Source organism: Mesorhizobium prunaredense (genome assembly GCF_900156895.1).
Classification (GTDB): domain Bacteria; phylum Pseudomonadota; class Alphaproteobacteria; order Rhizobiales; family Rhizobiaceae; genus Mesorhizobium; species Mesorhizobium prunaredense.
Genome location: NZ_FTPD01000067.1, coordinates 10653 through 66638 on the forward strand (window position 1 = coordinate 10653; position 55986 = coordinate 66638).

The 55986-nt window shown below is 62.0% G+C and carries 54 protein-coding genes and 1 pseudogene (1 of these 55 cut by a window edge); 32 read left to right on the top strand and 23 right to left on the bottom strand.

Features of this window, described 5'->3' with window-relative positions:
* Window positions 1-80 precede the first annotated feature (80 nt).
* The gene (locus BQ8794_RS29250; protein WP_077382359.1) at window positions 81-977 is read right to left on the bottom strand and encodes a LysR substrate-binding domain-containing protein; all 897 of its coding nucleotides are present in this window, start codon (window positions 975-977) and stop codon (window positions 81-83) included.
* A 75-nt stretch (window positions 978-1052) separates the two neighbouring features.
* Here BQ8794_RS29250 and BQ8794_RS29255 point away from each other — a divergent pair, with 75 nt between their 5' ends.
* A complete protein-coding gene (locus BQ8794_RS29255; protein ID WP_077382362.1) occupies window positions 1053-2648 on the top strand; it encodes a zinc-binding metallopeptidase family protein in 1596 nt (531 codons plus the stop codon).
* Window positions 2649-2672: 24 nt separating this feature from the next.
* Entirely contained in the window at window positions 2673-3605 is a 933-nt protein-coding gene (locus BQ8794_RS29260) for a dimethylarginine dimethylaminohydrolase family protein (RefSeq protein WP_077382365.1), read from the top strand.
* A gap of 152 nt (window positions 3606-3757) precedes the next feature.
* Here the strand turns inward: BQ8794_RS29260 and BQ8794_RS29265 are convergent, their stop codons facing one another.
* Window positions 3758-4180 carry a VOC family protein gene (locus tag BQ8794_RS29265; protein ID WP_077382368.1) on the bottom strand — a complete coding sequence of 141 codons (423 nt, stop codon included), beginning with the start codon at window positions 4178-4180 and terminating at the stop codon, window positions 3758-3760.
* 253 nt (window positions 4181-4433) lie between these two features.
* On the opposite strand from BQ8794_RS29265, the gene BQ8794_RS29270 reads away from it, so the two are divergent.
* The 3 genes from BQ8794_RS29270 to galE all read left to right on the top strand — a co-directional run bounded on the left by BQ8794_RS29270 (window position 4434) and on the right by galE (window position 7959).
* On the top strand, window positions 4434-5636 hold the full coding sequence (locus tag BQ8794_RS29270; protein ID WP_077382370.1) for an MFS transporter: 1203 nt from the start codon (window positions 4434-4436) through the stop codon (window positions 5634-5636).
* Between the two features lie 377 nt (window positions 5637-6013).
* Window positions 6014-6988, top strand: coding sequence for a UDP-glucuronic acid decarboxylase family protein (locus tag BQ8794_RS29275; RefSeq protein WP_143744754.1), 975 nt, complete (start codon window positions 6014-6016; stop codon window positions 6986-6988).
* Complete coding sequence (gene galE / locus BQ8794_RS29280) at window positions 6985-7959, top strand: UDP-glucose 4-epimerase GalE (RefSeq protein ID WP_077382373.1); 975 nt, start codon at window positions 6985-6987, stop codon at window positions 7957-7959. Before BQ8794_RS29275 ends, galE begins: the two co-directional genes overlap by 4 nt.
* Before the next feature lie 22 nt (window positions 7960-7981).
* Here the strand turns inward: galE and BQ8794_RS29285 are convergent, their stop codons facing one another.
* Genes BQ8794_RS29285 through BQ8794_RS29310 form a run of 6 tightly spaced genes read right to left on the bottom strand, consistent with a single transcriptional unit; the run spans window position 7982 to window position 15292 of the window.
* Entirely contained in the window at window positions 7982-9205 is a 1224-nt protein-coding gene (locus BQ8794_RS29285; RefSeq protein WP_077382376.1) for a glycosyltransferase family 4 protein, read from the bottom strand.
* A gap of 27 nt (window positions 9206-9232) precedes the next feature.
* The gene (locus BQ8794_RS29290; protein WP_077382379.1) at window positions 9233-9967 is read right to left on the bottom strand and encodes a class I SAM-dependent methyltransferase; all 735 of its coding nucleotides are present in this window, start codon (window positions 9965-9967) and stop codon (window positions 9233-9235) included.
* Window positions 9967-11274, bottom strand: coding sequence for a glycosyltransferase family 2 protein (locus tag BQ8794_RS29295; protein ID WP_077382382.1), 1308 nt, complete (start codon window positions 11272-11274; stop codon window positions 9967-9969). Before BQ8794_RS29295 ends, BQ8794_RS29290 begins: the two co-directional genes overlap by 1 nt.
* On the bottom strand, window positions 11271-12497 hold the full coding sequence (locus BQ8794_RS29300) for a glycosyltransferase family 2 protein (RefSeq protein WP_077382385.1): 1227 nt from the start codon (window positions 12495-12497) through the stop codon (window positions 11271-11273). Before BQ8794_RS29300 ends, BQ8794_RS29295 begins: the two co-directional genes overlap by 4 nt.
* 3 nt (window positions 12498-12500) lie before the next feature.
* Window positions 12501-14303, bottom strand: a complete 1803-nt coding sequence (locus BQ8794_RS29305) for an ABC transporter ATP-binding protein (protein ID WP_244555149.1) — start codon at window positions 14301-14303, stop codon at window positions 12501-12503.
* On the bottom strand, window positions 14300-15292 hold the full coding sequence (locus BQ8794_RS29310; RefSeq protein ID WP_077382389.1) for a glycosyltransferase family 2 protein: 993 nt from the start codon (window positions 15290-15292) through the stop codon (window positions 14300-14302). Before BQ8794_RS29310 ends, BQ8794_RS29305 begins: the two co-directional genes overlap by 4 nt.
* A 407-nt stretch (window positions 15293-15699) precedes the next feature.
* On the opposite strand from BQ8794_RS29310, the gene BQ8794_RS35850 reads away from it, so the two are divergent.
* The 4 genes from BQ8794_RS35850 (at window position 15700) to BQ8794_RS29325 (ending at window position 19019) form a co-directional block, all read left to right on the top strand.
* Complete coding sequence (locus tag BQ8794_RS35850) at window positions 15700-15864, top strand: hypothetical protein (protein WP_167378887.1); 165 nt, start codon at window positions 15700-15702, stop codon at window positions 15862-15864.
* 102 nt (window positions 15865-15966) lie between these two features.
* On the top strand, window positions 15967-17247 hold the full coding sequence (locus BQ8794_RS29315; protein WP_077382392.1) for a polysaccharide pyruvyl transferase family protein: 1281 nt from the start codon (window positions 15967-15969) through the stop codon (window positions 17245-17247).
* Window positions 17248-17260: 13 nt separating this feature from the next.
* On the top strand, window positions 17261-17869 hold the full coding sequence (locus tag BQ8794_RS29320) for a class I SAM-dependent methyltransferase (protein ID WP_077382395.1): 609 nt from the start codon (window positions 17261-17263) through the stop codon (window positions 17867-17869).
* Between the two features lie 469 nt (window positions 17870-18338).
* On the top strand, window positions 18339-19019 hold the full coding sequence (locus BQ8794_RS29325) for a TylF/MycF/NovP-related O-methyltransferase (RefSeq protein WP_167378888.1): 681 nt from the start codon (window positions 18339-18341) through the stop codon (window positions 19017-19019).
* A gap of 22 nt (window positions 19020-19041) precedes the next feature.
* On the opposite strand, the gene BQ8794_RS36890 is transcribed toward BQ8794_RS29325, so the two are convergent.
* Both BQ8794_RS36890 and BQ8794_RS36895 read right to left on the bottom strand, forming a co-directional pair.
* On the bottom strand, window positions 19042-19278 hold the full coding sequence (locus BQ8794_RS36890; protein WP_280174632.1) for an asparagine synthase-related protein: 237 nt from the start codon (window positions 19276-19278) through the stop codon (window positions 19042-19044).
* A gap of 159 nt (window positions 19279-19437) precedes the next feature.
* Window positions 19438-19575, bottom strand: a complete 138-nt coding sequence (locus tag BQ8794_RS36895) for a hypothetical protein (protein WP_244555150.1) — start codon at window positions 19573-19575, stop codon at window positions 19438-19440.
* A gap of 175 nt (window positions 19576-19750) precedes the next feature.
* Here BQ8794_RS36895 and BQ8794_RS36900 point away from each other — a divergent pair.
* A pseudogene (locus tag BQ8794_RS36900) lies at window positions 19751-20073 on the top strand (glycosyltransferase family 2 protein); the annotation flags it as partial.
* 22 nt (window positions 20074-20095) lie between these two features.
* Here the strand turns inward: BQ8794_RS36900 and ftsH are convergent.
* The 5 genes from ftsH to BQ8794_RS29360 all read right to left on the bottom strand — a co-directional run bounded on the left by ftsH (window position 20096) and on the right by BQ8794_RS29360 (window position 26592).
* Complete coding sequence (gene ftsH / locus BQ8794_RS29340; protein ID WP_077382401.1) at window positions 20096-22018, bottom strand: ATP-dependent zinc metalloprotease FtsH; 1923 nt, start codon at window positions 22016-22018, stop codon at window positions 20096-20098.
* Window positions 22019-22263: 245 nt separating this feature from the next.
* A complete protein-coding gene (locus BQ8794_RS29345) occupies window positions 22264-23088 on the bottom strand; it encodes an ABC transporter permease (protein WP_077382404.1) in 825 nt (274 codons plus the stop codon).
* A gap of 2 nt (window positions 23089-23090) precedes the next feature.
* Window positions 23091-24371, bottom strand: a complete 1281-nt coding sequence (locus tag BQ8794_RS29350; RefSeq protein ID WP_077382407.1) for an ABC transporter permease — start codon at window positions 24369-24371, stop codon at window positions 23091-23093.
* Window positions 24372-24376: 5 nt separating this feature from the next.
* Window positions 24377-25426, bottom strand: coding sequence for an ABC transporter substrate-binding protein (locus BQ8794_RS29355; protein ID WP_077382410.1), 1050 nt, complete (start codon window positions 25424-25426; stop codon window positions 24377-24379).
* A gap of 5 nt (window positions 25427-25431) precedes the next feature.
* Complete coding sequence (locus BQ8794_RS29360; protein ID WP_077383449.1) at window positions 25432-26592, bottom strand: ABC transporter ATP-binding protein; 1161 nt, start codon at window positions 26590-26592, stop codon at window positions 25432-25434.
* A 259-nt stretch (window positions 26593-26851) separates the two neighbouring features.
* On the opposite strand from BQ8794_RS29360, the gene BQ8794_RS29365 reads away from it, so the two are divergent.
* From BQ8794_RS29365 to BQ8794_RS29380, 4 genes are all read left to right on the top strand, one after another.
* On the top strand, window positions 26852-28294 hold the full coding sequence (locus BQ8794_RS29365; protein ID WP_244555151.1) for an aminotransferase-like domain-containing protein: 1443 nt from the start codon (window positions 26852-26854) through the stop codon (window positions 28292-28294).
* A 42-nt stretch (window positions 28295-28336) separates the two neighbouring features.
* Window positions 28337-29611, top strand: coding sequence for an NAD(P)/FAD-dependent oxidoreductase (locus tag BQ8794_RS29370; protein ID WP_167378889.1), 1275 nt, complete (start codon window positions 28337-28339; stop codon window positions 29609-29611).
* A gap of 191 nt (window positions 29612-29802) precedes the next feature.
* Window positions 29803-30045 (top strand): hypothetical protein, encoded by a 243-nt coding sequence (locus tag BQ8794_RS29375; RefSeq protein ID WP_342188841.1) that lies wholly within the window; start codon window positions 29803-29805, stop codon window positions 30043-30045.
* Between the two features lie 474 nt (window positions 30046-30519).
* Window positions 30520-31917, top strand: a complete 1398-nt coding sequence (locus BQ8794_RS29380; protein WP_244555152.1) for an HTTM domain-containing protein — start codon at window positions 30520-30522, stop codon at window positions 31915-31917.
* Window positions 31918-32109: 192 nt separating this feature from the next.
* Here BQ8794_RS29380 and BQ8794_RS29385 read toward each other — a convergent pair whose 3' ends face one another.
* Together BQ8794_RS29385 and BQ8794_RS35855 are read right to left on the bottom strand one after the other, a co-directional pair.
* Window positions 32110-32511, bottom strand: a complete 402-nt coding sequence (locus BQ8794_RS29385; RefSeq protein WP_077382416.1) for a DCC1-like thiol-disulfide oxidoreductase family protein — start codon at window positions 32509-32511, stop codon at window positions 32110-32112.
* The gene (locus BQ8794_RS35855; RefSeq protein ID WP_167378890.1) at window positions 32508-32684 is read right to left on the bottom strand and encodes a hypothetical protein; all 177 of its coding nucleotides are present in this window, start codon (window positions 32682-32684) and stop codon (window positions 32508-32510) included. Before BQ8794_RS35855 ends, BQ8794_RS29385 begins: the two co-directional genes overlap by 4 nt.
* A gap of 373 nt (window positions 32685-33057) precedes the next feature.
* Between BQ8794_RS35855 and BQ8794_RS29395 the strand changes: the two genes are divergently transcribed.
* From BQ8794_RS29395 to BQ8794_RS29405, 3 genes are all read left to right on the top strand, one after another.
* Window positions 33058-34110 carry an acyltransferase family protein gene (locus BQ8794_RS29395; protein ID WP_167378891.1) on the top strand — a complete coding sequence of 351 codons (1053 nt, stop codon included), beginning with the start codon at window positions 33058-33060 and terminating at the stop codon, window positions 34108-34110.
* A gap of 191 nt (window positions 34111-34301) precedes the next feature.
* Window positions 34302-35111, top strand: coding sequence for a class I SAM-dependent methyltransferase (locus BQ8794_RS29400; RefSeq protein ID WP_077382425.1), 810 nt, complete (start codon window positions 34302-34304; stop codon window positions 35109-35111).
* A 147-nt stretch (window positions 35112-35258) separates the two neighbouring features.
* Entirely contained in the window at window positions 35259-35564 is a 306-nt protein-coding gene (locus tag BQ8794_RS29405) for a hypothetical protein (protein ID WP_023799134.1), read from the top strand.
* Window positions 35565-35632: 68 nt separating this feature from the next.
* On the opposite strand, the gene BQ8794_RS29410 is transcribed toward BQ8794_RS29405, so the two are convergent.
* Window positions 35633-35971, bottom strand: coding sequence for a hypothetical protein (locus tag BQ8794_RS29410; protein WP_077382428.1), 339 nt, complete (start codon window positions 35969-35971; stop codon window positions 35633-35635).
* A gap of 174 nt (window positions 35972-36145) precedes the next feature.
* On the opposite strand from BQ8794_RS29410, the gene BQ8794_RS29415 reads away from it, so the two are divergent.
* Window positions 36146-38293 (top strand): alpha/beta fold hydrolase, encoded by a 2148-nt coding sequence (locus BQ8794_RS29415; RefSeq protein WP_077382431.1) that lies wholly within the window; start codon window positions 36146-36148, stop codon window positions 38291-38293.
* 117 nt (window positions 38294-38410) lie between these two features.
* Here the strand turns inward: BQ8794_RS29415 and BQ8794_RS29420 are convergent, their stop codons facing one another.
* The gene (locus tag BQ8794_RS29420; RefSeq protein WP_077383455.1) at window positions 38411-39265 is read right to left on the bottom strand and encodes an aldo/keto reductase; all 855 of its coding nucleotides are present in this window, start codon (window positions 39263-39265) and stop codon (window positions 38411-38413) included.
* A gap of 562 nt (window positions 39266-39827) precedes the next feature.
* On the opposite strand from BQ8794_RS29420, the gene BQ8794_RS29425 reads away from it, so the two are divergent.
* Window positions 39828-41078 (top strand): PQQ-dependent sugar dehydrogenase, encoded by a 1251-nt coding sequence (locus BQ8794_RS29425; protein WP_077383457.1) that lies wholly within the window; start codon window positions 39828-39830, stop codon window positions 41076-41078.
* Between the two features lie 64 nt (window positions 41079-41142).
* A complete protein-coding gene (locus BQ8794_RS29430; RefSeq protein WP_077382434.1) occupies window positions 41143-41466 on the top strand; it encodes a c-type cytochrome in 324 nt (107 codons plus the stop codon).
* A 45-nt stretch (window positions 41467-41511) separates the two neighbouring features.
* Here BQ8794_RS29430 and BQ8794_RS29435 read toward each other — a convergent pair whose 3' ends face one another.
* Together BQ8794_RS29435 and BQ8794_RS29440 are read right to left on the bottom strand one after the other, a co-directional pair.
* Window positions 41512-41934 (bottom strand): VOC family protein, encoded by a 423-nt coding sequence (locus BQ8794_RS29435; protein WP_244555153.1) that lies wholly within the window; start codon window positions 41932-41934, stop codon window positions 41512-41514.
* Window positions 41935-41991: 57 nt separating this feature from the next.
* The gene (locus BQ8794_RS29440) at window positions 41992-42447 is read right to left on the bottom strand and encodes a histidine phosphatase family protein (protein ID WP_210189877.1); all 456 of its coding nucleotides are present in this window, start codon (window positions 42445-42447) and stop codon (window positions 41992-41994) included.
* A 388-nt stretch (window positions 42448-42835) separates the two neighbouring features.
* Here BQ8794_RS29440 and BQ8794_RS29445 point away from each other — a divergent pair, with 388 nt between their 5' ends.
* Window positions 42836-43471 (top strand): ankyrin repeat domain-containing protein, encoded by a 636-nt coding sequence (locus BQ8794_RS29445; protein WP_077382440.1) that lies wholly within the window; start codon window positions 42836-42838, stop codon window positions 43469-43471.
* Between the two features lie 103 nt (window positions 43472-43574).
* Here BQ8794_RS29445 and BQ8794_RS29450 read toward each other — a convergent pair whose 3' ends face one another.
* Complete coding sequence (locus BQ8794_RS29450) at window positions 43575-45143, bottom strand: winged helix-turn-helix domain-containing tetratricopeptide repeat protein (protein WP_077382443.1); 1569 nt, start codon at window positions 45141-45143, stop codon at window positions 43575-43577.
* Between the two features lie 418 nt (window positions 45144-45561).
* Between BQ8794_RS29450 and BQ8794_RS29460 the strand changes: the two genes are divergently transcribed.
* From BQ8794_RS29460 to BQ8794_RS29470, 3 genes are all read left to right on the top strand, one after another.
* Window positions 45562-45969 carry an ArsR/SmtB family transcription factor gene (locus BQ8794_RS29460; RefSeq protein ID WP_077382449.1) on the top strand — a complete coding sequence of 136 codons (408 nt, stop codon included), beginning with the start codon at window positions 45562-45564 and terminating at the stop codon, window positions 45967-45969.
* Window positions 45966-46499 (top strand): SRPBCC family protein, encoded by a 534-nt coding sequence (locus BQ8794_RS29465; RefSeq protein WP_077382452.1) that lies wholly within the window; start codon window positions 45966-45968, stop codon window positions 46497-46499. Before BQ8794_RS29460 ends, BQ8794_RS29465 begins: the two co-directional genes overlap by 4 nt.
* Window positions 46500-46762: 263 nt before the next feature.
* Window positions 46763-47338, top strand: coding sequence for a dihydrofolate reductase family protein (locus BQ8794_RS29470; RefSeq protein ID WP_077383459.1), 576 nt, complete (start codon window positions 46763-46765; stop codon window positions 47336-47338).
* Window positions 47339-47407: 69 nt separating this feature from the next.
* Here BQ8794_RS29470 and BQ8794_RS29475 read toward each other — a convergent pair whose 3' ends face one another.
* Window positions 47408-48157, bottom strand: a complete 750-nt coding sequence (locus BQ8794_RS29475) for a glucose 1-dehydrogenase (RefSeq protein WP_077382455.1) — start codon at window positions 48155-48157, stop codon at window positions 47408-47410.
* Window positions 48158-48432: 275 nt separating this feature from the next.
* Here BQ8794_RS29475 and BQ8794_RS29480 point away from each other — a divergent pair, with 275 nt between their 5' ends.
* The 8 genes from BQ8794_RS29480 to BQ8794_RS29515 all read left to right on the top strand — a co-directional run.
* Entirely contained in the window at window positions 48433-49884 is a 1452-nt protein-coding gene (locus BQ8794_RS29480; RefSeq protein ID WP_077382458.1) for an FAD-binding oxidoreductase, read from the top strand.
* 11 nt (window positions 49885-49895) lie between these two features.
* Window positions 49896-50627 (top strand): FadR/GntR family transcriptional regulator, encoded by a 732-nt coding sequence (locus tag BQ8794_RS29485; RefSeq protein WP_077382461.1) that lies wholly within the window; start codon window positions 49896-49898, stop codon window positions 50625-50627.
* A gap of 2 nt (window positions 50628-50629) precedes the next feature.
* Window positions 50630-51067: a VOC family protein gene (locus BQ8794_RS29490; RefSeq protein WP_374120358.1), complete on the top strand. Its 438-nt coding sequence runs from the start codon at window positions 50630-50632 to the stop codon at window positions 51065-51067.
* A gap of 68 nt (window positions 51068-51135) precedes the next feature.
* Window positions 51136-52182: an ABC transporter substrate-binding protein gene (locus BQ8794_RS29495; RefSeq protein WP_077382466.1), complete on the top strand. Its 1047-nt coding sequence runs from the start codon at window positions 51136-51138 to the stop codon at window positions 52180-52182.
* Window positions 52182-52958 carry an ABC transporter ATP-binding protein gene (locus tag BQ8794_RS29500; protein WP_077382469.1) on the top strand — a complete coding sequence of 259 codons (777 nt, stop codon included), beginning with the start codon at window positions 52182-52184 and terminating at the stop codon, window positions 52956-52958. Before BQ8794_RS29495 ends, BQ8794_RS29500 begins: the two co-directional genes overlap by 1 nt.
* Entirely contained in the window at window positions 52955-53713 is a 759-nt protein-coding gene (locus BQ8794_RS29505; protein ID WP_244555154.1) for an ABC transporter permease, read from the top strand. Before BQ8794_RS29500 ends, BQ8794_RS29505 begins: the two co-directional genes overlap by 4 nt.
* A gap of 142 nt (window positions 53714-53855) precedes the next feature.
* The gene (locus BQ8794_RS29510; protein ID WP_077382473.1) at window positions 53856-55412 is read left to right on the top strand and encodes a serine hydrolase; all 1557 of its coding nucleotides are present in this window, start codon (window positions 53856-53858) and stop codon (window positions 55410-55412) included.
* Window positions 55413-55725: 313 nt separating this feature from the next.
* A protein-coding gene (locus tag BQ8794_RS29515) for a DOPA 4,5-dioxygenase family protein (protein WP_077382476.1) crosses the window boundary here: on the top strand, window positions 55726-55986 show its 5' portion. The gene runs 159 nt beyond the window's last position; only the first 261 of its 420 coding nucleotides appear in the window; the start codon lies at window positions 55726-55728; the stop codon falls past the right edge of the window.

The following is a 55986-nucleotide window of genomic DNA, read 5'->3' on the forward strand; positions in this document are numbered from 1 at the left end:
TAGCGAGCCTTCGCGCCCCCCCTCTGCCCTGCCGGGCATCTCCCCCACGAGGGGGGAGATCGGCGGTTTTGGCGCCTCGCTCAATATGGCCCGACCCTATTCTCCGACAGTTTCGACCTCAGCCACCTCCCGAACGCCTCCAGCACCGGATGCGCCGCCTTGGCATGTTCGGAAACGAGAAAATAGGAGCGCGGCGAACTGATTGCGATGTCGAAGGGGCGCACCAGCCGGCCTTCGCTCAGCGCCCGGCGGCTGGTCAGCTCGTCGGCCATGGCGATGCCCTGGCCGGCGATGGCGGCCGAAAAGACCAGGTTCATGTCAGAAAAGAAAATGCCGCCCTCGGTGTCGGGATTCTCGACCTTCGACAGCGCCAGCCAGCGCGCCCAGTCCTCGGTGTCGCCGAGATGCAGGAGATTGGCGCGCAGCACGTCGGCCGGCTTGGAAAACCCGCCGATCTTGTTGAGCAGCGTCGGGCTGCACAGCGGCGTGAACGAGATCTCGCACAACAGCTCGACCGCCCGGTTCGGCCAGTTGCCGACGCCGAAGGCGATGAAGGCGTCGGCGTCGGCATTGCTGACGTCGTCCAGCCGCCGCGGTGTCAGGATGCGCAGCGCGACATCGGGGTACATCTGCCGGAATTCGCCGATGTGCGTGCACAGGAACAGCGAGGCGAAGCCCGGCGTGCAACTGACGCTGAACGAGCCGCCGACGCCGGTGCCGGCATGGCGCGTTACCGCATCGCCGAGCACCGTCAGCGCTTTGCGCACGTCGCTGGCGTAGCGTTGGCCGCGCGGCGTCAGCGCCACGCCCTTGCCGATGCGCTCGAGCAGATCGAAGCCGAGGTCGCGTTCGAGTAGCCGCAATTGATGGCTGACCGCGCTGCGGGTCAGATGCAGTTCGTCGGCGGCGCGCCAGACGCTGCCGTGGCGGGCGAAGCTGTCGAGGGCGCGCAGCGCCTGAGTCGAGGGAATTCTCAAGAGGTGAACCGAATTTGCATGAGCCGGGAAAACATATCACTTTTTGGCGAGGCGCTTCACTGCTTTCTTTGACCGATGGAGGATCCGGTGACGAACTCGGCTCAAGCGACCGCGCTTGCCTGTCTGGACGATATCCAGCCGTCGCTGTCGGCATGGACGCGGACGATCTTCGATTTCGGCGAGACTGCCTGGCGCGAATACCAGTCGGCCGCCTGGTATGTCGAGCGTCTGTTGCACGAGGGCTTTTCGGTCGAGGAAGGCTCCGGCGGGATGCCGACCGCCTTTTGCGCCCACTGGACCAACGGCGCCGGGCCGACGATCGGCATGTATGCCGAGTATGACGCGGTGCCGGGCAATTGCCAGGACGCGGCGACCGTCAAGCGACCGCGTCCTGGTCTAGGCGCTCAGGCCGGCGGCCACACCGATCCGCATTCCGGCCTCGGCATTGCCAGCCTGGGCGGGCTTTTGGCGACCAAGGCGGCGATGCAGCGCCACGGCATATCGGGCTCGCTGCGCTTCACCGGCGAGCCGGCGGAAAAAGTGCGGGGGTCGAAGCCGATCCATGCCGCAAAAGGCTACTACGATGGCCTTGCCGGCATGATCTCCTTCCATCCTTTCTACATGCTGCCGCTCTGCAACACGGCGCGCTGGGACACGCATTGCGGCGCGGCCTATGCGATGATCTATCGCTTTGTCTGCGACGAACCCGAAAATTGGGTTCGCGCAAGCGATGGCGCTCCGATCCCGCAGGCGCATTCGGCGGTCAGGGCGCCCGGCGCCAACGACGCGCTTGTCATGATGTACATGGCGTCCAAGGCGCTGCGTGATTCCATGCTGCCGCATCAGGGCGGCTGGTCGATCAGCGAGGCGATCCTGACTGCGGGGCAGGCGACCGCCGACAATCTGGCAGCGGGTCTGGCCGAGATCCAGTACATGATCCGCGTGCCGACGCTTGCGATGGCCGAGCAGGTCACCGCCGTGCTCGACCGCAATGCCGAAGCCGCTGCCAAGATGAGCGGCTGCCGCCATGAGCGGCACTGGGTGTCGAAGTCGCGGCCGGGGCTAGCCAATCATGCCATGGCGGGTATTGCCTACGATGCGCTGTCGACGGTCGGGCCGCCGCGCTGGGACGAGACGGCCAAGGCGATTGCCCGCGAAATCCAGGTCAATGCCGGCGGCGCGGCGACCGACGAGCCGTTTATCGCCGAGTTGGAGCAGCTGATTGCGCCTGGGGAGGCGGAGGCGTTGCTGCGCCGCGACTTGCCGCCGTCGCAGCTGAATTCGACCTCCGACGATTACACCGACATGTCGTGGCAGACGCCGACGGCGCGGTTCTACGTCGCCCGGCCGGCGCTGCGTCGCGAGAGTGGCCACGCCTACCCGTCCTGGGCGATGAATGCGCTGGGCGGCATTTCCGCTACCATCGATCCGATGGTTGCCTGCGCGTCGAAGACGATTGCGTTGGCAGCCCTTCGCCTGCTGGAAGACAAGGCCGCCCGCGACGCGGCGATGGACGAATTCGTCGCCCGCACCGGCGGCGGCATTGGTGGCAGCAACTGGCTGGCGCCGCTCTGCGACTACGAACCGCCGATCCATTTCCGCTGGCCGGAATATGTCACCACCCCGCGCGGACGGGGCTGGTGGATACCAAGCAACCCACAAGCCGCGTGATCACTCGAAGCCAGGAGAAATCCCATGACCGTCCATGACCGCATCGCAGCAGAACCGTTTTCATTGCAGCGCCGCAATCCGGCCGGCGGCACCAAGCCATTGACCGCCTGGGGCTTTGCCAACGAGACCGACGCCCTGACCGACGTGCTGCTCGGCTCGCCGAATTTCCTGCGCCACCTCTCGACCAGCTCGCTGTCGCGCAAGCATCTGCGCGAGGCGCCGTGCAACGTCCAGATCGCGCAGGCGCAGCACAAGGACCTGGTCGCCGCTTACGAGCATTTCGGCGTCCACATCCACTGGCACGAGCCGACGCCGGAGTTGCCGATGCAGGTCTATTCGCGCGATTCCAGTGTCATGACGCCGTATGGCGCCTTCATCACCGCGATGTCCCAATGGTGGCGGCGCGGCGAGAACTATGCGGCGATCCGCACCTATGAGAAGCTCGGCATTCCGATCTACGACATGGTCACCGCGGGCACTTTCGAGGGCGGCGACTTCAACGTCATCGAGGACGGCGTGGTGCTGATCGGCTGTGGCGGCGCCCGCACCCAGGAGGAGGGCGCGCGCCAGGTCCAGGCCTGGTTCGACAAGGAGGGCTGGGAAACCCGCATCGCCTTCATCGACGAATATTATGTCCATATCGATCTGATGGTGGTGCCGATCGCCGAGAAACTGACCGCCGTCTGCCTCGCCTGCACCGAGCCGGGCATCGTCGACTGGCTGAAGGGCAAGGGCCACGAGATCATCGACGTGCCGTTCCAGGACACGATGGCGCTCGGCTGCAACTTCATGTCGCTGGGCAAGGATCGGGTGATCGCGCCGACCTCCAGCCAGACGCTGATCGGCCAGCTCAAGGCGCGCGGTTTCGAGGTGGCGGCGGTCGACATGAGCGAGATCTCGAAGACCGGCGGCGGCATCCACTGCATGGCGCAGGCGCTGAAGCGTGTGCCGGGCTGAAATCCCGAAAAACAGCCACAGAGTTCGGCGTTGAAGTTGAATATTAAGCGTTGGTGCCGCCCCTCATCGCCCTGCCGGGCACCCGGCAGCCAGATGAGGGGCGGCGCGACGTGACGAGATTGCCCCTGTCCTAGCGCAAGCGAACCCCCGAGCTAAAACGTAATCTTCACCGAAGCGGCGGTGCGGTTGGCCGGCCCGTGAAAGACGGCCTCGATGTTGTTGCCGTCTGGATCGAGCAGGAAGGCGGCGTAGTAACCGGGATGGTAGTGCTGTCGCTCGCCCGGCGCGCCGTTGTCCACGCCGCCAGCGTCGAGGCCGGCCTTGTAGAAGGCGTCGACCATCGCACGGTCCTTGGCCTGGAAGGCAAGGTGGTGGCGGCCCGTCAGTTGTCCGCTGGCCGCCCGGCTGTCGATGCTGGAGACGAACAGCTCGTCGGCCCAAAAATAATCCTCGGCGCTGCCGCCGATGGGAACATCGAGCACCTTGAAAACCGCCTTGTAAAAGCGCCGGCTTGCCTTGAGATCGCTGACCACGAGCTGGACGTGGTCGATGAGACGGCCGCGATGAAGTTCCATGCCTGATAGCTCCTGATCGCCAGGTTGGAAATCTAGCCCAGGACGGCGCACGGTCAATGCAATGGACCAATCGAGTGGGCAATGGACCAATCGAGTGGGCAATGGAGCAATCGAGTGGCGCGATTTCGCGACTGGATAAAAAATGCAACCGGATTGTAGGATTCGAAATGTCGCCATCGTCCTTCGGACGCAAGCGGCGTGACGAAGTTCGAAAGAAGTCGCGCCGTGTCCAAACGATCTCGGGAGAAAAAGCATGAGCCTTTCCTATCGTTGGGTCATCGTCGCGGCTGGCGCCCTGATGACCTGCGTTGCCCTCGGGGCGATGTTCTCGCTGGCGATCTTCCTCGAACCGATGGCGCTCGACACAGATTGGTCGCGCGCCGGCATATCGAGCGCGATGACACTGAACTTCCTGGTGATGGGCCTCGGCGGTTTCGCCTGGGGCGCCATTTACGATCGCTACGGCGCTCGCATTGTGGTGATGACAGGAGCGGTGCTGCTAGGGCTGGCGCTGGTGCTGGCCAGCCGCACCGGCTCGCTGCTTGTCTTCCAGATCACCTATGGCGTGCTCGTCGGCCTCGCGGCAAGCGCCTTCTTTGCGCCGATGATCGCGCTGACCTCGGCGTGGTTCGACAAGAACCGCAGCCTTGCGGTTTCGCTGGTTTCGGCCGGCATGGGCGTGGCACCAATGACGATCTCGCCCTTCGCGCGCTGGCTGATCTCAGCCTATGACTGGCGCACCGCCATGTTGGTCATCGGCATCGCGGCGTGGGCGCTGCTGGTGCCGGCAGCATTGCTGGTGCGCCAGCCGCCCAAGCCTGCCGCTGACGACGCCGCCTCCGATCCTGCCGCCGACGATACCGGCATGTCGGTTCTACAGGCGCTGCGCTCGCCGCAATTCATCGTTCTGGCACTGACCTTCTTTGCCTGCTGCGCGGCGCATTCCGGGCCAATCTTCCACATGGTGAGCTATGCGATGCTGTGCGGCATAGCGCCGATGGCGGCGGTCAGCATTTACAGCATTGAGGGCCTGGCGGGGCTGGGCGGCAGGCTTTTATACGGCGTGCTTGCCGACCGGCTGGGAGTCAAGCCGGTGCTGATTACCGGTCTGGCGATACAGTCGGTGGTCATTGCAGCCTATCTTGCGGTCAGCGAGCTTGGTCAATTCTACACGCTCGCCGTCATCTTCGGCGCCACCTATGGCGGCGTGATGCCGCTCTATGCGGTGCTGGCGCGCGAATATTTCGGCCAGCGCATCCTCGGCACCGTGTTTGGTGCTGTAACCATGCTGTCCAGCATCGGCATGGCCTTCGGCCCGCTTGCCGGCGGCATGGTGTACGACGCCTATGCCAGCTATTCCTGGCTGTTCATCGGCTCGGCCCTTGTCGGGCTCGGCGCCGTGGCGGTGGCGATCGCCTTCCCACGGCTGCCGCACAGGGAACTCCAACCGGCCTAGCACGGCGGAGAGAGCTTGCAGGGGGTCGAAAGTGGACATCGGCTATGTCAGCTTTGACCCCCAGTCGCGAGGCGTTCATCGGCAGCGATAGGAGCCGGGTCAAGACCGTGCAGGACCCATCTCCCTTTATTTTATTACAATCATGATGCAACGCAGCGCATTCACGTCCAAATGTCGATTGCCGGTAGGCTGAGGTTCGGACGAAAACCGTGAAAGAATGGCAAAAGGGGCTTTTTCATGGATCGTGCGCCGCGCACTCACGCGACTATTTCAGGTCCGTTAACATTTTGTGTTTTCGGCGCAGCATTTTTTTCCTATCCTCGCCCCAGCGCTTTGCGCATTCGATTGCGTGAAGAACTGGCGTGAGGATCCCAAAAATGCAGCAGGCAAAGCGAGTCTTGGTGACGGGAGGCGCAGGTTTTCTGGGATCGTTCTTATGCGAGCGGTTGCTTGCTGAAGGCCACGAGGTTGTATGCGTCGACAATTTCTTCACAGGAAGTCGGAGAAACGTCTCGCATTTGCTCGACAACAGATCCTTTGAGATCATTCGCCACGACGTGACATTTCCGCTCTACATAGAAGTTGATGAAATATACAACCTTGCTTGCCCGGCAAGCCCGGTTCACTATCAATTCGATCCGGTCCAGACGACAAAGACCAACGTCCATGGGGCGATCAATATGCTGGGGCTCGCCAAGCGGGTTCGCGCAAAGATCCTTCAGGCGTCCACGTCTGAAGTCTACGGCGATCCCGAGATTCACCCGCAGACCGAGGACTATTGGGGCAGGGTAAATCCGATAGGTCCGCGTTCCTGTTACGACGAAGGCAAGCGGTGTGCCGAAACCCTGTTTTTCGACTATTGGCGACAGCACAGTCTGCGGATCAAGGTAGCGCGCATCTTCAACACTTACGGTCCGAGGATGCGTCCGGACGACGGCCGCGTCATTTCCAACTTCATCGTGCAGGCACTGCAAAACAAGCCGATAACTGTGTACGGCACCGGCGAGCAGACACGCTCATTTTGCTACGTCGACGATCTCATCGACGGTCTGGTTCGCCTGATGAACACGGCCGACGATGTTACCGGCCCGATCAATCTCGGCAATCCGGTCGAATTCACGATGCTCGAACTCGCCAATCTGATGATCGAGCTTACCGGAAGCCGATCCAAGATCAGGTTTTTGCCTTTGCCCGTCGATGACCCAAGGCAGCGACAGCCTGATATCGGATGTGCCTTGCGCGAGCTCAATTGGACGCCAAGAATCGCATTGCGCGATGGTCTCGCCAAGACCATTGCCTATTTCGATGAATTGGTCTCATCGGGATATGCTCGGTCCGCTGCAGCCGAATGAAAACAGTCCTGGTCACTGGCGGGGCAGGGTACATCGGCTCACACTGTTGCAAGGCGTTCGCCGAATCCGGTTGGTCGGTCGTTGCCTATGACAACCTCTCGCGCGGCTGGCGCGACGCGGTCAAATGGGGACCGCTTGTCGAGGGCGATGTTTGCGACGGTGCAGCGGTGGCAGCGGCGCTGCACCAGTATCGGCCGGATGTGGTGGCGCATTTCGCCGCCTACGCCTATGTCGGCGAGTCCGTCGAGCGCCCGGAACTCTACTACCGAAACAACAGTTTTGGGACGCTGGTCTTGCTCGAGGAAATGCTGAAGGCCGGCGTCGACAAGCTGATCTTTTCGAGCACCTGCGCGTCTTACGGCGTTCCAGTTCGTTCGCCGATCGACGAAACGCATCCGCAGTCGCCCATCAATCCCTATGGGTGGTCGAAATTCATCATAGAACGAATGGTGGACAATCTTTCCGACGCCCATGGCCTCAACGCGGTTGTGCTGCGGTATTTCAATGCGGCCGGATGTGATCCCGACGGCGAGGTCGGTGAGCGGCATGAACCGGAAACGCATGTGATTCCGCTCGCAATCGAGGCCGCGATCAGGTCGGGCCGGGTATTTACCATTAATGGCACCGACTTCGACACAAGGGACGGAACCGCGGTGCGGGACTATGTCCACGTCAGCGATCTCGCCCGTGCTCACGTTCTGGCAGGGGAGAAGCTTCTGCGCGATCCGGGAGTCCACGTCTACAATCTCGGCACCGGAACCGGAACGACGGTGAACGAGTTGGTCGATGCGGTGAGCCGGGCTTCGGGAACGCGCCTCCCTGTGGCCTACGGTCCGCGCAGGGCAGGCGACCCGCCTGCGCTTGTGGCCGCGGCCGGCAAGGCGGCCCGGGAACTCGGCTGGATGCCTGAGCAATCCGGAATCGACCGGATCGTCGAAACGGCGCTGGCCTGGTATCGCCGCCGGTTGTGAGGATCTTTTTCGCGGAAGAACCCTACCGCCTGGTCAACAAGCAATCGAGAGCGGCGGCGACTGCGGCAAGCGAGAAATTTTCCTCTATCCGCTTTCGTGCCGCCTGACCCAGGCGTTCCCGCAAGTGCAGATCGTCCTTCAATCTTTGCAGGGCGCGCGCGATTTCCTCCGGCTGGTCCTTTCGCACCATCAGCCCACCCGACGCTTCGCCGTTTGCCAGAATGTCGGGGAGCCCCTGTGCGTCGGTAGCGACGACGGGCAGGCCGCAAGCCATCGCCTCCAGCGGTGCTACCGGCATGCCTTCGATGCGCGACGTGGTGACGTAGGCATCTGCCGCCGAAAGCCAGCGCCGGATCAGCGACCGATCCGTGGTATAGGCGGAAAGCCATCTCACGTTGGCCAGTCCGGCTTCGCGCAAAAGCCCGGCAAATTCGTTCCGATCCTGACCTGAGCCGATGATCACCAGTTCCGATGATGCGTCTGCGGAAAACAAGGGCCAGGCTTTCAGGAGCACATCGAGTCCCTTCCGGCGAATGTCGATGCGCCCGTGATTGACGGCGATAAATGTCTCGCTCGGCAAGCCGAGGCTTTTCCGCGCTTCCTGGCGCGCGATCGCTTTCCATTCCTCGACGTCGATCGGGTTGGCGATATTGGCGATGTCGAGTGCAATGCGCGGGTAGGCTTTGCTGAGCCGTTCGCGCTCAGCAGCCGATGCGACGATCAGGCCGCTGCAAGCGCGAAGCGATGCCTGGCGGGCGATCGCCTCGATCCAGGACAATGTGCGGTCGCCGCCCTGGAAGGTCGCATAAAGGGGAATGCGCATACGGTGCGCCAGCCAGGCGAGCGCATCAAACCGGGTGTATTCATATTCCTGGGCGAGTATTACGTCGCATTGCGAGGAGGCGAGGACCTTTCGGAAAGCGGACAGCGGCGTCGTGGCCCAGCGTCGCAGACTGTAAGCCGCCGCAGAGTGGCCCTGGCGCGCGCGCTTCCCCGGGACGACCCAGATAGGCGTGCCAGTTCCCGCATGAAGATAGCACTCTGTCCGCGAGGCATGCTCGGATGCGCAAACAATGATCGGACTGTGCCCGGCCAGTTGCAGGGCGGCCGCATAGCCGAACAGCCAGCCGCCGGTCATCTGCCCGACGAATTCCTCAAGCCGCAACCCTATCGGGTCGAGAAACTCCTCCATGACGTCGCCCCATGGGAAGAGGGCAACGACGAGCGAGGTTTGGCGGCCAGTCATTTGCGCACTAAGTCATTTGCCAAGAGGTCATTTGCGCCAGGAAAAGGCCGTTTCCGTACCGCGTGTTGAGGGCCGGTGTAGCGCATAGCCAACCGCCGTAATGGGCGCCGCCAACGCGTAGAGGACCTTGCGTCGGCGCTTTCCAATACGGGAAAATGCGACGTCGTGAAAGAACGCCGTCACCGGGTTGATGAATGTGGCCCGAAGTTCCGGCGGCTTGTCGAAGAGCGCAGCGAGCTCGGGATCCCGATAGCCACGCCGAACGTGGCCCCATTCCCGCATCAGTTCGCTCTCATGCGGGCAAAACGGCTTCATGATACGGAAATACGGGTAGTGCCAATCGGCCTCAGGCGTGGAGACAAGCACATATCCGCCGGGTCGCACCACCCTCAGCGCCTCCTGCGCAGCGCGGCGGTCGTCCTCGATATGTTCAAGCACGTCAAACAGCGTCGCGACATCGAAACTGTCGTCTGCGAAGGGCAGGGCACAGGCATCGCCGCAGACGAAGGTTGACCTCGCCCATGGCGGCTGGAGCCTGCCCAGTTCGGGATCGACATCGAGGGTGACGATATCCGCGTTCGGATAGAGGATGCTCGCCAATCCACTGCGGCCACCGCCAATTTCCAATATTCGCCCCTCGATTCCCGAGGGAGCAACACGGTGAATGGCTCGCATCTTCTCCCGGTAAAACAGGCCGTCGGTCAGGCCGTGTGGAAAGGGATTCCGGGAAAGAAACTGACCAAGCGGCGCCTTGCGGATCATCAGGTTTTTTCCTCAGCCAATGCTTGCGGGGGTAAGGTTCGTCGCTTTCGCCAGCCGAAACGCAAGAGAAATTGAAGACCGGCCAGCCATCCTTCCACTTCCGCTGCCAGAATTCCGATCCTGCCGGGCGGGCCTTCGAAAAGCGTCCTGAGGAATGTCCTCAAGAAGTAAGCCGGCAACTTTTTCCAGATCCGAACGATGTTTCCGCGGTCGCCGAAATTATCATATTGCACGACAAGGGCCGCGACATGGCCCTTCATGTAGGCCCTCATCTGCCGTCTCAAACCCGGCCAGTCGCTGCGATGATGGTGAAAGACGACAATCCTGGGTTCATAGAGGCAGGCGCCTCCGGTTGCCAGCAAACGGTACCAGAATTCCGAATCCTCGGAACAGCCGGCGGCGCCGGCGCCGAGGCGCTCATCGAACAAGCCGATCCGATCGAAGACGGAGCGGCGAAAGGCCATATTGGCACCGGCGCCGATTCTCCAGACATGTGCTCCATTTGGCCGGGTCTCCTCGAAGAAGCGCCGGCCGAAGACGAGCGGCACGAAAGTGGTGCCGAACCCGCCCATGTCGAACTGGAAGCTGCGTTGTGCGACCGTATCGAGCCGGGCCGGCAATACCAGGCCCGTCAGCGCCTCGACGTCGTGCTCCGCAAAGGCGCGTGCAATCTCGGCAGTCCAACCGGCATGAACTTCGACATCGTCATCGGTGAAGGCGATGATGGCTTGACGGCTTACGCGAATGCCGGCGGTCCGGGCGACACTCAGTCCGGGGCGCGCTTCATGAATGTAACGGACTTCGGCGAACTGCATGCACACCATCCGCGCATTGCCGTCACGGGAATTGTCGACGACGATGATTTCGCCCGGGGCACTGCGTTGTCCTGCAAGGCTGCGAAGGCACTCGGCCAGCGCAGGCCCGCGATCCCTGGTGCAGATCACGACCGAAATGTCTTGCGCGGATGCCGAAGACGCTGTTGCAAGCTCATCAAGGCCATCGATCAGGTTCTTGGCCTCGAAGGCGGCAGCGAGAGAGAGCGCGGACTTTGGCCGCCCCTCATCTGTCGCCTGTATTGGTGCGCCCAGTGAGGTGCTGCGCGCGGCCATTTGTGCCGCCGAAAATTCCGCCGTGAATTGCCGCAAACGCGCCTTTGTGTACGGCAGTTCATCCGGCAGCGACGCGCGCATCCCCACCGGCAAGTCCTTCCACCAGAAGATCGATAGCGAGGGGCTGTCGCCCGCGTCGGCATCGGCATCAATGGCGTCGAGATCGACATGCCTGACACGGAAGGCATCGCCCGTCATCGGTTCTGCTCCCGGATTGTCCGCACACGGGCGCTCGAACGATCGTATTCGCCCGCAAGGCCGTAGATTCCACCCCATAGCTCCGCGATGCCGAAACGGAAATCGCGGCCCCGAAGCCCGCGCGCCGCACGCGCCAGCGCCTTAAACTGGTTGAAGAACCACCAGCGAACCATGGCGCGGTGCCGTGCTCTGAGTTCCTCATCGGTCCGGCGGCTTTTGACGAGAAAGGCCATCATGCCGAGGCCCCAGCTCCAATATTGCCGCCTCAACTGCTCGATCGTCTCGCGGTGTTCGTGGTAAACGGCATATTCCGGCTCATAGATCATTGGCCGGCCCGAGCGCAGCACGCGATAGAAAATATCGAGATCGCCGCCGCCGGGCAGCGGAGATCCGGTGTCGAGCGCCTCGTCGAAGCCGCCGAGTTCGATGAGCAGCGCGCGGTCGAAAGCCATGTTGCAGCCGGCGCCGAGACTACCGGACCCTACCGGGTGCAGCGGATTGTCGAAGCGGGTATTGTGGAATTCATTGCGGATAAAGCCGCGGCCAAAGCCGCCGCGTTGCTCGAAAACGATCTGGGCCTCCGTGTCGAGGCGAAACGGCAGCACCAGGCCGGTAAAGCCGCCGGTGCCGGGATTATCCCGGCACGCCTTGGCAAGCCCCGCAAGCCAGTTGCGGTCGACGACCACGTCATCGTCCAGATAGGCAATCAGGGTTCCCGTGGTCGCGCGAAGAGCCGCGTTGCGGGCAAAATCGAGCCCTGCCTTCGGTTCGAAAACGTAGCGGACATCCTTGAAGCACTCGACCGCTTCGCGCGTAGTGGCATCGACCGAAGCATTGTCGACAACGACAATTTCGACGGATTGAAACGCGGATTTCCAACGGATGAGGTCAAGCGAGGACAGCAGCCGGGAAAGGCGCTTTGCGCGATCCTTCGTGCAGATCGCGATGGATAGGTTTGGCAGTGCCGTTTCCGCCGCAAACCGTCGCCGCGCCGATAATTCCACGTCCACCTTTGCAACGAGAATGCGGTCAGCGAAGCGTTCGTCGGCAACCGCCTTCAGCCTCTCCGCCGACAAGACGGAAGAGGCCGGCAGCGCGATCATCTCGAACCCGATGAGCCGGTCCTGCCAGCGGGCGATGAGCCCGACGCCGTCATGCTGTGGAGCGAGCTCGATCGGGGCCAGGGGCTTTGACAGTTCGATCTCAACAAGTCTGTATCCCATCGGCTAGGTCGCCCTCATGGCGGCACGTCCGTGCTGAAATTCATGGAGCCTTGAAAAATGACCCTGCCGCTTCAGCAGTTGGTCCGGTGAACCAACTTCGATCACACGTCCCTTGGCCATTACGATGATCTGGTCGGCCGCCTGGACTGTCGAAAGCCGGTGGGCGATGACGACCACGGTACGATTGTGCGAATACTGCTCGAGCGCGAGCTGAAACGCCTGCTCCGTCTCAACGTCGAGCGCGTTCGTAGCCTCGTCCAGCAGGAGGATGTCGGGGTTGCGAAGGATCGTGCGGGCAAGCGCAATCCGCTGGCGCTGGCCGCCCGACAGGCGCATTCCCTGGTCGCCGATCTGCGTTTCATAACCATCCTGAAGCGAGCGGATGAAATCCTCCGCCTTGGCTATGCGGGCCGCTTGGCGCAGATCGTCCGGACTTGCATCGAAGTCGCCGTAGGCGACGTTGGCCGCTATCGTGTCGTTGAAGAGGAAGACTTCCTGCGACATCAGCGACAGCCGCTTGCGCCAGCTGCGAAGCTCGAATGCAGCAAGCCGTGTGCCGTCGGCGACGATCTCTCCTGACGTCGGATCCATGAAACGAAACAGCAGCGCCATGATGGTCGATTTGCCGGCACCCGACTCTCCAACGATCGCCGTGGTCTTGCCGGCGGGAATGCTGAAAGAGACATTCTGCAGCGCCAGCGGCTGATCCGGGGCATAGCGAAAGCAAACGTCGCGGAATTCGACCGCTGTCCTGAGCGCAGGGGCCGGCAGGCTGCCATGACTGAGAAACGGCGTCTCGGTCGTGCGCAGGAAATCATCGACATCGTCTATGGCGCCGGCAAGCCCATCCAGGGCGATCTTCGATTGCAACAGCTCTCGTGTTGGCCCCTGGAGGCGGTATAGAAGCGACAGGAAAGCGGCCAGCGCGGCAATTCCGATGCTTGCCGATTCCGCGATGAGAATGAGCGCAGCGATCAGGACCGTGATCGAGATTTCGGAGACCGGCCCCGGGGTCGCCCAAAGCATGTCGAGCCGAAGCAGACGCTGTCGTACCCGGTCCGATACCTGCAGGAACCGGCGACGCTCATAGTCTTCCTGCGCGAAGGCGCGGATCAGCTGCAGCGAGTTGATGCTCTCCCACATCCTGAGGCCGAACTGCTTGTTTTCTTCAACGACGGCCTTTCCGGTTTCGTCGGCGCGGCGCGTGGCCAGACGAATGGCCATTGCCCCGATGAACAGAAACCCCATCGAGAAGAAGGTTAATTGGACAGAGATCAGGAGCATCAACAGAACAAAGACTATGAATGTGCAAGCGCTGACCATCATCCGATAGGCCAGGGCCAGCCCCTGGCTGACCTTCCAGGTATTGTTGGCAATCGTCGTGATGATGTCCGATCGCTTGTTTTCAACCCGGTAGTCGACACATGAACTTATCGTCTGGTCAAAAACCCTGGATCGCAGTTGATGCGCAACGAGGCCGTCCACATATCGGGTTACCCAGGTGTTGACGAGAAGGACGGCATTCTTGAGAACGATGCTGAGGCACAGGGCGCCCACCAGAAATGCTGTCGCCAGATGTTCCGGGACGGGCGCCAGGAGCCGGTCAAATATCGGCTGCCATTTGCCGGATTGAGATGACGACGCTCCGAGACTCTGCAGCAGGGGAATGAACAGGAAGAGGCCAGCGCCTTCCAGAACCGCCGCAGCAAACCCAAGTCCGACGACGGTCGGTCCCGCCCATGCAGGCGCCGCCGCCAGGCGGAAGAGCCGCCTCAAGCGCGCGAACAGGAACACGCTCACATTCACCAGCTGGTCTCTTCATAAAGGCGCCGAAACTCGGCGTTCTTGTTTCGCATCCGCTTCACTCGAATTTTGACCCAGCGAGGAACCAGCCTGGCCCGGCAGTACATGTCGATCATGTTGGGCAGGCGGGAAATTGCCGTGCGCGGTTCCAGGACGAAGTATCTCTTCAGCAGGTCGCCGGCTGCGAACAGCCGCCCGCCGACCAAGGCTCTGATGGCAAGCCAATGGATCATGTCGACCAGATGCGCATCGAGATCGCTGCCGAACTGCGGATATTTTTCGCGATACTCGGCAAGGACGATTTCACATGAACGAAGCATCTGAATGACATCGCTCGACATGTTGACGTTCGTTATCCGATAGCCCACCAGGTGCTGAGGCACGACACGGAATTCGTAACTTTCCGCTATCCTGAGGCACATGAGAAGGTCCTCGCAGCCTTGTGCATTCCTGGCCCTCAGGGAAGGATCGAATTGTCCCGCCTGCTCGAATGCGGAGCGACGCATCAGCATCGAACTTCCGTTGCCGACAAAATTCATTCTGCACATCCGTTGCAGAACGCGGCCATCGGCATCGGGTCGGTATAGTGAGAATACCCGGCCGTCCTCGTCGATTTGGGCAAACCAGCAATATGCCAGGCCCGCAGAAGAGCCGCCTTCCTGCAGGGCGCGCAGTTGCAGGGCGATCTTGGATGGGGCCCAGAGATCATCCGCGTCGACAAACGCCAGAAACTCCGCATCGGTAGAGGCCGCACCGCTGTTGCGGGCCTGCGCAACACCGGCGTTCGACTGCTTTATCAGGCGTATGCGCCGATCTTTCGCGGCATGGGAGGTCACGATTGATTCGGACAGGTCCGTAGATCCGTCGTCGACCACGATGATGTCCAGTGCCTGGTGGCTCTGCCTGCAGATGCTGGCCAAGGTAGCACCGATGGTTCTCTCAGCATTGAACATCGGTACCACGACGCCTACCGTAGCATTGTCATCAATCATCAGGCCTTCGTTTCCGCAGTTGGGGAATGGCTTATTTGGGTATTCTATTGGATATGCATTGCTGGCCAACAACCGGGGCGAATTCGGGGCAAGTCAGACCGATTGTTCTCCTGCCAGCCTGACCCTAACGGGCTTCGATCGTGGCAAATCAAATCTCGAATCCGGGAAATCGAACTTGGATCCGGGAACGGGGCGCGGATCCGCCACGCCCCGATGCAGTATTAGTTCCCCCTGAACAGGCGCGTCAACCAACGCTGTCTTGATCGCTTCGCTCCCGATACGCGCGGTTTTCCGGGGACCCGGTGTCGATGGAATGCGAAATGTGACGAGTTGGCGGAGGGAGAGGACCTGAAATCCAACCTTCTCCACGGATCCGCGATCACCTTCGTAGTCGGGGTGTTCGGCTGATGCTGTTCAGTCGACGTGTTCAATCTGCGGATCTGGGTCAACCGGCGGAGCCGGCGTGCAACCTTGCCCTAGCCTGCCAGCGCCTCTACCTGACGGCGATGAAAAGCATCGGGCTGATGGCTGGGGCGGGCCGTCAGGTCGGCGCAAGCATCATCGTGATCTGATCCAAGCAGACGTGTCAGCAAAATCCGGCGTCGCGCAAATGGGCTCGATTGCCTCAGACGTTGTGCTAACCTTCGGTCCTCCACTCGGATCTAGGGGAAAGGATGCGCTTTAATCATCGCCCAATCCACATACTCGTAGAGCCGAGCGACTATGTGCTGCGCAATATCGGTGACATGGCAATGCTCTATGCTGCCACGGAGCGGCTTGCGCGGCTGTGCGGCAATTCGACGATCAACGTTCTGACTGACGATCCGGACGCGCTTCGCCGCTTCTGTCCCTTTGCCACCCCCCTGTCCGCCGAGGGGCGCGCCCTATGGCTCAAGCCTGATTTTAGGCCGGCCAAGTTGAAGCGGTTCGTGCCCAAGCACTGGCCCGATCGCATTCGCCGACACGCGCCGAGGCTCGTTTCTCTGTTCTGGCGCCTTAAGTTTAGGCACATGCCGGATGCGCGCGCGGCACTTCTTCGCTTCACCGATGCTGTGGACAGGGCCGACCTTGTGCTTGTAAGTGGAATGGGCGGAATCACAGACGCTTTCCCAGAATATGCCCTGTCGGTACTCGAAACTCTGAATCTCGCGCTTGCAAGGAAAGGACGGCCGGTGGTCATGGTCGGCCAGGGGATGGGCCCGCTTGCCAATGCCGAGCTGAGAGCGCGTGCATCGGCCATATTGCCAAGGCTCCACTTGATCGCGCTTCGCGAAACGCGAGCCGGGCTTCCTCTGCTCGCGGAGCTGGGTGTTTCCAAGGACAGGATCTGCGCAACCGGCGATGACGCCATCGAAATGGCGCATGAGATGCGAGTGGATGAGCTTGGCATCGGCATTGGCGTCAATCTACGTCTTTCCTCCTATTCAGGAGTATCAGCGGATATTCTCGAAGGGCTGCGATATGTCTTAGGTGCCACATCGGATTCGCTCGAGGCACCCTTGATCGCCGTTCCAGTCTCATGGGTGCCTCGCGAAGCGGACATCGACGCAATTCGTGGACTGATGCCCACCGATGAGACCGAGCTGAACCGGGCACTCGCGATCCGCACACCGATCGACCTCATTCGGCAAATCCAGCGCTGTCGGGTCGTAGTCACTGGCAGCTACCACGCCGGCGTTTTCGCGTTGGCCAACGGTATCCCGACGATCGGGCTAGCCAGATCCGACTACTATGTCGACAAGTTCCTTGGCCTCGCCGATATGTTCGGCACGGGCTGCGAGATGGTGGCACTCGATCATCCGAACTCTGCCAAGAAGCTTCGATCGGCGCTCCGGCGCCTGTGGGAAGAGGCGCCCGCTATTCGCCCGGCGATATTGGCCAGGGCCGAAGCTCAAATCGCTGCCGGCCATACCGCTTACCGTCGCATTCGCGACGCGATCGGGGACCAAGGCTGAACCAGGGGCCGCCATGCTGGAATACAACAGTTGGTCGACAAGACTAAAAGCGCTCAGATGCAAGCTGTTCGGAAAGACCGACTTTGAGCGGTGGACCGATGCATCGGAATTCGAGGACTGGGAGGAAAGGACGAAAATCATTGCCCGGTTAGTGCCACCCGGGGCGAGGGTGATCGAGTTTGGCGTGGGAATGGGCAAGCTTCAACGTCATCTCGACCCAAGCTGCCAATACACCCCGTCCGACCTCGTGAGCCGCGGACCTGGCACGATCGTGCTGGACCTAAATCAACGACCCTTGCCTGATCTGACCGCCCATGCATTCGATCTCGCAATTTTTGCTGGGGTTCTCGAATACGTTCACGATCTACATTCCTTTATAGAATGGCTGAGGCAGCAATCGCCGGCTTGTATCGCGTCATATGGTTGCGCGACTCACCCCCGACATAGCCTGGCCAGGCTGTCGGAAACGTTCCGCCGCGCTGGCGCAGGCTGGACCAACGCATTTACGGAAACGGAGCTGATCCGCCTCTTTGCCGATGCCGGATACGGGCTAGCGCATGCTGTCGACTGGCACACCGCGGAAGGCGACGAGCGGATCTTTCACTTTCGAGACAATGACTGAACCCAGGCCGGTTCGATGTTTCGAGCTCATCCGATCCTTTCATAAGACGTTCCAGTTCATGCGCCTACGGACCGGCGGCATGACCTCAGCCTCATTGCAGCCAGCCGTCCGGCTACTATCCTGGATCGGCGTCAATCCTAGCCTGCTCTGCGGCCGTCTGGAGAGATGGAAGTCAGGTTTCTGCTGATTGCGGTATTCCAACGCCCCTTGTGTGCGACCTTAACGGCACAAGCTCGATCAGGTGATCGAACTTGATGGTGTCTTCGGTTAGATCTAAACTCTGTAAGCTTGACAGGGCGTTTGATTGCCATGCGGCGGTGGCAGCGAACACGATTTCCGCTTCAACCATCTTGCGAGTAGCATGATGACTCTCAGCTCAGTGAAACGCCTCGTGCGGGCTTCGTTCAATGCGATCGGCCTCGAAGTAAGTCGCGTCTCCCGGTCACGGGCTCCGCACACTCGGTTTGAGATGATCTACGAAAAGTACAAGGACAGCACCATGCTTGGTCGCGAGCAGTATATCGCGAATCTGGCTCTTACTGCTACGGCGCCAGCGCATGGCTGCGTCATCGAGTGTGGCGTCTGGAAAGGCGGCACTTGTGCCGGCATGGCTGAGATCCTAGGACCGCAGCGAGAATATTTCTTATTCGACAGCTTCCAAGGCCATGTTGATCCACAGTCTATCGACGGCCCCGCTGCCCTTGCCTGGAAGGCTGATACGAACGGCCCGTGGTACTTCAACAATGCGATCGTCGGAACCGAGCATGCCGATGCGGCCATGAGGAAGTCCGGCGCAACGCGATATCAGCTTGTCAAAGGCTACTTCGAGGAGACATTGGCCAAATTCGAGCCGCCATCAACCATCGCGGTGCTACGAATCGATTGCGACTGGCATGCCTCCGCAATGACTTGTCTTCGGGCCCTTTTTCCTTACCTGGCCGACGATGGGATCATGATCGCAGACGGGTACCCCGACTGGGATGGTTATGCACGGGCGATCCACGAGTATCTTGCCAGCTACGAAGGTATGGCTCGCATCAAGCAATTCGAAGGCGGCTTATACTACGTCGTCAAGGGTGAGCGAGATTGGTCGACGGCTGGAAACGGTGTTTTTGCAGCGCGCCAAAACGGCAACGCCGCAGAAGGCTGATGACAATGCATTCCACTTTCGATCACTTCCCTCCAAGCCGAAGAGCGTTGACCACGGTTGAATTTCTGCGCGCCGCTCTGTTCACGCGTTGTCTATCGGGTGAAGCGCGCGCTGCGGAGCCCTTTACCACTGAGATGCCGTAACCGCGACAAGCCCGTCCCCCAATGCGTAGCGGTGATCGAGCTGTCGACCCGCCCGACAGGAACGATCCGACCTCCACGTCGGCCACCATACACTTGCGGACCGCCTCCACGAGCACGAGGCGCAACTTGCGCCAGATCGCCTCTCGTCGACATTCTCTTCCGCCTCGGCAGCGCCGTTGGGCGTGCGAACCAGCGCCCCGGTTCGTGAAGACTGTCGAGCAGGCCGCCGGGCGGGATTGCCTCGACGGCCTCGACCCCGATCCCGTCGAAGGCCTTCAACTCGGAGGCGCGAAGGCGAGCCCCTCTCCGAGCCGCGCCACGTAGAGCGGCTTGATGCTGAGCGGGTCGCGCGCCGCGATGATCCGCTCGGGCGTCGCCAGCACGAAGGCGAACATGCCATCAAGGCGGGTCACCCTTCGCAGATCGGGGCGAATTCGAGGCAAATGAGGTCGGTCATTCAGCCTGGCCTATCGTAGCTGACGGGTTCGGACCTTGACGAAGCAACGCCAAATCCGAAAAACAGACAAGGATCGGTCGCGTAACGCCGCTTATTAGCCTTTACTGAATAAGCCGGTCAACGGGGCCGCGCGACGCGGATTGGCGACCGCCCGCAACGCCGGCCGGGCGCGTGCGAGAGGCCGTGCTGGTCTTCGTTGTTGATGATTGCCAGGTCCTGGGCGACTATCTCAGTGACTGGCAGCGACACTATGCCACTGGGAACGGGTCACCCGGGAGGCCGCGTCGAGATCGGCGATGCCAGGAATCTGCCGTTCACGATCAAACGGTCGCCGGTCCGCGAGCGACTGACCCCTGATGTCCATCCCGGCGGCTTTGTCCTGGGCTGCAAGCTGGCGATGTACGGCGATCTTGCAGCCCGTATCGGGCTTTTGGACGAGCGGTTGGGACCCGGGGGCCACGTTGGGACGAGGAAGGTCATGACTCGGCCGGGCGCGAGAAGTTTGTAGCCGCAGCCTTGCCTCGTCGTATCGGTCGCTTCCGCGATTGCGGATCGGATGCCTCCGTTGTCGCGCGATCCGGTGCCGAGGCGTCTCCGATGAGCGATGCGAGTTCAGCCTCGCTTAGCGTCTCGATTTCGAGCAGCTTGCGCGCCGTCTTTTCCAGCAGATCCCGTCGCTCAGTGAGGAGGCCGACGGTTCGCGCGAAAGCTGTGTCGACGATGCTGCGAACCTCCTCGTCGATAGCCTCGGCGGTGGCCTCGCCGTAATCGTGCTCGCGCGGACCGCCGGCAAGTGGGTTGGGGCTCAGGAAGGAGCGCTGGTCCTTTTCCAGCGCCACATGGCCGAGCTTTTCCGACATGCCGTAACGCGTGACCATGGCGCGGGCGATATCGGTCACTTTGGCCAGGTCATCGGCGGCCCCCGTGGACAGATGCCCGAACACAATCCACTCGGCCGCCCTGCCGCCGAGCAGCACCGCCATCTTGTTCTCCAGTTCCTCGCGCGTCATGAGGAAGCGGTCCTCGGTCGGCCGCTGGATGGTGTAGCCCAACGCGCCGACGCCGCGCGGGATGATCGATACTTTGTGCACGGGGTCCACTCCGGGCAGCGCCATGGCCACCAACGCATGGCCCATTTCGTGATAGGCGACGACCTCGCGTTCCCTCGGGTTCAACAGTCGGTTGCGCTTCTCGAGCCCGGCCACGATGCGCTCGACCGCATTGTTGAAATCGTCCATCGTGACGACATCCGCCCTCCGGCGCGTGGCGAGCAGGGTCGCCTCATTGACCAAATTGGCGAGATCGGCGCCGGTAAAACCCGGCGTCAGCGCGGCGACTTTTTCGGCATCGACATCGGCCGCCAGCTTAGCCGTCTTCATGTGGACCTTGAGTATCTGGACGCGACCTTGCTTGTCCGGCCGATCGAGCAGCACCTGCCGATCGAAACGGCCGGCGCGAAGAAGTGCCGGGTCAAGGATTTCCGGGCGGTTCGTCGCGGCGAGCAGCACGACGCCGATTTTCGGATCGAAACCGTCGAGCTCGACCAGGAGTTGATTGAGCGTCTGCTCCTTTTCGTCGTGCCCGCCCATCATCGGGCCCGCACCGCGGGCGCGGCCCAGCGCGTCGAGTTCGTCGATGAAGATGATCGCCGGGGCCTTGGCGCGTGCCTGCTCGAACAGGTCGCGCACACGGGCGGCGCCGACGCCCACGAACATCTCGACGAATTCTGAGCCCGAGATCGAGAAGAACGGAACTTTTGCCTCGCCTGCAACGGCTTTCGCGAGCAGTGTCTTGCCGGTGCCGGGCGGTCCGACCAGCAGCACGCCCTTGGGCATGCGCCCTCCAAGACGGCCGTATTCCTGCGGGCTCTTCAGGAAATCCACGATCTCCTGCAACTCGGCCTTGGCCTCATCGACACCCGCCACGTCCTCGAATCTGACGCCGGTATTGGCCTCGACATAGACCCTGGCCTTGCTCCTGCCGATTTGCATCAAACCGCCCATGCCACCACCCATTCGTCTCATCAGCAGCATCCACAAGCCAAAGAAGACGAGGATCGGGACGACCCAGGAGAGCAGGTCGCTCAGGAAGGTGCTTTCGATCTGGCCAGTGACGGTGACGCCGTGTTCCTGCAGCTGCCGCGCAAGATTCGGCTCGACGCGCGTGGTAATGAATAGCGGCTTGCCGTCCTGCGGTTGCTTGAAGCGGCCCTGGATAAAGCGATCGGAGACCTGCACGTCGGCGATCTTGCCGTCGCGCAGCAGGGTCTCAAACTGGCTATAGGGAATCTGCGCGACATGCTGCGTGGTGGTGTAGACATATTGGAAAATCATCAGCCCGACGAAGGCGGCGATCCAGTACCAGATATTGAACTGCGTCTTTCTGTTGCCCATGTCCATGGCGTCTCCTCCAGCGTCACATCGATGCAGATTGTCGAACCGCCGCAACTTCGGAGCGTGCCTTGGGAGAACGTCGGGGAGCGCAAAGTGTTGCAAAGGAATGCTGCAAGGGAAACCTTGGGATCGCGGTCCCCTACGGCAGCTATCCACCCGATCGCGACCATCTTCTATGGAATCGATTACCGATGGAGAGGGCCCGACGCAGGCAGGCCTATAGAAGCTCGGGCCGACCGCCGCACGGTCTTCTAGTCGATGCGCGGTCGCTGCTTGCCACGGCGGGCCAGAACATTTGCGACGACGAGCAGGACAATCGACAACGCCATCATCAGCGTCGCGGCGGCGGTGATTGCCGGGGAGAGCTTCTCGCGCAGGCCGATGAACATCTCGAGCGGCATGGTGCGCTGATTGGCGCTGGCCAGGAACTGCACCACGACGACCTCGTCGAACGAGGTGACGAACGCAAAGGCCGCCCCTGACAGCACGCCGGGCAGGATCAGCGGCAGCATCACCCTGAAGAATGACGTAATGGGCCTTGCTCCGGAGATGGCGGCGGCGCGCATCAGATTGCGGTCGAAGCCGGAGAGGCTCGCCCCCACCGTGACGACGACGAACGGACTGGCGAGCGCGGTATGCGCCAGGATGATCCCCGCATAGGTGCTGGCGAGACCGACGCGCGCATAAAACAGATACGAGCCGACGGCGGTGATCACCACCGGCACGATCAACGGCGAAAGCAGCAGCGGCATGACGATGCGGCGGCCGGGAAATTTTTCGTCGGAAAGTGCTATCGCCGTCAATGTGCCTAGTAGCGTTGCGATCAGCGTCGTCCCGAACGCAACGATCAGGCTGTTGCCGATGGCTGCCTGCCAGCGCTGGGTTCCGAGCACGACCTCGTACCAGCGCGTCGAAATTCCCTCCAGCGGAAAGATGAAGAAGGCGCCGCTGTTGAACGACAAGGGAACGGGAATGAGAATCGGCACGAGGAGGAACAGGATCACCATGCCGCACCACAGCCAGAGCAGAGCGATGCGGATTCTTTCGCCTGTCGTTGGATAGGGAGACAGCAACATGGCTACACCAGCTTGAGGCGGTCGAGGCCGAGGATGCGGGCGAAGATGCCGAACAACGCCAGGGTGAAGACGAGCAGGATGAAGCTGAGCGCCGCTGCCATCTCCCAATTCAGTTCGACATTGACGTAGCTGGCGATGAAATTGCTGATCAGCTGGTCGCTGGCGCCGCCGATCAGCGCCGGCGTTATGTAGTAGCCGAGGCAGAGGATGAAGGTGAGCAGGCAGCCGGCCATGACGCCCGGAAAGACCTGTGGAAGGTAGACGCGGCGGAACGCGGTGAACGGTTTTGCGCCGAGCGAATAGGCAGCCTTCATCTGCGATGGCTGGATGGTGCGCATGACGCTGTAGATCGGCAGCAGCGTGAACGGCAGCTGGATGTGGGTCATGGCGATGATCAGGCCGATGCGGCTGTACATCAAATCGAGCCGGTCGTCGGCGACGCCGAGCCACAGCAGCAGGTCGTTGACCAGGCCGAATTTCTGCAGGAGCACCGTCCAGGCCGCAGTTCGCACCAGGATCGACGTCCAGAACGGCAGCAGCACCGCGACGATGAGGATTGCGGCGAGGCCCTTGGGCACGGAGGCGATGAGATAGGCGAGGGGGAAGCCCAGGATCAGCGTGGCCAGCGTTACCGCTGCGGCGACGAAGAATGTGCGCATGAACACTTGCACGAAGATGGCCTGTTCGGGTGGCACTCTTTCGATGCCGCCATCGGCATTCCAGCGCAGATCAAGCGCGCTCAGCAGATAGAACGACGTCACGCTATGGGTGCCGCTCTCGATGACCGGCCATGTGCCCGGCGCCGACCAGAACGGCACCGCTTTCATCACCTCCAGCGGCGGCCTGTCGGCAGCCTCCAGTTGGCGCACCGTCTTGAGCACCTGGCTGCGCGCACCGGGCAGGCGGGCGTTGAGGCTCTTGGCGAGTTCGTAGGCGGTGCCCTTGGCCTGATTGCTGCGGAGATCGGCGGCAAGGGCCAGGAACGCAGCGTCGTCGGGCAGGCCGGTGCCGTTCCAGCCGCGCAAGGCCTGGCTGGTCTGCGGCAAGGCGTCGGCAATCGTCGGATCATAGACGGCGCGCGACAGAAGCAGGACGATCGGGATGCCGAAGCTCAGTGCCAGCAGCACGAGCAAAGGTGCCGCCAGCGCCAGCGACCGCAACCGGTCGCCGAAATCGGCGCGGCGAAGCGCCGCCGCGACCGACTTTGCTGTGCCGGGATCGGCGGCCGACCAGTCGCGGCTTGCCCGCGGCCGGACCAGTTTCGTGGGCTCGAGCGCCGACATTTTCCCTACTGCGCGAGCCAGGCGTTGAAGCGCTTGACCAGATCCTCGCCATAGTCGCCCCAGAATTCGGTATCGGCGACCAGGTAAGCGGTCATGTGGTCGGGTGCGTTCGGCAATTTCGGCAGGGCGTCCGGCGCGACGAAGGAGGCCGCATCGATGCGCACCGGCCCGTAGGTGATGTAGCTGGCGAGCTTGGCGTTGATTTCCGGCTGGCTGATATAGGCAAGGTATTTGTAGGCCAGATCCGGGTTCTTGGCGCCCTTCGGAATGGCGATCATGTCATATTCGAGGATCTGGTTGTTCCAGACGATCTTGAACGGCGCCCCGTCCTTGTCGATGGCGTTCTGGATACGACCGTTCCAGGCGGTGGTCATCACCACTTCCTTGGATGCGAGGAGCTGCGGCGGCTGTGCGCCGGCATCCCACCAGACGATGTCCTGCTTGATGGTGTCGAGCTTCTTGAAAGCGCGGTTGACGCCTTCGGGGGTTGCCAGCACCTCATAGACATCGGCCGCCGCGACCCCGTCGGCCATCAGTGCCCATTCGAGGTTCTGTGCCGGAAACTTGCGCATCGCGCGCTTGCCCGGAAACTTCGTCGTGTCGAAGATGTCGAGGACCGAGGCTGGCGCCTCCTTCAGCACGTTTGGGTCATAGGCAAGGACATCGCCATAGGCGTCGAGACCGACGCCGCAGTCGAGCGCCGAACCTTCGATGAATTTTTCACGGGGGGCGATCTTTGAATAGTCGAGCCGCTCGAGAATGCCGGCGTCGCAACCCTGCAGCACGGTCGCCGTCTCGACCGTCACCAGATCGATCGGCACGTTGCCGGTATCGACCATCGCTTTGACCTTGCCAAGATCGCCAAGATATTCCTGCTCGACGATCTTGATCCCGGTTTCCTTGCTGAACGGCTCGAACCATGCCTTGCGCTGGGCATCCTGCCAGGCGCCGCCGCTGGCCATGATCGAAAGTTCGTCGGCGAAGGCGGCATTTCCCATGGTGATGAATGCTGTGGCTGCCGCGAAGGCGAACAGCCGGGCTTTTGTGATCTTCATTGTTCTTATTCCCCTGTTTTCGAGATGGAACCGCCCGTTCCGGGATCGGCCGGAAAGGCACGGCAGTCGGTGGGCGCGCAGGAAACCGTGACCGGTTCCCCGTTGCCCATGGTCGCTTCGGGGCCGACCTTGACGGTCAGCAGCTGGCCGCTTTCCAGCCTGGCCAGAAGACGCTGGTGGTCGCCGAGATAGATGCGGCCGTCGACCGTGGCGGCTAACGCATTTGCTCCGTTCGAAGCGGGCGCAAGCTTCAACCGTTCCGGGCGGATGGCGACATGGCAGGCCGCACCTTCGGCGACGCCGATGGCCAGCGCGGCGACCGAACCGCCGCCGTGCAGCGCGACGCGGCACTCCTTGCCGGAGACGCGTTCGACCTTGCCTTCCAGCGTGTTGTTCTCGCCGATGAAGCTGGCGACGAACGAGCTCTCCGGCGTGTTGTAGAGATCGTCAGGCGAACCGAGCTGGGCAATTCCGCCATTGTTGAACACGGCAACGCGGTCCGACATGGTCAGCGCCTCGCTCTGGTCGTGCGTCACATAGACGATGGTGACGCCGAGCATGGTGTGCAGCTGCTTGATCTCGATCTGCATATGCTCGCGCAGCTTCTTGTCGAGCGCGCCGAGCGGCTCGTCCATCAGCACCAGGCTTGGCTCGAACACCAGCGCGCGGGCAAGCGCGACACGCTGCTGCTGGCCGCCGGAAAGCTGTGCCGGCCGCCGGTCGCCGAACTGCCGCAGCCGCACCATGTCGAGCGCGCGGCCGACGCGGGATGCCACGTCCGCCCTGGTGGTCTTGCGGACCGAGAGCGGGAAGGCGACGTTCTCCTCGACGCTCATGTGCGGAAACAGCGCGTAGTTCTGGAATACCATGCCGATGTTGCGTTCGTAGGGCGGCAGCCTGTCGACCGACCGGCCTTCAAGCGTGATGACGCCGCTGGTCGGCCGTTCGAAGCCGGCAAGCATGTTGAGCGTCGTCGTCTTGCCCGAACCTGAGGGGCCGAGAAGGGTGAGGAACTCGCCGCGCGCCACGCTGAGGTTCAGCCGTGTTACCGCGAACGTGCGGCCGTCATAGGATTTCTCGACATCGACGAATTCGACAAATCCTTGGCGGGCGTCTGGTGCCGCAGCGGCGCTGTCGGCTGACAGGACTGTCGCTTCGGCGATCACGGACGGAAATCCGTTGAGCGGCGGCAATGGCCGCTTGTCGAAACGAGGTGGTGCTTGCCGTCCATGTGTCGGTCTCGCATGACGCTGGCCGCGCAAGGGCGGCAAACCAAACTTGTATGCTCACACAATCAATCGCTAAAGAACCATAGATGCAGACAAGTTTGCCCGTCAAGCGGCTTTCTTCGGGATTGTGTGAGTTTTTTCAGCCGGATTTTGAAAACATGTACCGGACAAGTGCTATTGTCCGGAGCATTGTCTTATGCTAGATGCGCCGGGTAGCCAGAGTGTCAACACACCGAAACCGCCAATCCGCATGCTTCAGGACCTGCAACTCGCCTCGGACGAAGGCCCGGTCTACCGGCGCCTTGCTGACGCTATTGCCGAACGGATTACAGCCGGCACGCTTGCCGTTGGAGACCGGCTGCCGCCGCAGCGCGAGATTGCCCGCGCACTGGGCATCAACGTCACCACGGTGACGCGCGCACTGTCGACGCTGCAGCAGCGCGGCCTGCTCGAAGCGCGGCCCGGACGCGGCACAACGGTCGCGGCCCGCAACGGCGGCGAAGGACCAGGTTTCGTGTCGGCGCCGAGCGAAGACAGCGGCGTCATCGATCTTTCCGTGAACAGACCAGCGACCTCGGCCTATCTCGACGCGCTGGCGCTGCTGTTGCCGCGCCTGTCCAAGGACCGGCACTACGCCACGCTTCAGGACTATCACCCGCCCGACGGGCCGCTGTGGGCGAGAGAGGCAATCGCCGAGTGGATGCGGCCGGCGGCGGGCGACGGCGATCCCGGCCGGGTGGTGCTGGCGGCGGGCGCCCAGCATGGGCTGGATTGCGTGCTTGGCGCGGTGACCAGGCAGGGCGAGGTCGTGCTCGCCGACGAAGTGACTTATCAGGGCATCAATGCACTGTGCCGGGTGCATGGGCTCGATCTCAGAGGCGTCGCCATGGACCGTGGCGGCATGCGGGCCGACGCGTTCGAGGCGGCCTGCGCGCAGCTCCGCCCGCGCGCGGTCTTCCTGGTGCCGACCCTGCACAATCCGACCACCATCACATTGGGCGAGGAACGCCGGCACGAGCTGGTGGCTGTGGCCCGTCGCCATAATGTCCTCATCATCGAGGATGACGTCTACCGGCCGCTGGCGGACAATCCGCCGCCGTCGCTTGCCAGCCTCGAGCCCGAATTGACGGTTCACATCGGCGCCTTGTCGAAATGCCTTGCCCCAGGGCTGCGCCTCGGTTTTGTGATCGCGCCACGCGCCATAGCCGGCCAGGTCGCCGCGGCTTTACGCATCAACTGCTGGAGCATCAGCCCTCTGACGGCGCTGATCGGCGCGCGGCTGATAGAAGAGGGCTCGGCGGCGCGCATCATCGAAGCACAGAAGCAGGAGCTTCGTCAGCGCCAGGCCATCCTCACCGAAATCCTCGGCCGCTACGATGTCCAGAGCCACGCCACCTCGACGCATGCCTGGCTGCGCCTGCCGGAGCCGTGGCGCGGCGCGGGTTTCGCTCGCACCTGCCTGGAACGTGGCGTTGCCGTGCTTCCCGGCGATGCCTTCGCGGTCGGGCGCGAGCCGGTACAGCACGGGGTGCGCATCAATGTCGGCGCCGCGCGCTCGCTCGACGATCTGCGCACGGCCCTGAACACCATGGCTGAACTGCTCGCGGCCGGGCATCTGCAACTGCCTGGCTTCGTCTAGACCATGATCCCGAAAGGTGGGGGCCGGTTTTCGGAAAAGATCATGGTCAAACAAGAAGATACGGTCGTGGCAGCACCGGAAACCGTCGAAATCGCCATCGTCGGCGCTGGCATTGTCGGATTGGCAACGGCACTCCGGCTTGCGGCCGAGGGGCGCGAGGTGCTGCTCATCGATCCCAACGAGCCTGGCTCCGGCGCCTCGTTCGGCAACGCCGGAACGCTCGCCGAATATGCCTGCATGCCGGTCGGCAACCCGGCCGTGCTGCGCCAATTGCCAAAACTGCTCCTCGATCCGGACAGCCCTTTCGCATTGCGCTGGACAGCGTTTTTCCAGCTGGCGCCCTGGCTGGTCCGCTTCGTGCGGCAGTCGCTTCCAGCGGCCACCCGCGCCAACGCGATGGCACTCGCCGGGCTTCTGGCTGAGGCCCTGCCGGCCTGGGAGGAGATGGTGAAAGAGGCCGATATGGCCGACCTGATGCGCCGCAACGGCTGTCTCTACCTGTATCGCCGCAAGAGCGATTTCGCCAAGGCCGCTGGGGGCAGGGCGCTGCGCGCCGGGTTTGGTGTGCATCAGGAGGTTCTGACGCCGGGAGAGGTGGCCGCGCTGGAGCCGAGCCTGCCCCCGGCCGGGGCCTGCGGACTGTACTTCCCGGATTCGATGAATGTCACCGATCCAAAGACGCTGATGCGGCGGCTGCTCGATGCCGCAACCGCCCGTGGCGTGTCGGTGGCGCAGGCTGCTATATCAGGGCTGCAGGTCGAGGCGGACGGTGTCAGGCTCAGCGGTTCCGGCCTGCAGGTCAAGGCGAACACGGTGGTGATCGCCGCGGGCGCGCAATCGCGGGCGCTGGCCATGCAGGCCGGCGACAGCGTCCCGCTCGAGACCGAACGCGGTTATCATCTCGAATTCCCGACGGAAGCGCCTTTGCTCAATCGTCCGGTCTGTCCTGTCGATCTCGGCTTCTACATGACGCCGATGACAGGTCGGCTGCGTGTCGCCGGAACCGTCGAGCTTGGTGGGCTTGCAGCACCGGCAAATCCGCGCCGGCTGGCGCTGCTGGATCGCGGTGTCAGGCAGTTCTTCCCGCCACTCGGCCGGCCCTCATCCGAATGGCTCGGGTTCCGGCCGTCGCTGCCCGATTCCCGGCCGGTCATCGGTCCATCGCGGGGCAGCCGCAAGGTGATCCATGCCTTCGGTCATGGTCATCTCGGCCTCACCCTGGCGCCGATCACCGCCCGCTTGGTCGCCGAGCTGATTGCCGGACGCGGCGATCCTGACTGCCTCGCGCCCTTTGCGGTGGACCGCTTCAGTGCTTGACGCTAGGTCGGCTCCGCCGCGGTAGCGCATGTTCGGCACTATCCAAGCAAAAACCCGCCCCGATCTCCGGAGCGGGTCTGTTGCCTGAGGCGGAACTCAACACATGTCCGCCGCCGCAAGGTCGCCTCGCGATGCTGAAGATCTGGTTAACCGGCCAAAATTGATTCAAATCCAGCTGTGGATATTCGCCTTTGGGTAAATCGAAATGGGCCATCCTTGTCCTGCGGCGGGCAAAAGGAGAATCCATGACTAGCGACTTTGCCGCCGCCCACCTTCATCTTGAACGAGCCTGCCACTATTTGCGCGGTGATGACGAGACGAGCAGCGCTGCTCGCGCGGCTCTGGATATTCTGATCGATGCAATTGCCGCAGCCCAGTACAAGCGCACGCCGGCGGACGTAGTGGAATTTCCCAGAACGGCAAAGCAGCGTTAGTCGGCGAACTCTAAGCGCGGCGCATCCGGAGGATTAATGCGCCGCCTCAAGTTCTTGTTTCTATACATGTCGTTGTCTTGACATGTCGTTGTCTTGATACCGCCGCGCGCTTGGGCGACATGCAGGTGCGGGCGAAACAAATGGAGCGGGATGGCCAGTTCAACTTAAACGCGTCCCGCTTCGGGTCCGCCGTACCCTCTCTCCCAAAGGCTGATGCTCGGTAGCAGGCGCTACCGACGACACCGGATTGACTCTTATTTGTGCCCGTGCTGATGTTGCAGTGCAACATAGAGCAGCGGGTTCCGAAGGCGGCAAGCCGTCCCCAGTTGGACGCCGAAAGAACCTGCAGGGGAACTTGAGGGGGCTTAACCGGTGTTTATTGGGCAGTCGCAGTATTCAAGCGCGATACCGTTATGGAACGTTGGTCGCGGCAAGATCACGAAAGTCAGAGGACGGGACGATACATTTGACGGGTTGACCGCATTTGCCCCGTTCTGGGCAATGGCGGCGATCTTCAGTATCGCCGGTGATATCTACTCCATGCTTGGCTATAAGGGGCCGCTTTTTGCCGCTCTGAGCTGGTCGGTCGTCCTGTTCAGCCTGCTACTCCTGCTGTACCCGCGGCGGACCGAGTTTTTGATCGGGCTGGTGATGGTATCGCTTGTGCTGTACGCGCTGCGCATGCCGGTCGCTTCGAACAACAAGACGATCACGGCGGTGATGAACGGGGCTATACTGCTCAGCGCAGCGGTACTCTATCTGCGGGCCGCCCGCCGCGGCGCCGCGCTGGCCCGGATGGAGCTTTATCAACAGATCCGGATCGTCGCCCGGTCGCTGCTCGCCATCATGTATTTCTACGGAATCTTCCACAAGATCAACACCGATTTCCTCGATCCTTCCGTGAGTTGCGCGGTGGGCCTTTACGCTCCGCTTGCTCGTCCGTTCGGCCTCGAGGACAATCTGTTTGGCCGGTATCTTGCGATCTTCGCCACCTTCGTCATTGAGGCGATCGCGATCGTGTCTCTCTACTGGAAACGTTATTTCGCCGTGGGGTTCATCCTCGCGCTCGTCTTCCATTACGTGATCCCGATCTCGGCCTATTCCTGGTACATGGACTTTTCCAGCCTGGTGTTCGCGCTGTATGTGCTGAGCATCCCCACGCCCGCCAGCGAGGCGCTCTATCGCACCTCGCTGGAGTTTACCAATCCGCTGCGCGAGACGTTCGGCCGGATCGGGATCTTGCTGCCGGGCGCGGCATTGATGTTGTTCGCGGTCACTCTCGTCATTCTGCTCACCTATGCTTTTCCCGGACGCTCCTTCGACATGATGGTCCACTCCGTCTGGATCCTCATTTGGGCGGTAGTGGGCGGCGCGGCGATGATCGTGCTGGCCTATGTGGCTCTGCAGAACCTGCCTTGCCGGATCGTTTCCTCGCCGCGCCAGCCGCTCTGGGTCTATTTGGTGCCGGGCTTGTTCTTCCTCTCCTGCCTGTCACCCTATGTCGGGCTCAAGACGGAGAGTTCCATCAACATGTTCAGCAATCTGCACACGGAAGCCGGCCAGACCAATCATCTGCTCTTTCCCAAACCACCATACCTGTTCAATTATCAGAACGAGGTGGTGAAGATCGTTGATTCCTCGGAGCCTCATCTCGTCCGGCAGTCGCGGGCGGGCAATTACCACGTCCTCCTCGATCTCAAGAAACAACTGCGCCGGAACCCGGAGGCCTGGGTGACTTACGTGAAGGATGGCGAGACGGTTACCCGGGCTAACGCGTCGACCTTCGCGGGCGAAATGCCCAGCCTCATCGAACGCAAGTTGCTTATGTTCAAGTTGGTGGATTTCTCGCGGCCGAAGGCCTGCACCCACTGAGCGCCGCTCTCACGAAAATTGGTAGATGTCGCCGGGCAGTCGACCTAAGCCATCCATTTCGCCGGGAAATGTCCAAATCGCGTCGCGATTGCAAGAGTCACGCGTCGCTTTAAGCTCATGTCGTTGTTGCAAAACCACTGCGCACCCTCGGATCAGGGGCCGAGGGCATGCTTTTGCGCGACATGAATTGAATTAGCGCGGTTCGAGGTCTGCAGGGATCAGCGAGCGGCCGCGAAGCTTCAGGGTGGCCCGGCGTCCGAGCTTGAGCGCCGGATAGATCAGCCGCGCGGCCGTCCTGTTTGAGAGAATCCTGCGGTTGAGCCAGCCGAAAAGCGTCGAAGAGGAACTGAGGATCGCCAGGAGATTGATGGCTTCCTCGCCGTGGTAGACGCGGTCCTCGAAAACGAAGAGCATGCCCTCGTTCAGGTCGAAGCCCTGGCGCTGAAACCCGACAACGCGCGGGTCGCCGGAGCGCGCGTCGAGCAGTTCGACAGGACCGACGGCGTCGCGCAGCCGGGCAAAGCGGACATAGCTCTGGCAGAAGATGCAGTCGCCGTCATAGACGATAAGCGCCGTCTTCCCAAGTGGCTTCATTGCAGCGCCGGATCCTGGCTATGCCCGATCGGTGCTTCTGCGGAGCCATCGATTGCGCAATTGCTGTAGAACGCGCAGCCGGAGACGACGGGCAGGTTGCTGAAGGTATCGAAGGCGGCAACGAGCACCAGCCCGACAATGCCGAGCATCAACATTTTCTTGTAGGCGGACAAGTCGCGAAGCATCTTGGTCCTTTGCTGCTTGATACGGACCTGGTCGATCCGACGTCAAAGCGCGATCGATTTCAACAGCCGGCTGGCTGCAAGAGCGGCAGCCCGTGCCGGTCAAGGTTTCCTATCGCAAGCTCTTGAACTGCCATAGTGGGCACCAGCCTGTTATTGTGCAGCGCAACAATGGGTGAAGATCGGCGGAAAATCAAGCGGAATGCTGAATTTCGCCGACTTTATGTGACGTTGCGTCGCCGGCAACCGGCAATCCGCGACTCCGAGCAATTCGCACTTGCCACAAAGTATGATGCGATGCACAATCGCCATCGAAACCGAAGGACCGGGCCGGCCAATAGGCCGTATCCAGAAAACGCTGAAGTTGAACCTGCCCCTACGTGAGACCTGGCTGGACACCGCCAAGGGCTTGGGAATCACCCTCGTCGTCATGGCCCACGTCCTCGACCACAGCACCTGGCGCTGGGCGCACCCGATCTACTTTGCGGTATCGCTGTTCTTCATGCCGTTCTTCTTCATCATATCCGGCTACCTTTTTGCCGTGACGGAGAGGAAGGCGCTTCTCCGGAAGCGCGTCCAGGGCCTGCTCATCCCCTATGTGATGTTTCTCGGCGCGATCATGGCGAGCGTGCTCGTTGTGGACTTTTTGCGCGGCGATACCCCGGCACCCTGGCAGATCAGGGAACTCATCACCGACGCGCTGCTGGGCGGACGGCACCTGACGCGCGAACTCGGCGTGTTCTGGTTCGTCACCTGCCTCGTCGCCACGCAACTTGTCTACAACGAGGTCGCGATCAGGACCAGCGGACCGACCGATCCCAGCATGCTGATCTTCGTCGGCGCATCCGTCGGCCTCGCCTATTCAATCCAGGCCTATTGGCAGGAAGTGCGCGCGCCGCTGGCTCTGACGAACGTGCCGCTCGCCATCGGCGCGTTCTGGTTCGGACATTTCCTGCGCGAACGCGGCATGAGCGCGCTGTGGTCGGCGGTGTTTGTCGTGGCGGTTGCCGGGGTCGCGCTCGCGGCGGCGCGGACGGGGTCCGACTTTACCTTCAGCATGAAGAACGCCATCTTCGGCCCCCCACTTCTCGGCCTTCTCGTTGCATTGGCGATCTCGACCTTTATCCTCGGTCTCATCCGCTTCATGGCGATGCCGAGCTTGCGCATCGCTCCGTTGGCGGAAATCGGCGCGGCCTCGCTGGTGATCATGTTCGTTCATCAGTTCGTTCATTTCACGCTGCGTGACTTCGGAATGTCTTCCGAGTTGGCGCTGATCGCCCTGTCGCTCGGACTTCCCTATCTTCTCTATCGCGGACTGAGGTCGTCGCGGATACTGTCTCCCTGGTTCATCGGAAGCGGAGACCTGGCGCTCAGCATCCAACTGATGAGGCGGAGTCTCGCCTTCCGGGCAGGCTGAGCACGAACGCGTCCGGGTGACGGCAGCAGCGATTCCTTCCGGATCGGAGATGTCCAGCGCCCGGATCGTCTGCCTTGCGGCCGAGCGTGTGGGCATCCGAGGAAGGAACAGACCTTCCTGGCCCTGTTCCCGCGAGCGCGGCGGGCGTATTCTCGCGGTCCGACGGGTCGAAATTATCGGGAGGAGATGCGATGGCTGAGGCAACGCGCCACGACGCCTGGCAGGCCGGGGATAGCTACGACCTCTATATGGGGCGATGGAGCCGTCAGATTGCTCCACCGTTCCTGGATTGGCTGGATCCCGCGGAGGGTCTGGACTGGCTGGAGGTGGGTTGCGGAACCGGGGCGCTGTCAGCAGCCATCCTGGCCCGTTGCAATCCCAGGAGCCAGGTGTCCATAGACCCGTCGGAGGGTTTTCTCGCCAAGGCGCGGGCAAACGTGCCGGACAAGCGTGTCGCGTTTCTCGCAGGCGATGCGCAGGCCTTGGCAGTCGAATCGGGCAGCAAGGACATGGTCGTGTCGGCGCTTGTCCTCAACTTCGTCCCCGACAGGCAAAAGTCGCTCGCCGAGATGCGGCGAGTGGCCCGCCCTGGAGCGACGATCGGCTTCTATGTGTGGGATTATCCTGGCGGCGGGGTGGAATTCATGCGGGCCTTCTGGACCGCTGCGACGGCACTTGACCCCGGTGCCATCGACCTTACCGAAGACAGGCGTTTTCCGTTCTGCACCCGAGACGGATTAACCGATCTCGCGGAGAAGGCCGGCCTGGGTTCCGTCGACTGCACCCGGATCGAAGCGCCCGCCGTGTTCAAGGATTTTGAAGACTACTGGCACCCCTTCACCCTGGGTGCGGGACCGGCGCCCGGCTATTGCATGAGTCTCGACCCCGCAGCTCGCCAGAGATTGATGGAGAGGCTCCGCGATAGTCTGCCGCGCGGCGAGGGCGGGTCCATTCCCCTGAAAACGAGAGCCTGGGCAGTCAAGGCCAAGGTGCGCCGATGACTGGCAGCCCATGTCGCGCCAGACCGGCAGGCCGCCAACTGCTGTCCGGCTGAGAGCTGTCCGGGGCAAAGTTCAGGTTGACCGGCCTTGTGCGCGAAGCGACAATTCGTCTGGACGGCCGAGATGCAGGCTGCAGGAGGAAACACGATGGATGAGCCCGATCGGTGGCGTCACATGTCGAGCGCGCCAAGGGATGGCAGCCGAATCCTTGTCACGGTTCGGCCGTCTGAACAGGGGCCGGCGGAAGTCGACCTGGCTTACTGGTCTCGAGCCGACCAGTTCGGCAGCGAAGGCTGGCGCGCTTCCGACTCGTCGCCCGGACGCGTGGTTGAATACGCCGAGCCCGAGCTGAAATGCTGGATGCCACTGCCGACCGCCAATCTGAGCAAGGGTTCATTGCCGAGCCCCTGGGATGAAGAAGATGTACCGCTGCTGGATGGATCGGGGATATGAGCTGAGCGCGAAGGGGAGTTTTCACCGTAAAAAGGCCATTGGGATCGAGCTGAAACCCGCTGTCGTGCTCACCGGCGCCAGAACGAGTTGGTTATCTCTGTTTCGATCTGCGCCAGCCTCAGGCCAATTTCGTCGGTCAACTTAAGTGCATTTTTCATGGCGATGCGCGGTTTGAATGGATGCAGTCGCCGGAAAAAATCACGCCCGAGTCGCGCGATCAGCGCGCATGCGCGGATCGCGGTGGTCCGGAAATCGAACGAGCGGATCGCTGATAGCCGGCAGGCCCGCTGCTTCTCGAGATAATGCGTAAGGGCAATATCGTGGCGTAAAGGGCCGCCGCGCGGCTGCTCAGTTTGACCGGGATCATTTCGCCAGATGGGCCATTCGGACGAACTCGGGCGTAGCATAGTGTCCTCCTGAAATAAGGGCTGCTCGTCCGGACAATCTCCACCACGGCCGTGAGAGGCGCGTTGGAACCAGCGTGAAGGATTCGTGAAAACGCCAGGCCGATGAAAATGACGGTTGAATTAGGGACAACTACAGGAAAGGATCGCAAAGAAGTTGTGGCTGTGGCGGATCCGATGACGCACCCTCATCTCTGTCTGCTAGGCGGTTTCGACTTCGCCGGAGGCGGTGCGGCGGCCCCGGTCTTCAGCCGCAAGGCGCGCGCCATGATGGCTTATCTCGCCCTGCAGTCCGGACACTCCAAGTCACGCGAGAAGCTCGCCGCGCTGTTGTGGGGCGGCAACAGCGAGGCCCAGGCGCGGATGAACCTCCGGCAGGCCCTGTCCGCCATAAAGAAAGCGATGGACGCATCCGACGGCGGAAGGTTCCTGACGGATGGCCATAGCATCACCCTCAATCTCGATAATCTCGATTTCGATGTCGCGCGGTTCCAGGCGCTGACCGCCAACTCGGCGCCTGAAGATCTCGAACAGGCGCTTGTCGTCTATCGCGGCGACCTGCTCGACGGCTTCGGCCTGAAGGAGGAGCCGTTCGAGGATTGGCTGCGGGTCGAGCGCGAGCGCCTGAGGGCGATGGCCATCGCGGCACTGGACAAGCTCGTCGCGCATTACTGCACTACGAACGATCCTGCCTCATGCGTGCGCTCGGCAACGCGCCTGCTCGCCATGGACCCGCTGAGGGAGGATATCCACCGCGCCCTGATGCGAGCCTACGCGGTCCAGGGCCGGCTCAATCTCGCGCTGAGGCAATATGAAAATTGCCGCGGTGCGCTGCAGCGGGACCTCAACCTGCAGCCCGAGCCGGAAACCCGACATCTCTATGAAGACCTGCGGACGCGCCGGATGACGCCGCGAGCCGCCTCCCGGATAGCCGCCTCGGCGTCGCTTTCCCAGACACCGCCACCGTCGCCAGCCCGAACCGGCGAGCGGCCGGCGTTTGAGGCCGAGTCGAGGCGCCCCGCGACCCACTATGTCAAATCGGCCGGGATCAACATCGCCTATCAAGTGACCGGCGACGGGCCAATCGACCTGATCCATGTGCCTGGGTGGGTCTCCAACCTCGACCTTGCCTGGTCGTCGCCGAGATTGGCGCATGTGCTCCAGCGCCTCGGCGGCTTCTCGCGCCTGATCCGCATGGACAAGCGCGGCACGGGGCTGTCCGACCGCAATGTCGGTTTGCCGACGCTGGAGGAGCGGATGGAGGACGTGCGGGCGGTGCTGGATGCGGTCGGCTCGAAGCGCACGGTTCTGTTCGGCAGCTCCGAGGGCGGCCCCATGTGCATGTTGTTCGCGGCGACCTATCCCGAGCGGACAGCGGCCCTTGTGCTCAACGGAGCCTACGCCAGCGGCAGATGGTCGAAGGATTACCCTTGGGCGAAAACAGGCGAGCAGGTGGAAGAAGATCTGGCCGTCGTCGAGAGAGAGTGGGGAGAGCCGGCGGACATGAGCAATGCCGCGCCCAGCCTGATGAATGACAGTTTCGAGAGGGAATGGTTCGCCGCATATCTGAGGAATTCAGCCTCTCCAGCCGACGCGATCGCGCTCTGGCGCTGGGGCACCGAAATCGATGTTCGCGCCCTTCTCCCAGCCATTCACGTCCCGACACTGATCGTGCAGACGGCGGGCGACCGCTGGGTAAAACCGGAAGAGGGGCGCTATCTGGCAACGCATATCGAAGGCGCCAAATACATCGAGCTTGCCGGTCGTGATCACGTAATCTGGGGCGAGAATTCCGATCGCCTCGTCGACGAGATCCAGACCTTCGTCACCGGCGCCTTGCCGGCAGCGCCGGGCGAAGGGATTCTGGTGTCGGTGCTGTCCCTGGAGATAGCCGGCCCCCCTTCTGGTCTCGGCGCAGATCTGATCGAGCGATACGCCGAAGAGATCCGCGGCGAACTGTTCGCTGCCGAAGGCAGACAGATCAGGCGCTCCGCAAGCGGATTTTTCGCAGTGTTCCAACGGCCGACGCGATCGATCCAGTGCGCGATCGCGATCCGTCATCGCCTGAGGCAATCCGGTCTCGATGTCCGCTCGGCAGTCCATACCGGCGAATGCCAGGAGCGCGGCGATGATTTCACCGGCATCGCGATCGAGCTGTCATCGCGGCTGCTCGATCGTGCGCGGCCGGGTGAGATCATCGCGTCGCGGACGGTGCGCGATCTCGTAGTCGGCTCCGGCCTGCTATTCGAAGAGCATGGCGAGCTGGAAGCGAGCGGGCTGCCCGGCAGCCTGCAGCTTTTCTCCGTCAGGAAACCCGGTGTCTGACGTTTGGTCGACAAAAAATCGCGGCGTGCAGGTTTCGGCAGTCGGGCAGCCGGCCGTTGCGAGGCTGGCTACCCTTACGAAATCCGCCTTCGCTGATCTGGCCGAGCCCGTCGCTCGTCAGAACAGGAACGCAGCCGTGGCGGGGTTCGCCCCGGTGCGACCGTTTGATGAATCCATGCCACGAATGAGGCCGAGGTCTGCCGCGTCCAGCTCGAAATCGAAGACGTCGAAATTGGCGGCAATCCGATCCTGATGGATCGACTTTGGAATGACGATCAGTCCTTCCTGAAGATGCCACCGGATGATCACCTGCGCCACGGACTTGCGGTGTTTTCCGGCGACCTTTTTGAGGGTCGGGTCGCTCAACAGCCGGCCGCTGCCCAGCGGGCTCCAGCTTTCGATCCGGATGTTGTGCGTGCTGTGAAATTCTCTGGCATGGCGCTGTTGAAACCGGGGATGGAGTTCGATCTGGTTGACCGAGGGTGTGACACCAGTCTCGCTGATGATCCGCTCCAGATGGTCCTGGTTGAAATTTGAAACGCCAATCGACCTGATCCGGCCGGATTGCCTGAGTTCGATCAGCGTCTTCCACGCCTCGACATATTTGCCCTGGCTGGGCACTGGCCAGTGGATCAGGAACAGGTCGATCTGCTCGATGCCGAGCTTGTTCATCGTCTCGTCGAAAGCCCGCAGGGCGGCGTCACGCTGATGCGCGCCGTTGCGCAGTTTCGAGGTGATGAACAACTCGCTCCTCGGCACGCCAGCCGTGCGGATCGCCTGCCCGACGCCTTCCTCGTTCTGGTAGCCTTCGGCGGTGTCGATCAGTCTGTAGCCGGCCTCGATTCCCCAACTCACCACCTGGCTCGTGATGGCTGGATCGACTTGCCACACGCCAAGGCCGATCTGGGGAATGGCTGAGCCATCATTCAATGTGATCTGCTCAGGCTTAGTCAGGGTAATTTGTTCAGGCATGCTCAGGTCCTTCTGCATCGCTCCGCCCCGGCGCAGTGCTTATCTAGGCGCGGCGTCCGCCAATGCGAGTCGACAGCTGGAGGCAAGTCTGGCCCGGGCAGCAGGATCGCAACGGCTCGTCAAACGATGATGGCAAGCGAGATCCGAGCGATGCGACGCATCTATTCCCCCTCTGGCGGGCCGCTCCCTGGCGGTCTGTCATTGCCTGGACGCCATTTTTCACCGGACAGTCGAAGGCAACTTTACATGGCCATATTGGAGCACATTCGGTCTGTTGCGCCAACTCGGCGCCCGCCCGGTCAGCCGATAAGAGGACTGGTTGAAAGCCCCGGCCAGCTTGCCGTTCATCGTTGGTACCCGTCGGGCCAACATGTTATGCTGTGGCGGCAACCACTGCAGTCCAAGGTGACTGTCAGGAGATTGAGTTAGGCAACGCTTTCGGTCGTTAAGTCCCGACCGGAAGAGTGTGCTCGGCGCTGGAAATTTCGCACAGAAGCAACCGCCCGCAACGTTGTATCTGGCTGCCACAGATGCCGCGAAGCTGGCCACGTGGGAGGATATCGTGATCAAGAAACTGGCTTTCGTTTTGTCATGCGCTGCCGCCCTTTGCGTAACGTCCGCCTTTGCGCAGGACAAAAATCTCGAGAAACTTGGCGGCTTCAAGACGACCGGCACACCGATGATGGAGCCGATACCGCAGACTGGGGAACACGCCGAAGCGCTCAAAGCCATTGCAGCGAAAATCAAGGTCCCGGATGGCTTCAAGGTCAATCTCTATGCCATCGTTCCCGACGCGCGTCACATGGCCGTGGGACCACAAGGTGTGGTGACGTTCGTCGGAACCCGCAAAGAGCTGGTCTATTCCATGACCGACCGAAACAAGGATCGCGTTGCCGATGATGTGAAGGTCTTCGCGCCTTCAATCAAAATGGCAGTCCCGAACGGCGTTTGCTTCTCCAGAGATGGCCACCTCTACGTCGTCGAACAGAACCGCGTATTGTGGTTCCCGGGCGCCGAGTTTTTCTATGAAGGCCCCGATGTCGCGGCTTCCACTATCGTGAAGCAGGGCGAGCTGATACCCGCATCCAACGAGAGCTTCAATCACACGGCCCGAACCTGCCGCGTCGGGCCTGATAACCGCATCTATATTACCATCGGCCAGCCCTTTAATGTGCCAGCGCCCGAATTGCTCCCGGAATTCGAGAAACTGGGCATCGGCGGCATCATAAGCATGAAGCAGGACGGTACCGACCGCAAAATTTATGCGCGCGGAATGCGCAATCCCCTCGGCCTGGATTTTAACCCAAAGGACAAGACACTTTGGGTGAACGACAATCAGGTTGACGGCATGGGCGACACCATTCCCCCAGGTGAAATGAACCGTGTTACCGGACCGGACCAGAACTTTGGCTTCCCCTGGTATGGCGGCGGCAAAGTTCGTACGATTGAGTACAAGGACGCAACAGTCCCCGAAGGCGTGATCTTCCCAGAGGTCGAGCAAGAGGCTCACGCGGCCGATCTCGGGCTGTCGTTCTATACCGGCAAGCAGTTTCCCGAAAAATACCGGGGCGGCGTCTTCTCGACCCAGCACGGCTCCTGGAACCGCGTGGACCCGGTGGGCGCTCGGGTGATGTTCACCCCGCTCAAGGCGGACGGCACGGCGGACAAAACTGAAGTGTTCGCTGACGGCTGGCTGAACGAGAATGGCGAGTATCTCGGCCGTCCTGTCGATGTTCAGGTGCTCAAAGACGGTTCGCTGCTGGTGTCCGACGATTTAGCCGGGGCCGTCTGGCGGATTTCCTACGGCGATTAATGGCTTAACCAGGCGGCGGGCTTCTGCTGCTGCCTGGCTCATTTCCTATGGATAGGAGTTCGGGGTGCGGGGTTTGATCGTCAGTCTGGCTGCGCTCTTTGCCTGTTCGTCTCTTGCGCAGGCTGGAGGTGATGCCGTTTCGGGCAAAAAAATCATGCTGAAGTGCCAGGTCTGCCATGGCAAGGACGGCATCGCCAAGTTGCCCGAGGCGCCGAACATAGCCGGGCAAAAGGAGGCTTATCTTGTCAAGGCGCTGATGGCCTTCAAGGCAGGCGAGCGCAAGAACGAGCAGATGACTGTCGTGACCAAGGGCTTGAGCGATGAGGATATAGCTGATGTCGCCGCCTATTATTCATCGATCAAGGTCACCGTTCAGGTTCCGCCATGAGACCAGCTCGCAGGGCGTTCGCCGCCTGGCTACGCCACCGAGCGATCACGGGTTCCATCCGCCGCTGCCGTACTGACGGGTAATGATCTCGAGAAGATGACCGTTCGGGTCCTCGAAATAAACGCCGCGGCCGCCGTCGTGGCGGTTGATCGCGCCCAGCTGCGTCCGCCCAGGATCAGCCCAGTACGGGAGATCCCGTTCACGAATCCTGCCAAATATCTCGTCGAACTCGGCTTCGCTGACCAGGAAGGCGTAATGCTGTGGCCTGATTTCGCCGTCGGTATCCATGTAGTCGAGGTTGGCACCGTTTTCGGTCGTGACCATCTGGAAAGGCCCCCAGCGCCTCGCGGCTGGAAGGCCAAGCATTTCCGCCAGGAATTTTGCCGACGCCTCGCTGTCGCGGGCCGGCAGTATTGTGTGGTTGAAATCGATAGCCATGCCATCACTCCCTTTGATCTCGCCTCGCACGTCGTTGTTCCGCGACTGAAGCGATGCTGCACGAGATGGGGTTGAAGGCCATGATGCTCAAGCCGGCGTGGCAACCTGCCCGATGACCTGCACCGGGTCAGCTCCATGAATGCGGACGATGATCATTTCGCCGCTATCCGGCACCTCGCTGGTCAAACCGGTGATGTTGACCTGATGCGTGACAAGCACGGCGGGTCCACCGAAACGCTGCCCGCGGAGCCAGGCCAGAAGGGCAGCGGTGCGCACTTCTGCGGCCGAACTGTCGCCAAAGAACGAATTGAGCAGCTCAAGAGGCACGACGTCGCCGATCCCGAGCAGGCGAGCGGTATCCAGGCAACGGCACCACTGGCTCGAATAGACGGCTGCCGACGAGATGCCATTCGCACGGAACAGGTCGCCGATCGCGCGGGACTGCGCACCACCTTGTTCCGACAGATTCCGCTGGGTGCTGCAATCACCGAGCCTGAAGCCAGGCGGATCGCCGGAGCCTGGGGCTGCGGCATGGCGCAGCACGGCAATGGCTTCTCCGGATCGCAGGGCTGCTCAGAATGGCTCGGAGGCGTATGCCTTGCCGAGGGCAGCCGCTCCGAGCGACAGGACCAGAAATTGCCGACGTCCAATTCGCATCTCGCTTCTCACCTTTCCGATAGCGGCTTTGGATCCGATAGCAGCTTTGGCGAGTGCCGGCAGCTACTGCAGGCCGGGAGCCTCGTTTTAGCAATGCCGGGTCGTAGTGCTCGTCCACGATCCGCCAAATGTCGAACCTGGTGGTATATCCACCGTTCGGGTGCTTAGGGCTGTCGAATGAGAAAGGCTTTTCGATGGAAGCCGGTCATTCGGTGGATGTCGGCCGAACCGGAACAATGGTATCCTGCGGGGAGCATTCGGGGAGGCGACTGCATTGACCAAGAGCTTGGAGGCCGAAGAGGCGAGAGGTTGGTCGAATCTGCTGCTCGCGGCAGAAAGCGGCGATGCGGAGGCCGTTCGAGCGGAATTGGCGGCCGGCGCCAATATCAACGAGGCGGACGGCGGCGGCTGGTCAGCCCTTCATCTGGCAGCCCTCAATGCCCGCACCGCGGCGGTCGAGGCGCTGATCGAACACCCAGCAATCGATGTGAATTCCAGAAACAAATGGAAGAGCACGCCTTTGAGCCTTGCTTCGGCCAAGGGCCACTACGCCTCCATTTTAGCCCTCGTGAAACATCCGGAAATAGAGATCGATGCAAGAGCCGACTACTACGGCAGAACGGCCCTTATTGAAGCGGCAAAGAACGGGCATCTGGATGTCGTCAAGTTGCTTGTCGAGAATGGCGCCGACGTGAATCTTACTGACAAGACCGGAAGAAACAACGCGCTTATCGAGGCTATCAAGGGACGGCACTACGAGGTTGCGGGATACCTGCTTGATTCTCGGAAAATGAACTTTCTCAACAAGGATATGAGACTGAACGCCCTGATCTGGGCTGGAAGCTGCCATAACCCTCAGCTCATCGAAAAGCTGGAAGCCTCGATTCATACTTTCTTCGAAGGCAAGTGAAGGTCTCGCGTTCGGTTTCAGTTGCCATGTGTGGTTACCGGACGAAGAAACGGGTAATCCTCCAATCCGGAAGGCTCGTCAACCCTTCGCGATAGGCGCGCTGCTACTCACGATGTCCGGGCAGGGCGCCGACCAGGCCGGCCTCATATGCTGCAACTGCTTTGGCGACGCCGGCAGTGAAGTGTTCAATATCGCTCGCATGTTCGAACGCTATCCTGGTTTGCGCAAACTCCAGTGGCGAATAGTCAGGCGCTATCCGCTTGACGTCTGCGATAATGTTCTGTGCTTCCTTCAGTTCGCCGAGTTGCGCATGGCACGCCGCGAGCCTTGTCAGCCGCCAGGGTGTCTTCAATGGGAGCTTCGACATGCTAAGGAGCGCGGCCTTGTAGTCTCCTGAAGAGTAAAGCGCGATAGAGCGATCATAATGGTACCAATCAGGATGGATCGGGTTGATCCGTATCGCACTGTCTAGCGCCGCGAGTGCTTCAAGAGGCCTGCCTCTCATCGTGAGCAAGTATCCCATTTGAGCAATCGTATCGGCGTCATACGGATTGAGGTCGAGCGCGCGTTGAAGGTGATGTTCGGCCGCTTCGAACCAACGGGCTGAGAGGAAAGCCTGGGCGAGTACGCGATGGCAGCGTGGCTCTTCCGGCGCCAAGGTCACCGCGCACTCTGCGCGTTCGATCACCGAACCAAGCAACGCTGGAGATGCCTCAGCATAGCCACCGATAATGAGATCGGCGAGCGCGATGTAGGAATGCGCCAAGGCATAGGTCGGGTCCTTCTCGACCGCCGCCTGGAAAAGACTGCGCGCAGCCTCATTGTCGTCATCACCATAGCCGCGCAGCCGGGCCAGTCCACGCAGGAGAAGCTCGTATGCGGCCAAGCTGTCCGTAGGCTTTGGGGTCGCTTGTTTAATGCCTGCGTCGTCGAGCCGAGCGACCAGCCGGTTCACCACACGGCGAGCGATTTCTTCCTGCATATCGAAGATCTGGCCGCCAGACGCAGAAAAATTATCGCTCCAGAGAACTCCACCCGTCGAGGCGGTAATGAGGCTGATGGTGACCCGCATGCCGTCTGCGCGGGTCGTCGCCCTGCCACGGACCAAATAGGTTGCGCCAAGGCTGTCGCCAATGGCACGCCAATCGGAAGCGGAATCCGAGACAAATGCAAATCCGGAATTGCGCGCCAGCACAACGACCGTCCCAAAGCGAGCCAACGCATTGACAATGTCCTCGGCGAAGCCGTCAACCAGAGGGGTGTCTTCCGGCGCACCTTCATTGCTGAAGCGCAGTACCGCAACGCTTGGCTGTCCAGAGCGCTCTGGCTTTGGCGCATCGAGCTCTGGCTTTGGCGCATCGAGAGGGGAGAGGACGTAGCCGCGTTTGGCGACCGTGCGGATAATGGTTTGGCTTTCGTCCTGCAGCGCCTTTCGCAACTCCCTGACGGCTTGCGTCAGTGAGTCCTCGGTCACGAAGACATCAGGCCACACCGCTGACATCAGTTCCGACTTGGTCGCGACACGCCCAGCATTCCTGCTGAGATAGGTTAACAGATCGAACGCCTTGGAGCGGAGGGCAACAGGTTTCCCGTCGCGGAGAAGGAGGCCGCGCGCAAGATCAAGCTCGCACCTGCCAAGTGCCAGAACGGGCTCTGGATTTTCTTGCGACATCGAATGCCGACCTGATCAGCCTGACTAGACGCTGCCTGATTGGGGTCTCAATCCTCTCAGACGTCAAGGGACCAAAGGAATTTGATTCGCCTTCACTTTGGCTGGAAGCCATCCGCCTGTCCATGGCGATGATCTCGAGCATTTCGAACATCGTTCCAGGCATGGGCGCACAAGGCGACGCAGCCATAACGCAAGATACATATTCGAGGAGTTCCTGCCGGGCGGCTTGGCGCGTGTTCTCATTCAGTGACATGGTCGACCTCATCCGGTTCTTTCTTCTTGAGAACAATGAAGCCAAAGGACAGGCGCGTACCGGAAGATTTCTGAAATTCTGCTGAATCTGTCGTAGCAGGGGTTTTCCCACAATCATTCAACCGAACGGTTGACTATCTGAAAGCGCACCTCTATATTCAACTACATGGTTGAATTAGAGACACCCCAGATGGACGCGGTCTTTCACGCGCTTGGCGACGCCACCCGCCGGCACATGCTTCGCGATCTCGCCGGCGGCGAGCGAACGGTGAGCCAGTTGGCGGAGCCTTTCGACATGTCACTGGCGGCGGCCTCCAAGCACATCAAGGCGCTGGAGAATGCAGGGCTTATTCGTCGCGAGGTGAGGGGCCGCACGCATCTTTGCCGCCTCGAACCCGGACCGCTGGCCAGCGCCCACCAATGGCTCGGCTTCTACGAGCGCTTCTGGACCAACCGTCTCGACGTCCTCGAGCGTCTGCTTCGCGAGGAGGACGCACGCAAAGCCCCGGGTGATTCCTGGGCCCAGGATGATTCCAGGAAATCGCCCGCCTCAAAAGAAGGAGACGACCAATGAACCAGATGAAAACCATCGGAGCCTATGGCGAGCTGACCGAGCCCGCCACGTTCACCATCCAGCGGCTTTTGCCCGGCCCGATCGAGCGGGTCTGGGCCTATCTCACCGAGAGCGACCTGCGCCGGCAGTGGATGGCTGCTGGCCAGATGGAAATGAAGGCCGGCACCTCGTTCGAGTTGGTTTGGCGTAACGACGAGCTGACCGATCCGCCCGGCCAGCGCCCCGCGGGCTTTCCCGAAGAGCATCGGATGGAGGGCCGGATCACTGAGCTCGATCCGCCTTACAAGCTTGCCATCACCTGGGGAAACACCGGCGGCGTTTCCTTCTTGCTGGAGCCGAAAGGCAATGATGTGCTGCTCACCGTCGTCCATCGCCGGCTGCCGGAACGCGCAATCCAGCTCAACGTTACCGCCGGCTGGCACATGCACCTCGACATCCTGGCCGCCCGCCTCGCGGGCAACACGCCGACCTCGTTCTGGGATGGCTGGAGTCGCCTGCGGGAAGAATACGACCGCCGCCTGCCGGCCTGACCTAACTCTCACGTTTGAACCCCATGTTGGACCTTTGCGTCGGGTGCCGATGCAAAGGCTATGGAGCACGCCCCTCGCTGATCCGCGCTCCACAATGTTCCCTCGCCAGAGGGACGGCCCGAAGGGACGGGCGGCGACCGGCATGTGTCCAGACCGGCCATCCCTCGAATGAGAGCGCAGCCACCGCAGCCATTGTCCATGGAGGCTCGCATACCGGCAACGATGAAACGAGCTTGCATTGTGCAAGCCTGATGGAGGACGTCATGCGCAAATTGATCACCGGAATGAAGGTTTCCATCGACGGCAAGATGGAGGGACCCGAGGGTTACGCCGATTGGGTCGACGCGTGGTCGGAGGACTATGGGCTGACGCCGCAAATCGATGCCTGCCTGCTCGGGAGCGTCATGTACGCCGGCTACGAGCGCTACTGGAGCGCGATCCAGAATGAGCCGGACAAGCCGCTGCCGATGACCGGCAAACTGCCGATGCCGGCGGAGCTCGAATGGGCCCGCTTTGCCGAACAGACCCCGCATTATGTGCTGTCGAACACGATGACTTCGGCGCTTTGGCCAAAGACGCGCTTCGTGCGGAGCCTCGAAGACATCGCTGGCCTCAAGCAGCAGCCGGGCAAGGATATCTATCTCATGGGCGGTGCGCGAATGACCGCGAGCCTCATCGATGCCGGGCTGGTGGATGAACTGCGGCTTATCCTCTATCCGCTGCTCGTCGGCGAAGGGAAGGCGCTGTTTGGAGCAACGCAAAATCGTCGCGGGCTCGAACTGCGGAAGGTTCAGCAGCTCACGGATGGGCGCGTGAGCCTGGTCTATGGGATCGGCTAACGCAGCCGGTCTTCGCAGATTTCGCAGCGCTGCCCGGCTGAAATTTATTCCTGAAAGGCACGTCGCCGGTCAGAGGGAGACCGATAGCCCGCCGTCAACGGCCAGGACATGGCCGTTGACATAGTCGGCAGCGTCTGAGGCGAGAAACACCACGGCTCCGCCGAGCTCCTCAGGCTGGGCCCAGCGGCCCGCCGGGGTTCGTGCCTCGACCCATTTGGTGAAGGTCTCGTCGCTCATAAGTGCGGTGTTGAGCTCGGTGGCGAAATAGCCGGGGGCGATCGCGTTGACGGTGATGCCGTGACGGCCCAGTTCAGCGGCGGTCGAGCGTGTCAGCCCGTGCAGGCCCGCCTTTGCCGCCACATAGGCGTGAATGGTGGGACGGCCAAGGATCGCCGCAACCGATCCGGTGTTTATTATGCGCCCGAACTTGTTTGGCAGCATCAGGCGCACCGCGTCGCGTATCATGCGGAAGCAAGCCGAAAGATTGACGGCAATCACATGGTTGAAATCCTCGTCCTGCCATTTGACCAACGGACTTCGATGCTGGATGCCGGCGTTGTTGACCAGAATATCGAGGCGGCCGTGGCGTTCGACGATTCCTTCGAGCGATGCCCTCGAGATCGCCGCGTCGGTGACATCGAACGGCAGGGCTTCGGCTCCGATCCTTTCGGCCGCCGCGGACAGCGCCGCCGGATCGCGGGCATTGACGATCACCGTCGCGCCGTTTTCCGCAAGTGCCTTGGCCATGGCGAAGCCGAGGCCACGCGAAGCACCTGTGACCAACGCGACACGGCCGTCGAGCGAGAACAATTCCGACATTGATATCCCCCATGGCCTTGGCTTCAAGTTCGAATCGGTCGGACTTCCATACCGATCACCAGCGAGTTGGGTCCCTCCCAATGCCAGCCGACCCCGTTTCGCACCGTCTTCGTCAAAATAAAAGGCTAGCATTTTACGACGGGTGCGAACAGTTCAGGCGCGAGAGTCCAGATTGTGTGGCGGGTGCGCCGGCGGTTTTCGCCGCCAAATTAATGATGGTTCACCAAGACGAAAGTGGCTTGCGATGTTGTAGGATGACCGTATGATCTGACGAAATGATCACGGATCGCCCAACTCAACGCGAAACTTCCGGCGCAATTGCTGAGCTGCCTGCGCAGTTGGCGGGTGATGCGCTGATAGACGGACGGTCGCCACTGGCAGAGCGCTACCTCATCGATTGGGGCCGCGACAGGCGCGGAAGCGCCCGCTTCATCGTGCGTCCAGGATCCGTGGAAGACGTCCAGGCGTTTGTGAGATGGTGCTCGCAGAGCGGTGTCGCCATCGTCGTGCAAGGCGGCAATACCGGACTTGCCGGCGGCGCCATTCCCGACAGTTCGGACTATGCCGTGCTGTCGCTTGAGCGTCTCAATCGGATACGCTCCGTCGATCCGCTCGACTTCACGCTGCAAGCTGACGCCGGAGCCGTGCTGCAGGACGTCAAGGACGCCGCTGAAGCATCCGACATGACCTTCCCTCTCGCGCTTGGTGCGCAGGGATCGTGCACCATCGGCGGCAATGTCGCGACCAACGCCGGCGGCATCAACGTGCTGCGCTACGGCATGACGCGTGATCTGGTGCTCGGGCTTGAGACGGTCCTGCCGGACGGCACGCTGTGGAGCGGCATGAACGGGCTGCGCAAGGACAATCGCGGCTACAGCCTGAAGCAATTGATGATCGGTTCGGAAGGAACGCTCGGGGTCGTCACGGGCGTCGAAGTAAGGCTCTCGCCCCGGCCGACGCAGGTCGAGACCGCCTATGTCGGACTGGGCAGCTTCCGCCAGGCATGCGAACTGTTCCGGATGGCGCGGCATTTCTGCTCCGATCTTCTCAGCGCGTTTGAGGTCATCGGCGAGGAGTGCCTGCCGCTGGCCCATCTCATCGATCCGAACCTGCGCTCACCGTTGACACAAGAATGTCCGGTTCATGCGATCGTCGAACTTGCCTGTGGGCCAGGGATAGACGCCGGCGGACTTCTTGAAACGATGCTGGCGCGCGCCCTTGAGACCGACCTGATCAGGGACGGCGTCGTCGCGCAAAGCCGCTCGCAGGCCGCCACATTCTGGGCCATCCGTGAGGGCCTGGTCGAGGGGCAGGCGCGGCGCGGCTTTCATGTCCGCACCGACCTCTCGGTTCGTCTCAGCCAGGTGCCGACGCTGATCGAGCAAGCACGCGCGTGCATCGTGCGCGACTGGCCTGGCTGGACATCCCTGACCTATGGCCATGCGGGCGACGGCAACATCCATTTCAACGTGCTGCCTCCCATGGGTTGCGACCCCGGCGAAGCGAGGACCGTGGGGCAGGCGGTTTTGGCCCGGCTCTACGAGCTGGTCGGAGCGCTCGGCGGCTCGTTCAGCGCCGAGCATGGCGTCGGTCGCAGCCGCAGTCACGTGTTCTGGGCCGGCCTGTCGCAGCGCGAGCGGCAGCTTCATATCGCGATCAAGGCAGCCTTCGATCCGGCAGGCCTGTTCAATCCGACATGTCTCATGCCTGATCCGGGCGATTTGTAGGGGAAAGCCGCATGAAGCAGCGTTCGTCCATCATCGGCAGCGTGGAGGCGCTTCCGCATCGCGTCGCGTCGCATCTGAGCCGCGAGATCGAGGGCGGCGACATCATCCCGGGAGCCCGGCTTCCCACCGAAAGCCAGCTCGCCGACAAGTTCGGCGTCAGCCGCAATGTTGTCAGGGAAGCGATTGCCCAGCTTCGCGCCGACGGCATGATCGAGGCGCGGCAAGGCATAGGCGCATTCGTCATGGCGCCGGAACAGCGGACAGCCATCCGGATCGACCGCGAAGCGCTGAAAGACCAGCGCAACATGGAGCAGCTCTTCGAGCTGCGCAGCATCCTGGAGACCGAATCCGCCACGCTGGCCGCAGCGCGCTGCGCATCCGATGATCTTGACGCAATCAAGGCTGCGCTGGACCGCATGGGTGGCGAGGAGCGCTGGGAGGATGGCAGCATCGAGGCCGATCTGCTTTTCCATCGGGCGATCGCCCGGGCCACCGGCAACGGCTACATCTACACCTTCATTTCCTTCGTCTGCGAGCAGATCCGCCAGTCAATCCACTATGCCCGCCTCACCAATCCGCTGCACGACCTGGTCGAGGTCAACGTCGCCGAGCACGTGCGAATCTACGACGCGCTCGCCGCGCATGATCCGCAGGCTGCCGGCGAGGCGATGCGCCGGCACATCGATGGCGCCGCGTCGCGCGTCGGCGTCGAACTCACCGCGAAGATCAATCGAGGCAAATGACCATGTCGCTCGGGCAGACCAAGGCAATCACCGATATCTGCCTGCTTGTCGAGGATATCGACCGTACCATCGACTTCTACACGCAGAAACTCGGCTACCGGATCAGACGCCGCGCCGAGGGCTTTGTCGATTTTCATTCCGAGCGCGTGACGCTCGCCGCATGGGAACTGGATCACATCAATCGCCACTGCGGCGTCTCGAATGTCCGCTCACCGAAGCAGGCGTACAAGGCATGTGTTGCCATGGAACTCGAAAGCGCCGGCGAGGTCGACCGGCTCTACGCTGAACTGTCGGACAAGGGAGTGCCGTTCGTCGGGCCTCCCGGCGACTATGTCTGGAACGCGCGCTGCGCCTACTTCCACGACCCGGACGGGACGCTGTGGGAGCTCTACGCCTGGACCGGCGCGGGACCGGGCGACTATCACGACACGCAAGGATGATCCGATCGCGACGGCCTCACAAGAAGGGCCGCGCCGCATGCAAAACAGTCCAACAACGGAGCAAGAAGATGAGTGGGAACACATCGCAGTGGAATCGCAGATCGATCCTGAAGGCCGGCGCTGCCAGCCTGGCGGCTTTCGGGCCGGGTCTTCAGCTGTTTGGCGCCAGCGCATCGGCAGCTGCCAAGCTGGTCGTCCAGTATGACTGGCTGATGTCGAACGGCCAGATCGGCGACGTGGCAGCCGTCGCCAATGGCTATTTCAAAGAAGCCGGGCTCGAAGTCGAGTTCAGCCCCGGAGGGCCGAACGCCGCCACCGTGCCGCCGGTGGTGTCCGGTGCCGCCCAGCTCGGCCAATTCTCCGAATCGCCGCAACTCTATGCCGCGCGGGCGAGCGGCGTTCCGGTAAAGATCATCGCCTGCGGCTATCGCACCGGGCCCTATGCGCTGACGTCGAAAGCGGCGAAGCCGATCCGGTCGGTGGCGGATCTGAAGGGGATGCGGATCGGGACGCAGCCGACCGCGCGCTTCGCCATCGACGCGATGCTCGCGAAGAACAAGATCGACCCTTCCGAGGTAACCATCGTCAATGTCGGGTTCGACAAGGCCCCGCTGGTTCGTGGCGACGTGGATGCGATCGGCGGCTGGATCACCAACACGCAGGCGCTCAGCGTCGTCGGCGATGATCGCATCGATCTTCTGTTGTCGGAGCTGGGCCTGGCGTCCTATGCCGACGTCTACTTCGCGACCGACAGCGCCATCGAATCCGATTCCGAGACCCTGGCGAAATTCATCGGCGCGGTCGCCAAGGGTTGGGGCTGGGTCCACGCCAATCCCGAGCAGGCGGTCGACAAGCTCGTCGCGGTCTATCCCGAGATCGACGCAGGCTGGGAAAAGAAGACGATCCCGCTGGTGCTGAAACTGTCGTTTGACGAAAACACGAAAAAGGATGGATGGGGCACGTTCGATCCTGCCTCGATCGAGAGCCAGATCGCGCTGCTTGACCAGATTGGCCAGTATCCAAACGGCAGGCCGAAGGCCGAGGACGTCTATACGACTGAGATTCTCGAACTCAGTGCGGCTGAACGGCCGAAGCTCGGCGCACCTGCCTCTTGATGGCCGCGCCGGCCATCGAGACCTCCGGGCTCGACGTCGGCTATCCCGGCCGGCGCTCGCCAGTGACGGTGATCTCCGGTCTTGAACTGACGGTCGAGGCCGGGACGTTCCTGTCGATCCTCGGGTCTTCGGGCTGCGGAAAGTCGACGTTTCTGCGGGTTGTCGCCGATCTTTTGGCGCCGCTCGCGGGCACGATACGCGTAATGGGCGAAACGCCGTCGGCGGTGCGCTCCGGCCGCGGCGTGGGTTTTGTCTTCCAGGACTCGACCCTTTTGCCGTGGCGCACGGCGCGCGAGAATGTGCGGCTGCCGATCCAGGTCGGCCGCCGCAGCCTGTCGCGCATGATAGACGACCGGGCCGACGAACTGCTCGAACTCGTCGGCCTGTCGGCGCTCAGTGAGCGCCTGCCGCATCAGCTCTCCGGCGGACAACGCCAAAGGCTGGCGATCGCCCGGGCGCTGCTTGGCGAGCCACGTCTGCTTCTGATGGACGAACCCTTTGGTGCGCTTGACGAGATCACCCGCGATCGCCTCAACGACGAACTGCTGAACCTTTGGCGGCGGACCGAAACGACCGTGCTGTTCGTCACACATTCCATTGCCGAAGCCGTCTATCTCGGACAGCGCGTGATCGTGCTTGCCGCCCATCCCGGCCGGATCGTCGCCGACCACGACCTTCGTCCGCTGAAGGGGCCGGACAACAGATGCTCGCGCGAGGATCCGGCGATCGTCGCGGCAATGGCCAGGATGCGCTCCGCCCTTGGAGCGGCCTCGTGAACCGGGGGCCGCTTTCGCCGTTCGCACAAACCGTGCTGCCGATTCTCGGCGCCGGCTCGCTCATTCTTGCATGGCAGGTCCTGCTGCCGCTCGCCGGCGTGCCGGCATACATCGTTCCGACGCCGACCGCGATAGCGGGCGTGTTTGCCAGGAACGGATCGCTTCTCCTGTCGAACCTCTGGCCGACGGCCATCGAGGCACTCTCCGGCTTCGTGCTCGGCAACCTCGCCGCAGTGCTGCTGGCGGTCGTCTTCGTGCACAGCCGCACGCTTCAGGCTGCCTATTTTCCGGTCGTGCTGTTCTTCAATACGATCCCGGTGCTGGCGCTGGCGCCGGTCGTCATCCTCATCTTTGGCCTCGGCATGCTGCCCAAGATCGTGATCGCGGCAGTGATCTGTTTCTTCCCGACGCTCATCAACATGATCCGGGGCCTGGAATCGGCGAGCCCCAGCGAGCACGAGCTGTTTCGCGTGCTGTCGGCGACGCGTTGGGAAGTATTCTGGCGCCTGCGCCTGCCGCGTGCGCTGCCAATGCTTTTCGCGTCGCTGCGGATCGCCTCGGCGACCGCTGTGATCGGCGCGATCGTCGGCGAATGGATCGGCTCCGACAAAGGTCTCGGTGCGCTGATCATCCAGGCGACCTTCAACTACCAGTCCGACCGGCTCTACGCCGCCATCGTGCTCTCATCGCTGTTGTCGATCGGGTTCTTCGTCGCGGTCGTCGCCGCTGAGCGGTGGTCCGTTCGATACCGTTGACCGGCTGGTTCCCAGGGATTTTCGCCTTGGCATCGCGCGGCGGGCTTTTCTCTACTCGCCCAGGCGAGGCTTGTGCCTTCCCCGCGTCGGCCTGTAGTATGACCGGTGCTTGCAGAGTGCTTGCAGGGGGAGGAACTCGAGCGTGGGCCTGGGTCGGAATTTCCGCCGTTGGGGGATGCGGGCCTTCATCGCCGTCATGGTGCTTTCGCCACATGCGGCGTCGGCTGACACCATTACGCCCGAGCGGATCGCGGCAGCCCTGTCGAAGCTCGAGGCGCTCGCCGAAGGCGTCGTCGCGGATGGCGGGGTGCCTGGTCTCGCCATCGGGGTCGTCCATGACGACAAGGTGGTCTTCCTCAAGGGTTTCGGACATCGCCAGGCCGGCAAACCGGAGGCAGTCGATGCCGACACGGTGTTCCAGATCGCCTCGCTCTCCAAGCCGGTCTCAGCAACGATCGTGGCGGCGCTGGTCAGCGACGAGATTGTTTCCTGGGATGCGAAGATCGCCGACCTCGATCCGGCCTTCCGGCTGTCCGAGCCCTATCCGACCAGCGAACTCACGGTCCGCGACCTGTTTTCGCACCGCAGCGGACTTCCCGGCACCGCCGGAGACGACCTCGAGGACATTGGCTATGACCGCGCGGAGATACTGCGCCGTCTGCGGTTCGTGTCGCCATCGTCGAGCTTTCGCGCCGGCTACTCCTACAGCAATTTCGGACTGACCGAGGGCGCCGTCGCGGCGGCGAAGCCGACAGGCAAGCCTTGGGAGGAGGTCGCCGAGGAGAAGCTCTACCATCCGCTTGGAATGGTCTCGACCAGTTCCCGTCATGCGGACTTCATCAAGCACGCCAATCGCGCCGCGCTCCACGTCAAGCTCGATGGCGTCTGGACCGCGAAGGTAAAGCGCGATCCGGATGCGCAGGCGCCCGCGGGCGGCGTCAGCTCCACGGCGCGCGATCTCTCGCAATGGGTGCGCCTGGTGCTCGGTAATGGCGTCTATGCCGGCGAGACCCTCATTAAAGCCGACGCGCTGGACCAGACGCATGTTCCCCTGATGACGCGGGGCAAGAACCCGGTCTCCGGCAGCGAGTCCTTCTACGGCCTCGGCTGGAATGTCGAATTCGGCCGGCATGGCCTGAGCTGGGGGCATGCCGGCGCCTTCAGCGTCGGCGCCCGCACCCTGGTGACGCTCTTCCCGGAGGAGAAGCTTGGCATCGTCATCGTCGCCAATGCCTTTTCGACAGGCGTGCCGGAAGGCTTGTCCGAGAGCTTCGCCGATATGGCCTTTGACGGAAAGATCGAGAAGGACTGGGTCAAGGCATGGGACGATACCTATGCGGGCTTGTTCGGCCCGGCGGTCGCCGCCGCCAAGGCCGCCTATGCCGCGCCGCCGTCTCCGGCGAGCTTGGCCGGGCCGGCCAGCGCCTATAAAGGCCGCTATTTCAACGACTTCGTCGGCGATGCGGTTGTGTCGGGTGAGGGCGACGGCCTTGTGCTCAAGGTCGGGCCGGGCGGCGCCCGGTCCTATTCACTGGAGCATTTCGACCGCGACATGTTCCTGACCTATCCGGACGCCGAGACGCCGGACGCGCCGTCTGGCGTGAGCTTTGTGCTAGGCCCCGACGGCAAGGCGTCGACCATGACGATAGAGTTTCTCGACGGCAATCATCTCGGCACGCTCGCGCGCGTCGGTGACTAGGGGTTGTGAGACGGTTGTCCCGATTATCCCCCGCAAGACGCAGGGCAATGGCATATGGCAGCGCCGGCCCCCACTCCGGCCGCTGCGCGGCCACCTCTCCCCCATGATATGGGGGAGAGGAAACCCAAGCCTTTCAAGGCCGCGACCTCGGCGATTGGCGTTTCCTCTCCCCCACGATGTGGGGGAGAGGTGGCTCGGCGAAGCCGAGACGGAGTGGGGGAGCGCCATATGCGGCTGCAAGACGCGGCATCAATCGACAAGGTCGGCCTTCCATGCTTCGGGTCTGCCGTAATCATCGAAGGAGAGCATCAAGGTGAACGAAGACGCCGCCAGTCCAAGGCCGCTTGCGGAAATTGCCAGCTATCACGCGCATATCTACTACGACGGGCAGGCCGAGCGCCAGCATGCCGAATGGCTGCGCCTGCGCATCGGCGAGCGCTTCCGCGTGCGCCTGGGCAGTTGGCGCGACGAGCCGGTCGGCCCACACAAACAGGCCATGTACCAGGTCTCCTTCGCCACCGGGATTTTCGCTACCCTCGTTCCGTGGCTGATGCTGAACCATGGCGGCTTGAGC

What these genes read in the sequence shown, in the direction of transcription:
- BQ8794_RS29315 (WP_077382392.1), top strand. Translation starts at nt 15,967, where the DNA reads ATGCGCTTTAATCATCGCCCAATCCACATACTCGTAGAGCCGAGCGAC.
- BQ8794_RS29320 (WP_077382395.1), top strand. Translation starts at nt 17,261, where the DNA reads ATGCTGGAATACAACAGTTGGTCGACAAGACTAAAAGCGCTCAGATGC.
- BQ8794_RS29275 (WP_143744754.1), top strand. Translation starts at nt 6,014, where the DNA reads ATGCAGCAGGCAAAGCGAGTCTTGGTGACGGGAGGCGCAGGTTTTCTG.
- ftsH (WP_077382401.1), bottom strand. Translation starts at nt 22,018, where the DNA reads ATGGACATGGGCAACAGAAAGACGCAGTTCAATATCTGGTACTGGATC.
- BQ8794_RS29265 (WP_077382368.1), bottom strand. Translation starts at nt 4,180, where the DNA reads ATGGAACTTCATCGCGGCCGTCTCATCGACCACGTCCAGCTCGTGGTC.
- BQ8794_RS29310 (WP_077382389.1), bottom strand. Translation starts at nt 15,292, where the DNA reads ATGATTGATGACAATGCTACGGTAGGCGTCGTGGTACCGATGTTCAAT.
- BQ8794_RS29490 (WP_374120358.1), top strand. Translation starts at nt 50,630, where the DNA reads ATGTCGCTCGGGCAGACCAAGGCAATCACCGATATCTGCCTGCTTGTC.
- BQ8794_RS29465 (WP_077382452.1), top strand. Translation starts at nt 45,966, where the DNA reads ATGAACCAGATGAAAACCATCGGAGCCTATGGCGAGCTGACCGAGCCC.
- BQ8794_RS29325 (WP_167378888.1), top strand. Translation starts at nt 18,339, where the DNA reads ATGATCTACGAAAAGTACAAGGACAGCACCATGCTTGGTCGCGAGCAG.
- BQ8794_RS29365 (WP_244555151.1), top strand. Translation starts at nt 26,852, where the DNA reads ATGCTAGATGCGCCGGGTAGCCAGAGTGTCAACACACCGAAACCGCCA.
- BQ8794_RS29405 (WP_023799134.1), top strand. Translation starts at nt 35,259, where the DNA reads ATGGATGAGCCCGATCGGTGGCGTCACATGTCGAGCGCGCCAAGGGAT.
- BQ8794_RS29500 (WP_077382469.1), top strand. Translation starts at nt 52,182, where the DNA reads ATGGCCGCGCCGGCCATCGAGACCTCCGGGCTCGACGTCGGCTATCCC.
- BQ8794_RS29420 (WP_077383455.1), bottom strand. Translation starts at nt 39,265, where the DNA reads ATGCCTGAACAAATTACCCTGACTAAGCCTGAGCAGATCACATTGAAT.
- BQ8794_RS29415 (WP_077382431.1), top strand. Translation starts at nt 36,146, where the DNA reads ATGACGCACCCTCATCTCTGTCTGCTAGGCGGTTTCGACTTCGCCGGA.
- galE (WP_077382373.1), top strand. Translation starts at nt 6,985, where the DNA reads ATGAAAACAGTCCTGGTCACTGGCGGGGCAGGGTACATCGGCTCACAC.
- BQ8794_RS29355 (WP_077382410.1), bottom strand. Translation starts at nt 25,426, where the DNA reads ATGAAGATCACAAAAGCCCGGCTGTTCGCCTTCGCGGCAGCCACAGCA.
- BQ8794_RS29475 (WP_077382455.1), bottom strand. Translation starts at nt 48,157, where the DNA reads ATGTCGGAATTGTTCTCGCTCGACGGCCGTGTCGCGTTGGTCACAGGT.
- BQ8794_RS29450 (WP_077382443.1), bottom strand. Translation starts at nt 45,143, where the DNA reads ATGTCGCAAGAAAATCCAGAGCCCGTTCTGGCACTTGGCAGGTGCGAG.
- BQ8794_RS29300 (WP_077382385.1), bottom strand. Translation starts at nt 12,497, where the DNA reads ATGGGATACAGACTTGTTGAGATCGAACTGTCAAAGCCCCTGGCCCCG.
- BQ8794_RS29410 (WP_077382428.1), bottom strand. Translation starts at nt 35,971, where the DNA reads ATGCTACGCCCGAGTTCGTCCGAATGGCCCATCTGGCGAAATGATCCC.
- BQ8794_RS29400 (WP_077382425.1), top strand. Translation starts at nt 34,302, where the DNA reads ATGGCTGAGGCAACGCGCCACGACGCCTGGCAGGCCGGGGATAGCTAC.
- BQ8794_RS29470 (WP_077383459.1), top strand. Translation starts at nt 46,763, where the DNA reads ATGCGCAAATTGATCACCGGAATGAAGGTTTCCATCGACGGCAAGATG.
- BQ8794_RS29495 (WP_077382466.1), top strand. Translation starts at nt 51,136, where the DNA reads ATGAGTGGGAACACATCGCAGTGGAATCGCAGATCGATCCTGAAGGCC.
- BQ8794_RS29480 (WP_077382458.1), top strand. Translation starts at nt 48,433, where the DNA reads ATGATCACGGATCGCCCAACTCAACGCGAAACTTCCGGCGCAATTGCT.
- BQ8794_RS29345 (WP_077382404.1), bottom strand. Translation starts at nt 23,088, where the DNA reads ATGTTGCTGTCTCCCTATCCAACGACAGGCGAAAGAATCCGCATCGCT.
- BQ8794_RS29270 (WP_077382370.1), top strand. Translation starts at nt 4,434, where the DNA reads ATGAGCCTTTCCTATCGTTGGGTCATCGTCGCGGCTGGCGCCCTGATG.
- BQ8794_RS29460 (WP_077382449.1), top strand. Translation starts at nt 45,562, where the DNA reads ATGGTTGAATTAGAGACACCCCAGATGGACGCGGTCTTTCACGCGCTT.
- BQ8794_RS29370 (WP_167378889.1), top strand. Translation starts at nt 28,337, where the DNA reads ATGGTCAAACAAGAAGATACGGTCGTGGCAGCACCGGAAACCGTCGAA.
- BQ8794_RS29295 (WP_077382382.1), bottom strand. Translation starts at nt 11,274, where the DNA reads ATGACGGGCGATGCCTTCCGTGTCAGGCATGTCGATCTCGACGCCATT.
- BQ8794_RS29350 (WP_077382407.1), bottom strand. Translation starts at nt 24,371, where the DNA reads ATGTCGGCGCTCGAGCCCACGAAACTGGTCCGGCCGCGGGCAAGCCGC.
- BQ8794_RS29290 (WP_077382379.1), bottom strand. Translation starts at nt 9,967, where the DNA reads ATGATCCGCAAGGCGCCGCTTGGTCAGTTTCTTTCCCGGAATCCCTTT.
- BQ8794_RS29385 (WP_077382416.1), bottom strand. Translation starts at nt 32,511, where the DNA reads ATGAAGCCACTTGGGAAGACGGCGCTTATCGTCTATGACGGCGACTGC.
- BQ8794_RS29285 (WP_077382376.1), bottom strand. Translation starts at nt 9,205, where the DNA reads ATGACTGGCCGCCAAACCTCGCTCGTCGTTGCCCTCTTCCCATGGGGC.
- BQ8794_RS35850 (WP_167378887.1), top strand. Translation starts at nt 15,700, where the DNA reads ATGCTGTTCAGTCGACGTGTTCAATCTGCGGATCTGGGTCAACCGGCG.
- BQ8794_RS29255 (WP_077382362.1), top strand. Translation starts at nt 1,053, where the DNA reads ATGGAGGATCCGGTGACGAACTCGGCTCAAGCGACCGCGCTTGCCTGT.
- BQ8794_RS29485 (WP_077382461.1), top strand. Translation starts at nt 49,896, where the DNA reads ATGAAGCAGCGTTCGTCCATCATCGGCAGCGTGGAGGCGCTTCCGCAT.
- BQ8794_RS29260 (WP_077382365.1), top strand. Translation starts at nt 2,673, where the DNA reads ATGACCGTCCATGACCGCATCGCAGCAGAACCGTTTTCATTGCAGCGC.